Annotated in this window: 58 protein-coding genes and 2 tRNA genes (1 of these 60 running past the window's edge); 21 read left to right on the forward strand and 39 right to left on the reverse strand. The window is 71.6% G+C overall.

Going from position 1 to position 54,832, the window contains the following annotated elements:
- Positions 1-177: 177 nt before the first annotated feature.
- Positions 178-372 carry a hypothetical protein gene (locus Adu01nite_RS01495; protein WP_020518001.1) on the reverse strand — a complete coding sequence of 65 codons (195 nt, stop codon included), beginning with the start codon at positions 370-372 and terminating at the stop codon, positions 178-180.
- A 746-nt stretch (positions 373-1,118) separates the two neighbouring features.
- Between Adu01nite_RS01495 and Adu01nite_RS01500 the strand changes: the two genes are divergently transcribed.
- Genes Adu01nite_RS01500 through Adu01nite_RS01510 form a run of 3 tightly spaced genes read left to right on the forward strand, consistent with a single transcriptional unit; the run spans position 1,119 to position 4,479 of the window.
- Positions 1,119-2,612: a glycosyltransferase gene (locus Adu01nite_RS01500; protein WP_239132050.1), complete on the forward strand. Its 1,494-nt coding sequence runs from the start codon at positions 1,119-1,121 to the stop codon at positions 2,610-2,612.
- Positions 2,609-3,910 (forward strand): hypothetical protein, encoded by a 1,302-nt coding sequence (locus Adu01nite_RS01505; protein WP_239132051.1) that lies wholly within the window; start codon positions 2,609-2,611, stop codon positions 3,908-3,910. Before Adu01nite_RS01500 ends, Adu01nite_RS01505 begins: the two co-directional genes overlap by 4 nt.
- Positions 3,907-4,479, forward strand: coding sequence for a spherulation-specific family 4 protein (locus Adu01nite_RS01510; protein WP_203724377.1), 573 nt, complete (start codon positions 3,907-3,909; stop codon positions 4,477-4,479). The genes Adu01nite_RS01505 and Adu01nite_RS01510 overlap by 4 nt, the downstream gene beginning before the upstream one ends.
- On the opposite strand, the gene mutM is transcribed toward Adu01nite_RS01510, so the two are convergent.
- The 9 genes from mutM to rsmD all read right to left on the reverse strand — a co-directional run bounded on the left by mutM (position 4,430) and on the right by rsmD (position 10,864).
- Positions 4,430-5,287 (reverse strand): bifunctional DNA-formamidopyrimidine glycosylase/DNA-(apurinic or apyrimidinic site) lyase, encoded by an 858-nt coding sequence (gene mutM / locus Adu01nite_RS01515; RefSeq protein ID WP_203724378.1) that lies wholly within the window; start codon positions 5,285-5,287, stop codon positions 4,430-4,432. The two genes, Adu01nite_RS01510 and mutM, sit on opposite strands and share 50 nt — an antisense overlap.
- A 42-nt stretch (positions 5,288-5,329) precedes the next feature.
- Positions 5,330-6,520, reverse strand: a complete 1,191-nt coding sequence (locus tag Adu01nite_RS01520) for a mannosyltransferase family protein (RefSeq protein WP_239132052.1) — start codon at positions 6,518-6,520, stop codon at positions 5,330-5,332.
- Between the two features lie 8 nt (positions 6,521-6,528).
- A complete protein-coding gene (rnc, locus tag Adu01nite_RS01525; protein WP_203724380.1) occupies positions 6,529-7,353 on the reverse strand; it encodes a ribonuclease III in 825 nt (274 codons plus the stop codon).
- Positions 7,343-8,389: a phosphate acyltransferase PlsX gene (locus tag Adu01nite_RS01530; protein ID WP_438871061.1), complete on the reverse strand. Its 1,047-nt coding sequence runs from the start codon at positions 8,387-8,389 to the stop codon at positions 7,343-7,345. Before Adu01nite_RS01530 ends, rnc begins: the two co-directional genes overlap by 11 nt.
- 23 nt (positions 8,390-8,412) lie before the next feature.
- Positions 8,413-8,586 (reverse strand): 50S ribosomal protein L32, encoded by a 174-nt coding sequence (gene rpmF, locus Adu01nite_RS01535; protein WP_203724382.1) that lies wholly within the window; start codon positions 8,584-8,586, stop codon positions 8,413-8,415.
- Positions 8,587-8,591: 5 nt separating this feature from the next.
- Positions 8,592-9,155, reverse strand: a complete 564-nt coding sequence (locus Adu01nite_RS01540; protein WP_203724383.1) for a YceD family protein — start codon at positions 9,153-9,155, stop codon at positions 8,592-8,594.
- Positions 9,156-9,232: 77 nt separating this feature from the next.
- Positions 9,233-9,730, reverse strand: coding sequence for an SPFH domain-containing protein (locus Adu01nite_RS01545; protein ID WP_203724384.1), 498 nt, complete (start codon positions 9,728-9,730; stop codon positions 9,233-9,235).
- A gap of 94 nt (positions 9,731-9,824) precedes the next feature.
- On the reverse strand, positions 9,825-10,304 hold the full coding sequence (gene coaD / locus Adu01nite_RS01550; protein WP_203724385.1) for a pantetheine-phosphate adenylyltransferase: 480 nt from the start codon (positions 10,302-10,304) through the stop codon (positions 9,825-9,827).
- Positions 10,301-10,864, reverse strand: coding sequence for a 16S rRNA (guanine(966)-N(2))-methyltransferase RsmD (rsmD, locus tag Adu01nite_RS01555; protein ID WP_203724386.1), 564 nt, complete (start codon positions 10,862-10,864; stop codon positions 10,301-10,303). The genes coaD and rsmD overlap by 4 nt, the downstream gene beginning before the upstream one ends.
- 338 nt (positions 10,865-11,202) lie before the next feature.
- Here rsmD and Adu01nite_RS01560 point away from each other — a divergent pair, with 338 nt between their 5' ends.
- The gene (locus Adu01nite_RS01560) at positions 11,203-12,222 is read left to right on the forward strand and encodes a cell wall anchor protein (RefSeq protein WP_203724387.1); all 1,020 of its coding nucleotides are present in this window, start codon (positions 11,203-11,205) and stop codon (positions 12,220-12,222) included.
- A 157-nt stretch (positions 12,223-12,379) separates the two neighbouring features.
- Here the strand turns inward: Adu01nite_RS01560 and Adu01nite_RS01565 are convergent, their stop codons facing one another.
- Genes Adu01nite_RS01565 through Adu01nite_RS01575 form a run of 3 tightly spaced genes read right to left on the reverse strand, consistent with a single transcriptional unit; the run spans position 12,380 to position 16,712 of the window.
- Positions 12,380-12,724, reverse strand: coding sequence for a DUF952 domain-containing protein (locus tag Adu01nite_RS01565; RefSeq protein WP_203724388.1), 345 nt, complete (start codon positions 12,722-12,724; stop codon positions 12,380-12,382).
- On the reverse strand, positions 12,721-14,946 hold the full coding sequence (recG, locus tag Adu01nite_RS01570; protein ID WP_203724389.1) for an ATP-dependent DNA helicase RecG: 2,226 nt from the start codon (positions 14,944-14,946) through the stop codon (positions 12,721-12,723). The genes Adu01nite_RS01565 and recG overlap by 4 nt, the downstream gene beginning before the upstream one ends.
- Entirely contained in the window at positions 14,943-16,712 is a 1,770-nt protein-coding gene (locus tag Adu01nite_RS01575; protein WP_203724390.1) for a DAK2 domain-containing protein, read from the reverse strand. The genes recG and Adu01nite_RS01575 overlap by 4 nt, the downstream gene beginning before the upstream one ends.
- Positions 16,713-16,878: 166 nt before the next feature.
- Here Adu01nite_RS01575 and rpmB point away from each other — a divergent pair, with 166 nt between their 5' ends.
- A complete protein-coding gene (gene rpmB / locus Adu01nite_RS01580; protein WP_026207002.1) occupies positions 16,879-17,070 on the forward strand; it encodes a 50S ribosomal protein L28 in 192 nt (63 codons plus the stop codon).
- Between the two features lie 63 nt (positions 17,071-17,133).
- Here the strand turns inward: rpmB and Adu01nite_RS01585 are convergent, their stop codons facing one another.
- Together Adu01nite_RS01585 and Adu01nite_RS01590 are read right to left on the reverse strand one after the other, a co-directional pair.
- On the reverse strand, positions 17,134-17,592 hold the full coding sequence (locus Adu01nite_RS01585) for a GNAT family N-acetyltransferase (protein WP_203724391.1): 459 nt from the start codon (positions 17,590-17,592) through the stop codon (positions 17,134-17,136).
- Positions 17,593-17,657: 65 nt separating this feature from the next.
- Positions 17,658-18,596 (reverse strand): thiamine-phosphate kinase, encoded by a 939-nt coding sequence (locus tag Adu01nite_RS01590; RefSeq protein WP_203724392.1) that lies wholly within the window; start codon positions 18,594-18,596, stop codon positions 17,658-17,660.
- 100 nt (positions 18,597-18,696) lie between these two features.
- On the opposite strand from Adu01nite_RS01590, the gene Adu01nite_RS01595 reads away from it, so the two are divergent.
- Both Adu01nite_RS01595 and Adu01nite_RS01600 read left to right on the forward strand, forming a co-directional pair.
- The gene (locus Adu01nite_RS01595) at positions 18,697-18,930 is read left to right on the forward strand and encodes an Lrp/AsnC ligand binding domain-containing protein (protein ID WP_203724393.1); all 234 of its coding nucleotides are present in this window, start codon (positions 18,697-18,699) and stop codon (positions 18,928-18,930) included.
- Between the two features lie 20 nt (positions 18,931-18,950).
- Positions 18,951-19,592 carry a DUF3515 family protein gene (locus tag Adu01nite_RS01600; RefSeq protein ID WP_203724394.1) on the forward strand — a complete coding sequence of 214 codons (642 nt, stop codon included), beginning with the start codon at positions 18,951-18,953 and terminating at the stop codon, positions 19,590-19,592.
- Between the two features lie 29 nt (positions 19,593-19,621).
- Here the strand turns inward: Adu01nite_RS01600 and Adu01nite_RS01605 are convergent, their stop codons facing one another.
- The gene (locus Adu01nite_RS01605; RefSeq protein ID WP_203724395.1) at positions 19,622-20,716 is read right to left on the reverse strand and encodes a D-alanine--D-alanine ligase family protein; all 1,095 of its coding nucleotides are present in this window, start codon (positions 20,714-20,716) and stop codon (positions 19,622-19,624) included.
- Between the two features lie 108 nt (positions 20,717-20,824).
- Here Adu01nite_RS01605 and Adu01nite_RS01610 point away from each other — a divergent pair, with 108 nt between their 5' ends.
- Entirely contained in the window at positions 20,825-21,313 is a 489-nt protein-coding gene (locus Adu01nite_RS01610) for a protein-tyrosine phosphatase family protein (protein ID WP_203724396.1), read from the forward strand.
- A 167-nt stretch (positions 21,314-21,480) separates the two neighbouring features.
- Here the strand turns inward: Adu01nite_RS01610 and Adu01nite_RS01615 are convergent, their stop codons facing one another.
- From Adu01nite_RS01615 to Adu01nite_RS01660, 10 genes are all read right to left on the reverse strand, one after another.
- Positions 21,481-22,533 (reverse strand): alpha/beta hydrolase, encoded by a 1,053-nt coding sequence (locus Adu01nite_RS01615; RefSeq protein ID WP_203724397.1) that lies wholly within the window; start codon positions 22,531-22,533, stop codon positions 21,481-21,483.
- Between the two features lie 70 nt (positions 22,534-22,603).
- Positions 22,604-23,302, reverse strand: coding sequence for a hypothetical protein (locus Adu01nite_RS01620; RefSeq protein ID WP_203724398.1), 699 nt, complete (start codon positions 23,300-23,302; stop codon positions 22,604-22,606).
- The gene (locus Adu01nite_RS01625; RefSeq protein ID WP_239132053.1) at positions 23,299-25,479 is read right to left on the reverse strand and encodes a phosphatidylglycerol lysyltransferase domain-containing protein; all 2,181 of its coding nucleotides are present in this window, start codon (positions 25,477-25,479) and stop codon (positions 23,299-23,301) included. Before Adu01nite_RS01625 ends, Adu01nite_RS01620 begins: the two co-directional genes overlap by 4 nt.
- Before the next feature lie 223 nt (positions 25,480-25,702).
- Positions 25,703-26,386, reverse strand: a complete 684-nt coding sequence (locus Adu01nite_RS01630; protein WP_203724399.1) for a hypothetical protein — start codon at positions 26,384-26,386, stop codon at positions 25,703-25,705.
- Positions 26,383-27,264: an ABC transporter ATP-binding protein gene (locus Adu01nite_RS01635; RefSeq protein ID WP_203724400.1), complete on the reverse strand. Its 882-nt coding sequence runs from the start codon at positions 27,262-27,264 to the stop codon at positions 26,383-26,385. Before Adu01nite_RS01635 ends, Adu01nite_RS01630 begins: the two co-directional genes overlap by 4 nt.
- Positions 27,261-27,614, reverse strand: a complete 354-nt coding sequence (locus Adu01nite_RS01640; protein WP_203724401.1) for a GntR family transcriptional regulator — start codon at positions 27,612-27,614, stop codon at positions 27,261-27,263. Before Adu01nite_RS01640 ends, Adu01nite_RS01635 begins: the two co-directional genes overlap by 4 nt.
- An 81-nt stretch (positions 27,615-27,695) precedes the next feature.
- Positions 27,696-28,052 carry a hypothetical protein gene (locus Adu01nite_RS01645; protein ID WP_203724402.1) on the reverse strand — a complete coding sequence of 119 codons (357 nt, stop codon included), beginning with the start codon at positions 28,050-28,052 and terminating at the stop codon, positions 27,696-27,698.
- 24 nt (positions 28,053-28,076) lie between these two features.
- Positions 28,077-29,180 carry a cystathionine gamma-lyase gene (locus Adu01nite_RS01650; RefSeq protein WP_203724403.1) on the reverse strand — a complete coding sequence of 368 codons (1,104 nt, stop codon included), beginning with the start codon at positions 29,178-29,180 and terminating at the stop codon, positions 28,077-28,079.
- Positions 29,177-30,172 (reverse strand): NAD(P)H-dependent glycerol-3-phosphate dehydrogenase, encoded by a 996-nt coding sequence (locus Adu01nite_RS01655; protein ID WP_203724404.1) that lies wholly within the window; start codon positions 30,170-30,172, stop codon positions 29,177-29,179. Before Adu01nite_RS01655 ends, Adu01nite_RS01650 begins: the two co-directional genes overlap by 4 nt.
- On the reverse strand, positions 30,169-30,900 hold the full coding sequence (locus tag Adu01nite_RS01660) for a lysophospholipid acyltransferase family protein (RefSeq protein ID WP_203724405.1): 732 nt from the start codon (positions 30,898-30,900) through the stop codon (positions 30,169-30,171). Before Adu01nite_RS01660 ends, Adu01nite_RS01655 begins: the two co-directional genes overlap by 4 nt.
- Before the next feature lie 127 nt (positions 30,901-31,027).
- Here Adu01nite_RS01660 and cofC point away from each other — a divergent pair, with 127 nt between their 5' ends.
- The 4 genes from cofC to Adu01nite_RS01680 all read left to right on the forward strand — a co-directional run bounded on the left by cofC (position 31,028) and on the right by Adu01nite_RS01680 (position 35,140).
- Positions 31,028-31,672 carry a 2-phospho-L-lactate guanylyltransferase gene (cofC, locus tag Adu01nite_RS01665; RefSeq protein WP_203724406.1) on the forward strand — a complete coding sequence of 215 codons (645 nt, stop codon included), beginning with the start codon at positions 31,028-31,030 and terminating at the stop codon, positions 31,670-31,672.
- Between the two features lie 18 nt (positions 31,673-31,690).
- A complete protein-coding gene (locus tag Adu01nite_RS01670) occupies positions 31,691-31,888 on the forward strand; it encodes a cold-shock protein (protein ID WP_203724407.1) in 198 nt (65 codons plus the stop codon).
- A gap of 238 nt (positions 31,889-32,126) precedes the next feature.
- Entirely contained in the window at positions 32,127-34,256 is a 2,130-nt protein-coding gene (locus Adu01nite_RS01675; protein WP_379131268.1) for an RNA degradosome polyphosphate kinase, read from the forward strand.
- Complete coding sequence (locus Adu01nite_RS01680; protein ID WP_203724409.1) at positions 34,256-35,140, forward strand: NUDIX hydrolase; 885 nt, start codon at positions 34,256-34,258, stop codon at positions 35,138-35,140. The genes Adu01nite_RS01675 and Adu01nite_RS01680 overlap by 1 nt, the downstream gene beginning before the upstream one ends.
- Here Adu01nite_RS01680 and Adu01nite_RS01685 read toward each other — a convergent pair.
- The 4 genes from Adu01nite_RS01685 to leuC all read right to left on the reverse strand — a co-directional run bounded on the left by Adu01nite_RS01685 (position 35,097) and on the right by leuC (position 38,637).
- Complete coding sequence (locus Adu01nite_RS01685) at positions 35,097-35,534, reverse strand: hypothetical protein (protein WP_203724410.1); 438 nt, start codon at positions 35,532-35,534, stop codon at positions 35,097-35,099. The two genes, Adu01nite_RS01680 and Adu01nite_RS01685, sit on opposite strands and share 44 nt — an antisense overlap.
- Positions 35,535-35,629: 95 nt before the next feature.
- Positions 35,630-36,400 (reverse strand): HU family DNA-binding protein, encoded by a 771-nt coding sequence (locus Adu01nite_RS01690; RefSeq protein ID WP_203724411.1) that lies wholly within the window; start codon positions 36,398-36,400, stop codon positions 35,630-35,632.
- Positions 36,401-36,575: 175 nt separating this feature from the next.
- The gene (leuD, locus tag Adu01nite_RS01695; RefSeq protein ID WP_203724412.1) at positions 36,576-37,163 is read right to left on the reverse strand and encodes a 3-isopropylmalate dehydratase small subunit; all 588 of its coding nucleotides are present in this window, start codon (positions 37,161-37,163) and stop codon (positions 36,576-36,578) included.
- 13 nt (positions 37,164-37,176) lie between these two features.
- Positions 37,177-38,637, reverse strand: a complete 1,461-nt coding sequence (gene leuC / locus Adu01nite_RS01700; protein WP_203724413.1) for a 3-isopropylmalate dehydratase large subunit — start codon at positions 38,635-38,637, stop codon at positions 37,177-37,179.
- 49 nt (positions 38,638-38,686) lie between these two features.
- Between leuC and Adu01nite_RS01705 the strand changes: the two genes are divergently transcribed.
- The 5 genes from Adu01nite_RS01705 to Adu01nite_RS01725 are packed head-to-tail and all read left to right on the forward strand — an operon-like array spanning position 38,687 to position 44,017.
- Complete coding sequence (locus Adu01nite_RS01705) at positions 38,687-39,373, forward strand: IclR family transcriptional regulator (RefSeq protein WP_203724414.1); 687 nt, start codon at positions 38,687-38,689, stop codon at positions 39,371-39,373.
- Between the two features lie 31 nt (positions 39,374-39,404).
- On the forward strand, positions 39,405-42,122 hold the full coding sequence (locus Adu01nite_RS01710) for a helix-turn-helix transcriptional regulator (RefSeq protein ID WP_203724415.1): 2,718 nt from the start codon (positions 39,405-39,407) through the stop codon (positions 42,120-42,122).
- Between the two features lie 52 nt (positions 42,123-42,174).
- A complete protein-coding gene (locus Adu01nite_RS01715) occupies positions 42,175-42,489 on the forward strand; it encodes an alpha/beta fold hydrolase (protein WP_203724416.1) in 315 nt (104 codons plus the stop codon).
- Positions 42,486-43,277, forward strand: a complete 792-nt coding sequence (locus Adu01nite_RS01720; RefSeq protein ID WP_203724417.1) for an alpha/beta hydrolase — start codon at positions 42,486-42,488, stop codon at positions 43,275-43,277. The genes Adu01nite_RS01715 and Adu01nite_RS01720 overlap by 4 nt, the downstream gene beginning before the upstream one ends.
- A complete protein-coding gene (locus tag Adu01nite_RS01725; RefSeq protein ID WP_203724418.1) occupies positions 43,274-44,017 on the forward strand; it encodes an MBL fold metallo-hydrolase in 744 nt (247 codons plus the stop codon). Before Adu01nite_RS01720 ends, Adu01nite_RS01725 begins: the two co-directional genes overlap by 4 nt.
- Here Adu01nite_RS01725 and Adu01nite_RS01730 read toward each other — a convergent pair.
- The 4 genes from Adu01nite_RS01730 to Adu01nite_RS01745 form a co-directional block, all read right to left on the reverse strand.
- Positions 43,966-44,661 (reverse strand): N-acyl homoserine lactonase family protein, encoded by a 696-nt coding sequence (locus Adu01nite_RS01730; RefSeq protein WP_203724419.1) that lies wholly within the window; start codon positions 44,659-44,661, stop codon positions 43,966-43,968. The two genes, Adu01nite_RS01725 and Adu01nite_RS01730, sit on opposite strands and share 52 nt — an antisense overlap.
- Before the next feature lie 152 nt (positions 44,662-44,813).
- Positions 44,814-44,886: transfer RNA gene (locus Adu01nite_RS01735), tRNA-Glu, on the reverse strand.
- Positions 44,887-44,978: 92 nt separating this feature from the next.
- Positions 44,979-45,050, reverse strand: a tRNA-Gln gene (locus tag Adu01nite_RS01740).
- A gap of 63 nt (positions 45,051-45,113) precedes the next feature.
- Complete coding sequence (locus Adu01nite_RS01745; RefSeq protein ID WP_203724420.1) at positions 45,114-45,923, reverse strand: NmrA family NAD(P)-binding protein; 810 nt, start codon at positions 45,921-45,923, stop codon at positions 45,114-45,116.
- 79 nt (positions 45,924-46,002) lie between these two features.
- Between Adu01nite_RS01745 and Adu01nite_RS01750 the strand changes: the two genes are divergently transcribed.
- Positions 46,003-48,600, forward strand: coding sequence for an ATP-binding protein (locus tag Adu01nite_RS01750; protein WP_203724421.1), 2,598 nt, complete (start codon positions 46,003-46,005; stop codon positions 48,598-48,600).
- On the opposite strand, the gene Adu01nite_RS01755 is transcribed toward Adu01nite_RS01750, so the two are convergent.
- From Adu01nite_RS01755 to Adu01nite_RS01770, 4 genes are read right to left on the reverse strand one after another with little or no spacing between them, the layout of a single operon-like run.
- Positions 48,589-49,383: a fumarylacetoacetate hydrolase family protein gene (locus Adu01nite_RS01755; protein ID WP_203724422.1), complete on the reverse strand. Its 795-nt coding sequence runs from the start codon at positions 49,381-49,383 to the stop codon at positions 48,589-48,591. The two genes, Adu01nite_RS01750 and Adu01nite_RS01755, sit on opposite strands and share 12 nt — an antisense overlap.
- Before the next feature lie 38 nt (positions 49,384-49,421).
- On the reverse strand, positions 49,422-49,643 hold the full coding sequence (locus Adu01nite_RS01760) for a helix-turn-helix transcriptional regulator (protein WP_203724446.1): 222 nt from the start codon (positions 49,641-49,643) through the stop codon (positions 49,422-49,424).
- 49 nt (positions 49,644-49,692) lie between these two features.
- Positions 49,693-50,532 carry an ABC transporter permease gene (locus Adu01nite_RS01765; protein WP_203724447.1) on the reverse strand — a complete coding sequence of 280 codons (840 nt, stop codon included), beginning with the start codon at positions 50,530-50,532 and terminating at the stop codon, positions 49,693-49,695.
- Entirely contained in the window at positions 50,532-51,458 is a 927-nt protein-coding gene (locus tag Adu01nite_RS01770; protein WP_203724448.1) for an ABC transporter ATP-binding protein, read from the reverse strand. The genes Adu01nite_RS01765 and Adu01nite_RS01770 overlap by 1 nt, the downstream gene beginning before the upstream one ends.
- Positions 51,459-51,514: 56 nt before the next feature.
- Here Adu01nite_RS01770 and Adu01nite_RS01775 point away from each other — a divergent pair, with 56 nt between their 5' ends.
- A complete protein-coding gene (locus Adu01nite_RS01775; RefSeq protein WP_203724423.1) occupies positions 51,515-52,276 on the forward strand; it encodes an alpha/beta fold hydrolase in 762 nt (253 codons plus the stop codon).
- Positions 52,277-52,317: 41 nt separating this feature from the next.
- Positions 52,318-53,259, forward strand: coding sequence for a 3-methyladenine DNA glycosylase (locus Adu01nite_RS01780; RefSeq protein WP_203724424.1), 942 nt, complete (start codon positions 52,318-52,320; stop codon positions 53,257-53,259).
- Here Adu01nite_RS01780 and arfB read toward each other — a convergent pair.
- Positions 53,256-53,696, reverse strand: a complete 441-nt coding sequence (gene arfB / locus Adu01nite_RS01785) for an alternative ribosome rescue aminoacyl-tRNA hydrolase ArfB (RefSeq protein ID WP_239132054.1) — start codon at positions 53,694-53,696, stop codon at positions 53,256-53,258. The two genes, Adu01nite_RS01780 and arfB, sit on opposite strands and share 4 nt — an antisense overlap.
- A gap of 79 nt (positions 53,697-53,775) precedes the next feature.
- Between arfB and Adu01nite_RS01790 the strand changes: the two genes are divergently transcribed.
- Positions 53,776-54,832 carry the 5' portion of a M16 family metallopeptidase gene (locus tag Adu01nite_RS01790; protein WP_203724426.1) on the forward strand. The gene runs 257 nt beyond the window's last position, so 1,057 of the gene's 1,314 nt are visible here — the first part of the coding sequence; the start codon lies at positions 53,776-53,778; its stop codon lies beyond the right edge, outside the window.

The raw sequence follows: 54,832 nt of genomic DNA on the forward strand, positions 1-54,832 counted from the left end.
CCCCAAAGCAGACAAAAAGATGCGCGCCGCCACAGGGTGGAGGCGCGCTGTCAGGAGTGCATCAAGCCGGCACTGGGGGGATCGACCGCCGATTTCCGGCGGCCGGGACAACTGCAGCCAGAAACAACCGCGGTTGGAAACAACTCAGGCCCGATCAGAGATCGGGCCATGAACAACTCAGGTCAGCGCCGGCTCGGTCAGCCGCAGGATGTCGTCTGCTTCGGCGGCAGCGGCCGCCAGTCGGTCATTTTCCGCCCGGAGACGGGTGACCTCGAACTCCAGGGCCTGCACCCTGGAACGCAGTCGGGTGACCTCGTCGAGCAGGCGCCGATCGGGCGCCGCGCCTACGTGGCCGAAGAGGGCCTTCGCCATGGTGACTCCTTGAGAAGCATTGCTTCTTCTTGGGTGGTGTTGAGAACCACGCGCTTGTAGCGCGCGCCCAGTTTGCGCCACACTTCTATGCACACGGGCACGCGTGAGCACAGACTCATGCACCCAAAGAACGTGCTTCTTAGGTGCAGATGTCCCATGCCTGAAGTGGAACCGGGCATGAGTGGGCGCGACTGGCGACACCTCCATAGTCCGCCCATACCCACGCTCCGTCAAGCGGTGCGACCGCGGACCCGGCCCTGAGGTCAGTGAATCATGCCACGCTGCCGTTCTTTACCTGGGCTTATGTTTTCCTTTGCCGGTTTGTCCACGGCTTGCGTGGGTGCTTACGGTCTGCGGCGGCCGCACCCACCCACCGTGCGCGCGATGATCAAGCAACCGCGCAATGATCAAGCAACACGATCAAGCAAGATGATCAAGCAGCGCGATCACGCGTCGCGCGGAGTGATCCGCGGAACGATCAGCGAAGCGATCTCGGGTGGCGATCGACGTCGGCTCGGCACCGGGTGCCGGTGGCGGGGCATCCGGTGCCGGCGACGGCGTGAGGACGCCGCAGGGACGCCGCACCTATATCGCGAACCCTCCCAGGATTTCGCGACATTTCGGACAAGTCGGGCGGCAAATCGGATAAAAGTCGCGTAATTGTGTCGCCTACCCGACAGGCTCTCGTAACTTTCCCGGGCTGTCTCGTTGCCTCCTTCGTGAAAACGACCCCGTCGCACGAGCGCGTGTGCTTGCTCACCGGCGGCGGGTACCCGTTCCGACGGGACGCGCTGAGCGGGTGGTGCCGCACCCTGGTGGAGGGCCTGCGCCGATTCCGCTTCGACCTGCTGACCGTGACGGACCGGGAACCGCCGGTCCTGCCCGCGTACCCGCTGCCCTTCAACGTCACCTCGGCCGACGCTCTGCAGATCGGCCGGGCCCAGATCGGCCGGGCCCTGGGCCGGGAGCGCCGCCGCGGCAACTCCAACGAGACTGGTCGCGGCGCCGCCCACCTGCTCTGCCGGGGGCTCGTCGAGCAGAGCCGGTTCGCCATCGGGCTGCGCGGTCTCGCCGAGCTGGCCACCGAACGACCCGACCCGCTGACCAACGTTCCGCTGGCCGACCTGCTGGCGGACGCCTGGCGCGACGGCAGCCCGTCCGACGACGAGCCGCCACTGCCCCGGCTGAGCACCCGCGACGCCCGCACCGCGGCCACCCTGCTCAAACACGCACTCGGCGCGCTGGCCGTGCCGTTGCCGAAGTCCGACCTGGTGCACTGCATCGGCGGGACGACCCCGCTGCTCACCGCGCTGGCCGGGCGCTGGCAGTCGGGCATCCCGCTGCTGCTCACCGAGGCGCGGGCCCCGGTCGCCCGGCAGCGGCCGGCCGAGGAGCGGCTGTCGCCGGCGGTGCGCGCGGTGCTGCGCCGGTTCCGGGCCGCGGTCGCCCGCACCGGGTACGCCGAGGCCGGCCTGATCGCCCCGCTCAGCGCCTACCACCACGGGTGGGCGCTGCGGCACGGCGCCGCCGCGGCCCGGCTGGTGCAGGTGCCGGCCGGGGTGGACCCGTCGGAATATCCGGTCACCGCCGAACCGGGCGCCGGCCACCCGGCCGTGGTCTGGGCCGGCAGCGGTGGGCCGGACAGCGGGCTGACCCAGCTGCTGGCGGCGTTCGAGCAGGTCGCGGCGGCCCAGCCGGGGACGGTGCTGCACCTGGTCGGGGTCACCCCGGCGCACGAGGACCACTGCGCCGAGCAGATCGAGCGGACCGGGCTGGGCCGGGCCGTACGCCTGCATCCGCTCCCGGCCGACCCGCGTGACCGCTACACCGTCGGGCACGTGGTCGCGCACGTTCCCGGGCCGGCCGATCCGCCGTACCGGCTGATCGAGGCGATGATGTCCGGCCGGGCCGTGGTCGGGGTCGACGTCGGGCCGGCCGCCGAGACGCTGGGCGACGCGGGCGTGCTGGTCCAGCCGGACGACCCGGCCGAACTGGCGATCGCGATCGTCGACCTGCTGCGGGCGCCGACCCGCCGCCGGCAGCTCGGTGACGCGGCCCGGCGGCGGGCGCTCACCCACTTCACCACCGACCGGGTGGTCCGGGTCTACGGCGCTCTCTATGCCGACCTGACCGGGCCGCCGCCGGCCCCCGCGTCCGCCTTCGAGCTGGCGCTCACCATCCCCGCACCGCGGACCTCACCGCCCGCGACGTTGCGCTGGCTGATCCGGGAGGACCGATGACGATCACACCCCAGCGAGGGGCGTCCCCGACGCGTACGCCCCGAGGCCGTAACCGGCGCCGTGCGGTCGGCCGGCCGCCCCTCGGCGTACACCCGAAGCATGCGGCGGACCCGGCGCTCGCGCCGGCGCCGCTCCCGACCACCCTGCCCGCGCTCCCCCGGACCCATCGGCGGCCCGGCGCCCTTCGCGCCTACCTGAACGCTGCGCTGCTGCGCTGTGTCCTCTACCTCGCGCCGATCAGCGTCGGAGTGGCCGGGGGTGCGTCGCTGCGGCAGGTCGCATGGCCGGTTCCGCTGGTCACCCTGCTGCTCGGCTGGACCGCCGCGCAGGCCCTGACCTGCGCGGGTGCGGCGATGGCGCGGCGGGCCGGACCGGCGGCCGCGTGCCGTCTGGTCGGCGCCGGTTTCGCGGCCGTGACCGGGCTGTGGTGTGCGCTGGTCTGGATCGCGCCGGATCACCTGCTCGGACCGCATCGCGGCATGGCCCTCGTGGTCGGGCTGGGCGGGCTCGCCACCCTGGCCACGGTGACCGCGGCGCTGGTCACCCGGGCCGAGGCGGCGGTGGTGCGGTGGAGTCTGCCGTGCTGGGTGCTGGCCGCCGCGACGCTCGTCGAGATCGCCGGCAAGCCGGTGCCGTGGCTGCCGGTGGGCACCCTGCTGCCGGCCGCGATCGTGCTGGTGCTGGTGCGGTCGTTCCGGCCGGCCATGCTGCCCGGTACGCCGCGGCGGCGGTTCGCGCTGAGCCGGACCGAGTTGCGCCAGGCCGGCGGCTACCTGGTGATCGGGCTGTCCCAGGCGATCTGCGTGGTGGTGCTCTGGCGGGGCGGACCGTCCGGTTCGACCGTGCCGTTCTGGCTGCCGCTGCTGCTGGCCGTGCCGATCCTCGAGGCGCTCATCGCCTGGAACATCGGCGAGGCCGGGACGAAGCCGCGCGGGGTCACCCTGGGCACGCTGGCCGGACTGCTGCCGCCGCTGACCCTCGGCTGCGCGCTGGCGGTGGCCGGGTTCACCGGGACTCAGCTCCCCGGGGCCATCGAGGCGGCGGGCGTGCTTCCACTGGCCGGCGGCACCCTGCTCGGCGGCGTCTTCGCCATCACGTTCCTGCTCGCCGCCCGGGGCCGCACCGGGATCGCCGCCACCATCGCGGCCGCCCCGCCCCTGGTCGTCATCGTTCTGAAGCTTCTGCCCGTACCGGCCGCCGGCGCCCTGCCGAACGCCGTCGGCGCGCTCGCCGTCACCCACGCGGCCGGCCTGCTCGTCGTCGCCCTCACCGCCGCCGACCACCGGAGAGACTCGTGAAGACACTGTTCCCGCCGTACGCCCACCCGTCACCCGAGCTGGCCCTGGACGCCGAGACCTGGATCATCCGGGACCTGCCCGGCGAACGCCGCAGCCTGCACCAGTCGCTCGGCCGGATCGACCTCGACTGGGGCAGCCGCTCGCTCGCCGACGTGCTGGCCGATGTGGACGCCTGGCGCGAGGACGGTGTCGAGGGGCTGTTCCTCGATCGGGCGCCGGCCGGGTCGGGCGGGGTCGGGCCGGTGGCGCTGACCGTCCGGCTGGCCGCGCGGCGCGGGCTGCACCGGGTCGTGCTCAACCCGGGAGTGCCCACCCACCCGCTCTACCGCGACCTGGGCACCCGGATCTGCTCCTTCGAGGGGCCCTGGTCGGCCTATCAGAGCTGGGACGGCGACGGGGTGCGGCCGGGTGACGGGCACATCGTGCACGGGGTGCCGCCGGCGCTGCTCACCGCGGCCCGCCGGCTGATGGGACGGCGGGGCGCGGGTTTCGGGCTGGCCACCGACGCCAGCCCGTACCTCAATGCGTACGCGGGGGGCGTGGGCGGGGCTGGCAGCGGGGACAACTGAACGACGAGCGGTTCATGAACTGCTCGCGCCGGATCGGGGTGCCGCAGCGGTGGCACGGTTCGCCCTCCCGGCCGTAGGCGTTGAGCGACCGGTCGAAGTAGCCGCTCTCCCCGTTCACGTTGACGTACAGCTCGTCGAAGCTGGTCCCGCCGGCCTTGATCGCCTCGCCCAGCACGTCCCGCACGTCGGCGAGCAGCCGGCGCGCGGCCGGCCGGGTCAACTGGTCGGTGGGGCGGGCGCCGTGCAACTGCGCCCGCCACAGTGCCTCGTCGGCGTAGATGTTGCCGACCCCGCTGATCAGCGTCTGGTCGAGCAGTGCCCGCTTGACCTCGGTGTGCTTGCCGCGCAGCCGGGCCACGAACACCTCGTCGTCGAAGAGCGGGTCCATCGGGTCGCGGGCGATGTGCGCGATCTCGCCGGGCAGTTCCGCACCGTCCTCGGAGACCGCCAGGCCGCCGAACGTGCGCTGGTCGACGAAGCGCAGCTGCGGCCCGCCGTCGGTGAACGTGAACCGGATCCGCAGGTGTTTCTCGTCCTCGGCCTCGGCCGGCTGCATCAGCAGCTGGCCGCTCATGCCGAGGTGGCCGACGATCGCGTCACCGGAGTCGAGCGGCAGCCACAGGTATTTGCCGCGCCGGGACACCCCGACGATCGTGCGGCCGGTCAGCATCGCGATGAAGTGCGCGTCGCCGGGCAGGTGCCGCCGGATCGCGCGCGGGTGATGCACCTCGACGGTCGCGATGGTCCGGCCGGCCACCCATGTGGCCAGGCCCTGCCGAACGGTCTCGACCTCTGGCAACTCGGGCAACTCGGGCCCTCCTTAAGCGAAAAGCAAGGGAGAAAAGCCTGGCTACAACGTGTACGGCCAGATCGTGATCAGGTAGGCGCCGTACCAGAGACCGAACGCCGCCCACGCCGTGATCGCCAGCACCGCCACCCGGGGGCGGGCGCGGGCGGCGGCGACGGCCGCCGGCAGCAGCGTCAACAGTACGGGCAGCAGCAGTCGCGGCTTCGAGTGGTAGAAACCGGCCTGCCCATAGACGAGCACCATCGCCACGACCCCATAAACGGCCAGTGGTGGCCACGGTCTCCCGGCCAGGGCCACGCCGGCCGCGGCCAGGGCGGCCAGCAGGATCAGCGCCACGCTCATCGGGATCCAGCCGTCGCCGCGGCTCAGCGTGTCGCTCAGGAAGAGCCAGGTGCTCCGCCCGTAGTCGAACGAGGTGCCCCAGCCGGCGGTCTGGATGCGGAACCAGGCACTCCAGTCGCCGACCCGCCAGCCCACCCAGGCCAGGAACAGCGGCACGCCGGCCATCGCGACCGCGGCGGCCAGCAGCGGCGGCCAGGGCTTGCGCGGGTTCCGGCGGACCGCCATCAGCGCGGCGACGGCGAGGGCGAGCGCGGCGGCGGCACCGGTCGGGCGGGTCAGGGCGGCGCCGAGCCCGAGCAGGCCGGCCGCCCACCACACCTGCCGGTGCGCGGCGACGAGCATCCCGGCGACAAGGGCAAGAAAGAGCGCTTCCGAGTACGCCATGGACAGCACCACCGACACCGGCGCGCTGCAGCAGATCGCGACGAGCGCCCAGCCGGTGCGCTTGCCGTACAGCGTGGTGCCGAGCAGGTGCAACGCCACCGCCGCGGCGATCGACGCCGTCCAGCTCACCAGCAGCGCCGCGCTCTGCGCGGAGAGACCGATCGCGGCGAAGCCGCGGATGAGCATCGGGTACAACGGGAAGAACGCCAGCTCATTGCCCTGCAACACATGCTGGGTGTCATAGGTGTACGAGTGGGGGTAGCCGTCCACCGCCACCCGCAGGAACCAGCCCGCGTCCCACACCAGCAGCCGCCCGCGCAGGCTCGTCCCGTCGGCGGCGGCGCTGCCCAGCCAGACCAGGATGAGCAGTTGGGCCACCCGGGTCAGGGCGAAGATCCCGACCGCGATGAGTACGCCCCGCCAGGCGCCGGCCGCGGTCCACAGGCTCGGCCGGCGCTCCTCGACCTGCTCGGCGCCCGGCCGACCGGCCTCCGGCTGCTCCGTCACCGCGACGCTCACTTCTGATCGTCGTCCTGCTTCTGGTCGTCATCCCGCTTCTGGTCGTCATCCCGCTTCTGGTCGTCATCCCGCTTCTGGTCGTCCAGGGTCTCGGCCTCGTCCGGGGCCTCGTTGCCCCGGTCGTTCAGGGTGCGCCACGCGGCCGCGGCGGCCCGCTGCTCCGCCTGCTTCTTGCTGCGCCCCTCGGAGCCGCCGTACCGCTCGCCGGCCACCACCACCCAGGCGGTGAAGGTCTTGGCGTGGTCGGGGCCGGAGTCCTCGATCACGTAGTCCGGCACGCCCAGGCCGAGCGCCGCGGTGAGCTCCTGCAGGCTGGTCTTCCAGTCGAGCGCCGCGCCGCGGCCGGCCGACTCGGCCATCAGCGGGTCGAACAGCCGGTGGATCACCTCGCCCGCGGTGTCCAGGCCGTGCTCCAGGTAGATCGCGCCGAGCAGCGCCTCGAGGGTGTCGGCCAGGATGCTCGCCTTGTCCCGGCCGCCGGTGGTCTCCTCGCCCTTGCCGAGCAGCAGGTGCGGGCCGAGGCCGTGCGGGCCCAGGCTGCGGGCCACGTCGGCGAGCGCGTGCATGTTGACCACGCTGGCCCGCAGCTTGGCGAGCTGACCCTCGGGCAGGTCCGGGTGATTGTGGTAGAGCGCGGACGTGATCACCACACCGAGCACCGAGTCGCCCAGGAACTCCAGCCGCTCGTTGGTCGGCAGACCGCCGTTCTCGTACGCGTACGAGCGGTGGGTGAGGGCTCGTTCCAGCAGCGGGGGTTCGAAGGGGACTCCGAACGCCTCCTCCAGCGGGAGGGTGGGGGGCCGGCGGCGCTTATCCATCATGGGACACCTCGTTGTGCGGGATCTGCTTGTCGTTAACGACGTGATCGACCATCGCCGTTACCGCGGCGCGTCGGTGCAGGTGGGCGGCGAGCGCGAGGCCGGCCGCGAGGTCGGGGCCGGATGCGGCGCCGTGGCAGACGACAACGGTGCCGCCGACGCCGAGCAGCATGGCGGCGCGGGGCGGGACGGCGTCCGGGTCGCCGGGCGGGCCGAGCCGGGCGTACGCCGTCTCCAGGCCCTTGAGCAGGATGTTTCCGGTGAAGCCGTCGGTCACCACGACGTCGGCCACGTCGCCGGTCACGACGTCGTTGCCCTCGATCAGGCCCACGTAGCGGGCGCCGGCCGGCAGGTCGGCGGCCTCCAGCAGCGGCGGGAGGGCGCGGCGCAGGCGGTCGCCCTTGCCCTGTTCGGTACCGATGGTGAGCAGACCGACCCGGGGTGCGGCGATCTCGTGCACCACGGCGGCGAAGGCGGCGCCCAGGCGCGCGTGCATGACGACGAACTCTTTGTCCGGGTCGACGGCGGAACCCACGTCGAGCAGGACGAGACGGCCGGCGGCGCTGGGCAGCACGGCGGTCAGGGGTGGGCGGCGCACGCCGGGCCAGCGGCCGAGCACCCGGGCGGCCGACACGACGATCACGGCGGTGTTGCCGGCCGAGACGACGGCATCGGCCAGGCCGTCGGCCACGGCGCCGACGGCAGCGCGTACGCAAGCATCGGCAAGGTCTTGGGCCGTCGGAGCCGGCGCGTCCGCGCCGTGCTCGCCCGCCGTGATTTCGATGGTCAGCACGCTCAGGCGAGCGTGGTGCGCCGGATCCACGGCAGCACGAATCCGGTCGGCAGCCTCGGGCGGGCCGACCAGCAACAGATGAAGGGACGGATCGGCCTGGAAGGCACGCAGAGCGCCGTCAACCACGACGGCGGGAGCGTGGTCCCCGCCGAGGAGGTCGACGGCGATCCGCGCGGTCGCCGACTCCGAATCCGGAGCCGGCGTGCCGGTGGTTCGCCGTAACCCAGGTGCGACCCGCCCGACGATCGGGCGCGTCACTCCTCGTGGTCTCAGACCTCGAGGACCTGGCGGCCGTTGTAGGTGCCGCAGACCGAGCAAGCGGTGTGCGGCAGCTTCGGCGACTTGCACTGGGGGCAGGCCACGGTCGCAACCGCGGTCGCCTTCCAGTTCGCCCGGCGGGACCGGGTGTTGCTGCGCGACATCTTGCGCTTCGGGACGGCCACGGTTCCTACTCCTCAGATCCTTGAAGGTTGCGCAAAGCGGCCCAGCGGGAATCGACTTCCTCGTGGCTGTGATCAGCCGGAAGGTCGTCGAAATGCACCCCGCACTCGGGGCACAAGCCTGGGCAGTCCGGCCGGCAGAGCGGGGTGTTCGGCAGTGCGAGCACCACCGCGTCCCGGACCGCCGGCTCCAGGTCGATCAGGTCGCCCTGCATCCGGCCGACCTCGTCCTCGTCGGTCGTCTCCTCGGTAGTGCTGTCCTCGTAGGCGAACAGCTCCGCGATCGAGACGTCGAAGGACTGGTTGATCTCGTTGAGGCAGCGGCCGCACTCGCCCGAGAGCGAGCCACGGACGCTGCCACTGATGTAGACCCCCTCGGAGACCGACGTGAGCACGAGATCGAGCTCGACGTCCGACCCCTCGAGGACCGAGATCATCTCCAGGCTGAGGTCCGCCGGTGCCGGGATCACCCGTTCGAGGGCACGCGTCGCACCAGGCTGCCGCGGAAGCTTGGTCGTATCGACGACAAGCGGCTGCCTGGGATTCAGGTGACTCTTTGGTGACTTTGGCATGGTGTTGAGATCCTCAGCCGAAGGTAGGCCGACGGAAAAGAATACCTGGGCTGCTGGTGCAGCGTCGAATCGGGTGTTCAGAACGGGAGGGGACGTTCACTGTCCTCGCCCTGGAAAGTCCCGATCTCGCGTAGCGCATGCATCTTATCTCGGCCGCGCTCTATCGACGCGAGCGCCCGAGTCAGGAACTGCTCGAAGTTGGCCAGCGCGGTGTCGACGTAGTCGTCGACCTCCTCACGCAGGCGCTGGGCCTCACCGCGGGCCTCGGCGATGATCCGGGCGCCCTCGTGCTCGGCGGAGACGGTGATCTCGTTGACCGAGACGAGCCGAGCGTGTTCCGTCTCACCCTCGCTGATGATCCGGTCGGCCTCGCGGCGGCCGGCCTCGATGATCCGGTCGCGCTCGTCGAGCACGGCGGCGGCCTTGCGGATCTCGGACGGCAGGCCCGACCGGAGCGCGTCGAGAAGATCGATCATCTCGGCCCGGTCGTACATGAAGTTCGGCCGCGACATCGGGACGGATCGCGCATCCTGGACGCGTTCGATGATCTCGTCGATGCTGTCGAGCGGATCCACCGGTCTCTCACTCCCGTCATCTAGCACCCACGGAGCGTGGTGCGATCACGTTACTGCGCGACCGTCGCAGCCGTTTCCGGCGCGCCGGGAGCGGTCAGTTCTGCTTGAGACGCGCGACCAGCCGCTCGCCGACGAAGTCCGGGACGTACGCCGACGCGTCGCCACCCCACTTGACCACGTCTTTGACAAGACTGGAAGACAGGAAGGAGTAAAGCGGATTCGTCGGCATGAACAGCGTCTCCACGCCGGACAGGCCGATGTTCATCTGCGCCATCTGCAACTCGTAATCGAAGTCGCTGACCGCCCGCAGACCCTTGATCACCACGGCCGCACCCTGGGACTTGCAGAAGTCCACCAGGAGGCCGTGGAACGACGCGACCCGCACGTTCTCGTACTCCGCGGTTGCCTCGCGGAGCATCTCGATGCGCTCCTCGATGGCGAACAGGCCGGTCTTCGACTGGTTGATCAGAACGCCGATGATCACTTCGTCGAACAGCCGGCTGGCCCGCCCGACGATGTCGAGGTGACCGTTGGTGACCGGGTCGAAGGAGCCGGGACACACCGCTCGTCTCATGATCGGCGACCGTACCAAAGAGTAGTCTCGCCGTAACGCCTACTGCGGTCGGCAGTGACGCCTTCCACCCAATTCATCGGGCCACCCCGGCGGGGCCGCTCGATCGCGATCACGGCGTCCTTGGTGAGCCAGTCGTTCGCCACCAGATCCTGTTGCAACTCGAGGATCTCGTCGGCGGTCACCGCGTACGGCGGGTCGGCGAAGATGACGTCGAACGGGCCACCCTCGGGCGGGCTGTCGAGAACCTGGGCCACCTTGCCGGTGACGAGCCGGGCCGCGGAACCGACCTTCAGCGTCGCGATGTTGTCGCGAATCGTGCGGGCGGCGCGAGCGTCCGATTCGACCAGAAGCGTGTAGGAAGCTCCCCGGGACAGAGCCTCCAGACCGGCGGCGCCCGAACCGGCATAAAGATCCACGAATCGCGCCCCCTCCAGGTCGATCATCGACTCGAGGGCGCTGAACAACGCTTCACGAACACGGTCCGAAGTGGGCCGGGTGCCGGCACCGGCCGGAGCGGCGAGCCGGCGGCCACCGTGCACACCGGCAATGATCCTGGTCATGCGGCCCCTCCGGGGTCGTTGGGTAGCACCGCTCGACGCTACTGCACCACTCACACAGGGCAATCGGCGTGTGAACAAATCCCCAGACGACGGACACGCTCAGCAGCGGAGAAACGTCGCTCGGTAGATGGAAGATCACGGATCAGTATCAACAGGCTTAACGTCCGCTGAGGCGTTTCGTAGATAGACGTAAGTAGCTATCGTCATCCCCCGTTGCACGGTAGTTACGGCACCGTGTCGACGACGACGTGGGGAGGCGTCGTCGGCGGCCTCGCCTCCGTCCTGGCGTCGGCCCTTCGCTTCCTCGCCGCCCCCTGATCCCCAACACAGGAGTAGGCGTGAACCTGCTTAAATCCAAGCTTCGGCGCTCCGCGACGGTCATCGGCGGAGCGTTCCTGGGTCTCGCCGGCGTCGCGGCCTTCGCCGCGCCCGCGCTGGCCTGCGAAACCGAAATCACTCCCATCAGCAAGTGCGCGAACGCCGACGGCTCCTGGGTCGTCGAGTGGCAGGTCAAGAACAGCGAGTGGGACATCGCCGGCAAGATCACTGAGGTCAAGCTGCAGCCGTCCTCGTCGACGCTGACCGGCATCGAGGTCGGTTCCTTCCTGCCGAAGGAGAAGGACGGCGTCCTGACCGGCACCCAGAAGCTGCCGGCCGACGCCGAGAGCGCCCGCATCGCACTCCAGGGCACCTGGGAGTGGAACGGCGGCGGCTACGTGAGCTGGAGCGACAACTCGGTCCGCAAGCCGCACAACCTGTGCAAGCCGGAGGGGCCGACCACGCCGCCCACCGGGCCGACCACGAACCCGCCGACCAAGCCGACCACCAACCCGACGACCGGGCCGACGACTCCGCCGACCACGGCGACGACGACCGGTCCGACCACGCCGCCCACGACGGCGCCGACCACCACGCCGTCGGTCACCGCCACGCCGTCGGGTGGCTCCGAGACGCCGAGCCCGGCGAAGGAGCCGCAGTTCATCTACGACAACACCTGTGACACGTTCACGGTGGGCCTCGAGGTGCCGAAGGACTGGCCCGAGTCGATCACGGTGACCTTCAAGCCGTCCACGGGCGACTCGAAGACCATCACGGTCAAGCCCGGCGCGACCGGCACGGTCGAGTTCCCGGCGTCCGAGGGGCTGACCGTCACGGCCACCCCGAAGGGCTACGAGGACGAGGCCGCGAGCATCGCGTACGAGACCCCGGCGGACTGTGACTCCAACGGTGGCGGTGGCGGCCTGCCCGTCACCGGTGCCGCCGCGGGTGGCATCGCCGGTGGCGCCGCGGCCCTGCTGGCCGTCGGTGGTGGCCTGTTCTTCATGGCCCGTCGCCGCAAGGTGAAGTTCACCGCCTGACGCTGCAGCTGACCGAGAAGGGCGCGCTGATCCTGGATCAGCGCGCCCTTTCTGTTGCTGACGGCCGGCGCGGACGTTTGCTTTGCTGACGGCCGGTCGACTGTCTTTGCTAGAGGCCGGTCGACTGTCGTTGCTAGAGGCCGGTCGACTGTCTTTGCTAGAGGCCGGTCGGCCTCGAAAACGTGCCGTCCGCGTCCGGGTGGTACTCGGTCACCGCCACCACCGCGTCGAGCGGCAGCGCGGCGTAGATGTGCGGGAAGAGATTGCCGTCGGGGTGCGGCGGGTCGCCCTCCTCCCAGGTCACCTCGACCGGCAGGCGGGACTCGTCGATGTGCAGCAGGAGCAGGTCGGGCCGGCCGCGGAAGAGCGCCGTCGCCGGCCCGCTCACCTGCTCGGCCGTGGAGCAGTGGATATAGCCCTGGGTGGCGAGCGTGTCGCCCTCGTAGACGCCCTTGGTGAGTGCGTCCTCCCAGGTGGCCCGGGGGCAGATGTGCAGGATCATCCCTTCTCCAAATACTCGGCGCGTTCTTCGTCGACCAGCGCCGCCACCGAGGCGGCGAGCGCCGGATATTTCGTCAGATCGGGGTCGTCGCCGATCAGTTCGGTGGCCTCGGCTCGCGCCTCGGTGATCAGCTTGCTGTCCTGTAGCAGCGACAGCAGGCGCAGGTGCGAGTGCCGGCCGGACTGCGACGCACCCAGCACGTCACCCTCGCGGCGCTGCTCCAGGTCGATCTCGGAGAGGCGGAAACCGTCCGTCGTGGAGGCCACCGCGTCCAGTCGTTCCCGGGCGGCCGTTCCCTCCACCGACTCGGTGACCAGCAGGCAGATGCCGGGGGCCGAGCCCCGGCCCACCCGGCCGCGCAGCTGGTGCAGCTGAGAGACGCCGAACCGGTCGGCGTCCATGATGATCATCACGGTGGAGTTGGGCACGTCCACCCCGACCTCGATCACCGTCGTCGCGACCAGCACGTCCACGTCGCCCTTCGCGAAGGAGCGCATCACCGCGTCCTTCTCGTCGGCCGGCAGCTTGCCGTGCAGCACCGCGATCCGCAGGCCCCGCAGCGGGCCCTCGGCCAGCAGCGGCGCGACCTCGGTGACCGCCAGCGGCGGGCGGCGGGTCGGTTCGTTGTCGCCGGGCGGCTCCTCCTCCCCTTCCTCGCTCTCGGCGGCACCGATCCGGGGACAGACGATGTACGCCTGGTGGCCGGCCTTCACCTCCTCGCGCACCCGCTGCCAGGCCCGGTCGAGGAAGGCCGGGCGCTCCGGCGGGACCACGTGCGACGCGATCGGCGACCGGCCCTTGGGCAGCTGCGACAGGGTGGACGTCTCCAGGTCGCCGTAGACGGTCATCGCGACCGTGCGCGGGATCGGCGTCGCCGTCATCACCAGCACGTGCGGCGGGACGGCCGCCTTGGCCCGCAACGCGTCCCGCTGCTCCACCCCGAACCGGTGCTGCTCGTCGACCACCACCAGGCCCAGATCGTGGAAGTCGACCCCCTCGTACAGCAAGGCGTGCGTGCCCACCACGATGCCGGCCGTGCCGTCCTTGACCTTGGCCAGCGCGGCCCGCCGGGCCGCCGCGCCGAGCGAACCGGTGACCAGGGTGAGCTGGGTGCCGCCCGGGTCGCCGTCGATCTCACCGGCCCGGCCGAGCGCGCCGAGCTGCTCGCCGATGCCCCGGAAATGCTGGGTGGCCAGCACCTCGGTCGGCGCGAGCAGGGCCGACTGGCCGCCCGAGTCGACCACCTGGAGCATGGCGCGCACCGACACCAGGGTCTTGCCCGAGCCGACCTCGCCCTGCAACAGGCGGTGCATCGGGTGCGGCTTCGCCATGTCGGCCGCGATCTCCTCGCCGACCGACTGCTGGCCCTCGGTCAACTCGTACGGCAGGCCGGCGTCGAACTTCGCCAGGATGCCGCCCTCGATCCGCGGCCGCGCGTGGCCCGGCGTGCCGGCCGCACGGGCCCGGCGCTGCGCCAGCGTGAGCTGGACGGCGAAGGCCTCGTCCCACTTCAGCCGGTATTTCGCGGAATACAGCGCCTCCTTCGAGGACGGGCGGTGGATCTCGCGCAGGGCGGTGCCGATGCCGACCAGGTGGCGGTTGGCCCGGACCGTGCCGGGCAGCGGATCGTCCGGCGGCCGGAACGTGTCCAGAACCGTGCGCACACACTTGGCGATCACCCAGGTCGGCACCGCCTGCGCGGCCGGGTAGACCGGGATCAGCGCGCCCGCGAACTCCTCGATCTCCTCGGCCGCCTCGTCCTGGGTCGCGTCGGCGCTCAGCAACTGGTAGGCCGGGCCGTTCAGCTGGCGCTTCCCCCGGAAGTCGGTGATCTTGCCGGCGAACAGGCCCCACCGGCCGCGCCGCAGCTCCCGCTCGCGCCACGCCTGGTTGAAGAACGTGCAGGTCAGCGTCGCACCCGAACCGTCGCCGATGGTGATCTCCAGCATGTTGCCCTTGCGGGCCCGCATCGGCTTCACGCTCATCGACTGCACCTGGGCGAGCAGCGTGACCTGCTCGCCGATCTGCAGGTCACGCATGTCGGTGTGCTCGCCGCGCTCGTCGTAGCGGCGCGGGAAGTGATAGATCAGGTCGCCGGCGGTCTCCAGCTCCAGGTGGGTGGCGAGCGCCTTCGCGGTCTTCTCCCCCAGCACCGCGCGCAGCGGGGTCACCGTCGTCGTGGGCGGCGTCGGGGTGGTCGGGGTGGTGATCGGCTCGCTCATTCCACTCCTACTAGAAGGTGGTAGCGGGGCTGCCCGCCGGCGTAACACTGCAGTTCGGCGAACGGCCATGCCTGCGTGACGTGGTCGCGCAGGGTGGCCTCCAGGGCGATCGGGGCGTCCGCGCCGAGGACCAGGGTGGCCAGCTCGCCGCCACCGCCGAGCATCCGGTCGAGCAGGCGGCGGCTCACCTCGGCCAGGTCGGCGCCGATCACGTGCACCTCGCCGTCGACCAGACCGAGCAGGTCGCCGGCCCGGCACGGGCCGGCCACCGTGAGCGAGTCGCGCTGGGCGGTGCAGACCTCGCCGTAACGGCAGGCGCCGGCCGCCTCGGCCATCGCGATGACGTCGTCGCTGAACGGGCGCCCGGTGTCCCGCACCGCGAGCGCCGCGAGGGCCTGCACCGGCGAGCGGGTCGGCACCACGCTGACCCGCACGCCCGAACCCTCGGCCTCGCGAGCGGCCGCGATCGCCACGGCGTGGGTGTTGGCGTCGTTGGGCAGCAGCACCACGCACCCGGCCCGGGTGGCCGCGATCGCCCCGATCATCTCCCGGATCGACGGGTTGCGGTCGACGACGGTGGCACCCTCGGCCTCGAACAGCGCGGTCAGCCCGTCGCCGGCCGCGACCACCACGGCTCCGCGCCGCCGCGGTATCGGACGCTCCGCGGCGGCCAGGCCGTGGGTGCGGCCGGGCGTCAGCGGGGTGACCGTGATCCGGTGCGGGCGGCCGGCGGCCACGCCCGCTTCCAGGGCCGGGCCGATCCGCTCGGCCGGCACGTGCACGTGGACATTCCAGATGCCGTCGCCGGAGCCGACCACGACCAGCGAGTCACCCATCGCGTCGAGCTCCCGCCGCAGCGCGCCGACGGCGGCATCGGGCGCGTCCAGAAGGTATTGCACTTCATACTCATCGGGCGCGACTCCGTCACCCGGTGCCTGTGCCGGTGCGGCGTCGGGCGCCGGCGCGGCCTCGGTCGCCAGCGCTGCCTCGGTCGCCAGCGCTGCCACCGCGCGGCCGTCGTCGACGGCTTCGGTATGCCACGCCGCGCTCACGCCGGCCATGCCGTCATCACCCGCGCCGGGCGTTCCGGCCGCGCAAGCTCCGTCCGCGTCCGCGTCCGCGGCGGCGCCGTCGGTCGGCGTCAGCGCGGCGACCAGGGCGTCCAGCAGGAGGCACAGGCCGCGGCCGCCCGCATCGACCACGCCCGCGCGGGCCAGGACCGGGAGTTGCTGCGGGGTGCGGGCCAGGGCTTCGGAAGCCGCCGCGGCGGCGGCGCGGGCCACCGCGACCAGGTCGTCGGACTTGATCCGGCCCGCGCCCTCGGCCGCGGCCGCCACCACGGACAGGACGGTGCCCTCGACCGGGCGGGCCACCGCCGCGTAGGCCGCCTCGGACGCCGAGCGCAGCGCCCGGGCCAGCTCGCCGCCGCGGACCGCGACCGACGTGGCCAGGCTCTCGGCCATGCCGCGCAGGATCTGCGAGACGATCACGCCGGAGTTGCCCCGGGCGCCGAGCAGCGCACCCCGGGCCATCCGGCGCAGGGCACCGCTCGGCTCCCGCTCGGTGGCCGAGGTCGCGGGCATCTCGCCGGCGCCCTCGAGCTCCAGCTGGGCCGAGGTGAGGGTGAGAACCAGGTTGGTGCCGGTGTCACCGTCGGGCACCGGGTAGACGTTCAGCTCATCGATCTCGTGCTGGTGTGCGCGCAGCGCTTCCAGCCCACCACCGCACCAGCGGCGTACCGCAGCGGCGTCCAGGGTCTCCAGCACGCGAAAATCGTACTAACGCCCCCTGACAATCTCCGGGGGCCGCACCCTGAGCGGGGGCGATTCGCTGTCCGGGGGGACCATCGGGTAACCTTGCCGGGTTGCCCGGGCGATGTGCTGTGTGTCGCTAGGGCCCTTCGTTCGCTTTTAATGACTTCAGGAGTACCCCGTGGCTAGCGTGTGCGACGTCTGTGGCAAGGGACCGGGCTTCGGCCACAACGTGTCCCACTCGCACCGGCGGACCAACCGCCGCTGGAACCCGAACATCCAGTCGGTGCGCACCCCCGCCGGTGGCGGCACGACCAAGAAGTTGAAGGTCTGCACCTCGTGCATCAAGGCCGGCAAGGTCGTCCGCGCCTGATTCGGGCATAAGACACATCAGCCGCCGGGCCAAAAACCCGGCGGCTATTTGTGTGCCTTCAGGTCAAAGCATTTTGGCGTACGAGAGTACGCCCTCCTCGCCCTGGTAGTAGCCGAAGTCCTCGATGCGGACGTAGCCGGCCGACTCGTACAGGGCGATCGCCTCGGGCTGCCGGTCCCCGGTCTCCAAGATCAGCCGGGCGCACCCGGCCTGACGGGCCGACTCCTCGATCGTGGCGAGCATGCGACGGCCCAGGCCACGCCCGCGACCGGCCCGCGCGGTGAACATCCGCTTCAGCTCGGCGTCGGCGCCGTGCCGCCGCCAGCCGGCGCAGCCGATCAGCCTCTCCCCGTCGTCGGCGACGAAGAACACCCCGTTCGGCGGCCTGAAGTCGTCGTCGCCGATCGGGGTGTCGTCACCGCTGCCGCCGTACCGCTCGGAAAGCTCGTCCAGGACGTCGACGAGCAGGGCGCGGACCACCGGCTCACCGAAGTCCGCCGTCCTGATCTTGATCTCTTGCACGATCCGACTTTAGTGAGCCAATTTCAGGTCGGCGGAGTGGCGGGTCCCGCGGAGTGAGGGTGGCCTCAGCGGAAGTGGTCCCAGCCCGGCGCGCCCGACCACGGCTTGCGGTCGACCGTGACACCGGCGCCGTCGAACACCCGGCCGATCTCCTGCCAGCCCTCCGGCAGCGGCACCCCGGCCGGGAACGTCGCCGCCAGGGCGTGGTCCTCGCCGCCGGCGAGCAGCCACTGGAACGGGTCGAGGCCGAGCGCCGTGGCCGCGTCCCGCATCTGGCCGGGCACGGTGAACGCGTCGGTGCGCACGTCGATGGCGACCAGGCTGGCCGCGGCGATGTGCCCGACGTCCTGCAGCAGGCCGTCCGAGATGTCGATCATCGAGGTGGCGCCGTGCTGCGCAGCCAGCGGTCCCGCCGCGTACGGCACCTCGGGTCGCCGGTATGCCTCGACCAGCGCCTTCGGCGTACGGAATCCCCGGGAAAGGATCGTGTAACCGGCCGCGGCGTGACCCGTACGCCCCGCAAGGGCAAGAATGTCGCCCGGCTGAGCCCCGCCGCGCACCACCGGAGGCCGACCGCCCAGATCGCCCAGCGCCGTGACCGCGATGGTCAGGGTCGGGCTCGACGACATGTCGCCGCCCACCACGCTCGCCCCGACCAGGGCGGCCTCGGCCGACAGGCCGGACGCCAGGTCCTCCGCCCACTCGGCGGCGAGGTCGGCGGGTGCGCAGAACGCCACCAGCAACGCGGTCGGCTCGGCACCCATCGCGGCGATGTCGGCCAGGTTGGCGGCGGCGGCCCGATGCCCGATGTCGAGGGCCGTGCACCAGTCGCGGCGGAAGTGCCGGCCCTCCACCAGCACGTCGGTGGAGGCCACCACCCGGCGGTCGGGCGCGGCCACTACCGCACCGTCGTCACCGGGGCCGAGCAGCACCTTCGGACCGTTTTCGAGCCGCGCGACGACCCGGGCGATGAGCCCGAACTCGCCGATGTCGGCAATGCTCACTGTGTGCAGCCTTTCCGTACCGGTGGCAAGCCGCAGCCGTATGGATTCTTACGGTAGTTTCACGTTCGAGTTACGGCTGGCGGTGGATAGGGAGCGGATCGTGGTCCAGGCATACATCCTGATCCAAACAGAGGTCGGAAAGGCCCATGACGTGGCCGCCGAGATAGGCAAAATCCCCGGGGTCATCCGGGTGGACGCGGTCACCGGACCGTATGACGTGGTCGTGCTGGCCGAAGCGCACACCGTGGACGACCTCGGTGGGCTGATTGTGAGCAAAGTCCAGAACGTCTTGGGCATCATGCGGACCCTGACCTGCTCCGTGGTAAACCTCTGAGCCGTGATAAACCTCTGAGCATGGTCGACGTAGAGACACCGCCGGAGCGGAAGACGCCGGACACGACGACGCGGGGTGCCGCCATCTGGGCCACCGCGATCGCCGTTCCGGTGACCCTGCTCGTGGGTGTCTTCGTTTTCTGGAAGATGGCGCCGCACGAGAACGCGGACGCCCAGGCCCACCCGTCGGCGACCGTGCCGGCGGTCATTCCGACCACCGCGGTGCGGATGGCCGCGCCCAGTTTGGACGCTTCCACCAAGCAGGTCTGCCTGGCGGTGACCTCGCAGCTGCCGACGGCGGTGCGTGATCTGCCGGGCCGCAAGGTGAGCGCCGGCCCCGAGCAGAACGCCGCCTACGGCGAACCCCCGATCACCGTGGCCTGCGGGATCACCCAGCCCACCATGTGCGAGCGGGTGGACGGCGGGCATGACGGCTGCGTGCCGCTGGACGCCACCATGTACAAGATGAACGGCGTCTGCTGGTGGGGCGAGGACGGCCCGGCCGCCGACGTGTTCACCACGATGGACCGTGAGGTCGCGGTGCAGGTGACCGTGCCGGGCAGCTATCAGCAGACGGCACAGTGGGCGAACGAGTTCTCCGACGCCGTGGTCAAGACGATCAGGTCGACGACGAAGGGCGTGCCCTCCGGCTGCAGTCAGTGAAGGCCCCGCTTTTAGTGAAGGCCCCGCTTTTAGTGAAGGCCGGTCCCGCGACGAAGCGCGGTGCGGATCAGGCGGTCCACGACCTTCGGGTATTCCAGCCCGGTCGCGGCCCACATCAGCGGGAACATCGAGGTCGGCGTCATGCCCGGCATCGTGTTGATCTCGTTGAGGTAGATCTGGTGGTCGGCGGTGACGAAGAAGTCGACCCGGGCCAGGCCGGCGCAGTCGAGGGCGGTGAAGGTGCGCCGCGCGTACTCCTGGACCTGCCGGGTTACCTCATCGGGCAGATCGGCCGGGATGTCGTAGCGGCTGCCCTCGAGGTATTTGGTCTCGAAGTCGTACCAGTCGTTGTCGCCGACGTGGATCTCGGCGAGCAGTGACGACTCGGGGGCGCCACCGGCCTCGCCCTCCAGCACCCCGCACTCGATCTCGCGGCCCACGATCGCGGCCTCGACCAGCACCTTCGGGTCGATCTGCCGGGCGGTGGCGATAGCCGTATCGAGGTCGGCCCAGTCGGTCACCTTGGTGATGCCGTGCGACGAGCCGGCCCGCGACGGCTTCACGAAGACCGGCAGGCCCAGGCGCTCCTTGTCGGCCTCGGACAGCTCGGCACCGGCCCGGAGCACCGCGTACGGCCCGACCGGGATGCCCTCGACGATCGCCAGCTTCTTGGTGAATTCCTTGTCCATGGCGGCGGCCGAGGCGAAGACGTTGGCCCCGACGTACGGGATGCCGGCCATCTCGAGCATGCCCTGGATGGTGCCGTCCTCGCCGAAGGCGCCGTGCAGCACCGGGAAGACCACATCGACGCCGGCCAGCGAGGAGACGCCGTCGACCGGGTCACGCACGATCAGCTCGGTCGCGGTCGGGTCGGCGGCGAGGACCACCGCGCTGCCGCTGGCCGTGGTGATCTCGGGCAGCCGCCGGTCAGTGATCGCCAGGTTGGCCGGATCGTCGCCGGCCAGCACCCAGGCGCCGTCCCGGGTGATGCCGACCGGAACCACCTCGAACTGGTCCGGGTCGAGCGCGCGGAGGATGCTCCCGGCGCTCACGCACGAGATCGCGTGCTCGGTGCTTCGGCCACCGAAAACGATCGCGACGCGGGTCTTCCGGGGAGTCGTCACTTTTCTTCGCGCCTCTCGCTAGCGGGCATGCCGGGGGTGACCCTACTCTGCGTAAGCCACTCACGGGATCACCCGGCCGCCGCCACGGGACGAGGGAACTACGGGTTCATGAGAGCATCACTCCACGTGATCGCCGGGCTGGGTTCCGGCCAATTGGCGACGATCGCACACCCTCGCGGCGACGGCTGGGAGGCGGAGGAACTGACCGCTCTGGCCGACACCGGCGTGACCGTGCTGGTCTCCGCGCTGACCACCGTCGAGCAGCAGCGGATGGGACTGGCCGGCACCGCGGCCACCGCCGCTGCCCTCGGGCTGGACTTCGTCTCGTTCCCGGCCGCCGACGGCGCCATCCGCGAGGAGGCGGCCCGGGTCGTCGTCCTGGCCGGCCGGCTGGCCGCCCACGTGCGGGCCGGCCGGTTCGTGGCGACGCAGTGCTTCGGCGGCGTCGGCCGGTCCACGCTGCTGGCCTGCACGACGCTCGTGCTGCTGGGCATCGCTCCGGGCGACGCCCTGCGCCGGGTGACCGGCGGCTCGGAGATGCCGGTCACCCGCGACTGGCTCTACGAGCTGTCCGCCCACCGCACCGCCCAGATCTAGCCGTGATGGCCAGCCAGATCTAGCTACCCAGATCCGGCAGCCCAGATCTGGCGCGTTCGGATCTGGCGCGTTCGGATCTGGCGCGTTCGGATCTGGCGCGTTCGGATCTGGCGCGTTCGGATCTGGGCTGCCCAGATCTGGGCTGCCCAGATCTGGCGCGTCGGGGACTAGCGCTTTGAGTCGGCGGTGCACCGGGCCGGGCGGGCCAGGTGGGCCGACAGCCAGTCGAACGCCGGGCCGTCCATCTGGCGCCAGACCGCGTGGCTGTGGCCGCCGTGCGGGACGACCGCGCTGACCACGCTGAGCGGCGGCTTCGCCAGCTCGACGATGCGCCGCGAGCCGTCCCGGGCGTCGACGTCGTCGTCGGCCCAGCCGACCCACATGGCGACCGATGGGCGCGGGAGGTGGCTCAGCCGCCAGGCGATGTTGTTGGTCGTCTTCTCGCTGTGGTCACCGACCTTGATGCCCGGATCGGCGTAACCGGACAGGCTTGCCGCGGCAGCGTATTGGTCCGGGTGCTTGAGCAGCAGGTTCATCGCACAGAACGCCCCCGCCGAGTAGCCGGTGAGCGCCCAGCCGGCGCGATCCCGGCGAACATGCAGGTGAGCGCGCGCCCAGTCGGGAACATCCTTGGTCAGGTACGTCTCGGACTGCGGCCCGCCGACCATGTTCGTGCATTCGGTGTCGAGCAGGCGGTCGGGTGTCTGGTACGGCAGGAGCACCACGGTGGGCGCCATCCGCCCGGCCGCGATCTCCCGGTCGAGCCGCCCGGCGATGTCGATCCGCCGGATCCAGGACTGCGGCGTGCCGGGATAGCCGTGCAGCGCCTCGATCACCGGGAAGTCGAGGTCGCGGTCCGGCGGGGTGAAATAGGCCGCGGGCAGGTAGACCGTCATCGGCATGTTCATGCCGCTGGCCGGCCCGGGCACCTGATAGGTCACGAGCCGGCCCTTCCCCGGCTCCGCGGTGGTCTCGGGCGTCGCCTGCTCCGGCGCCGGCGGTTCCGGTTCGTCGCCGGTAAGCGCGCTCCAACTCGGGTAGGTCTCGGTGAGGCGGTTGACCTCGACCGCCGACGCGGCCACGACGCCGAGCACGACCGTGACGATCAGCGCGGCCCGGCCGAGAAGACGCGCACGGTCCCACCACAGGGCCAGCCCGGCGGTGGCAGCCAGGACGACCAGCAGGCTCACCGCGACCGTCCACGGCCCGTCGATCCTCACGACGGCACCTCTTCCCGGGCAGCCAGCACGACCAGCACGCTCACCGCGATCACCCACGGCCGGTCGAACCTCATGACGGCAGCTCTTCCGGAGCGGCCAGCGGTGCCGGCAGGTCGCGGGTGGCCCGCTCGAAGTCCGCCGCGGTGTGCCCGGCGATCACCGGAGGGCGGCCGGGCCAGCCGGCGGCCAGGCTCGCCCACGGCCCGTCAGCGAGGATCACCAACCGGTCGGTGACCCGGGCGTCCCGGGCGAGGCGACCGGACAGGTCGGCGAGGGCCGCCACCGTGGTGTCGGCGGTCGGTGCCAGGGCGACGGTCAACGCTCCGGCGGCCGGGCGGATCTCCGCCGCCTCGGTCGTAGTCGTCAGCACGAGGATGACCGGGAACGTGCGGGCGGGTGTCGCGGCGTAGTCGGACGGCGCGATCAACTGCGGCGCGGCCGCCAGGTGCCAGGCCGCGGCCTCCGGCGGCGACCAGGTGACCGCGGCGTGTGAATCGAGCGTGCCGTCGAGCCGGCCGGCCGACGTGGACGGAACGGTGACGACACTCGCCGCGCCGCCGAGCGCCTGCCAGGACGGGTAGAAGCTGTCCTGCCGGTTGACGATCAGGCCGGCGCCGGCCACCACCAGCGCTTCGACCACGACCAGCCCGACGATCCGCACCGGCATCCGCCACCGGCCGGCAAGCCGCCACCCACGCACCGTCGCGGCGACCGCGCCGATCGCCAGCGCCCAGGTCAGCAGAATCAGCGGCAGCCCGACCAGACTCACGCCGCCGACCCGGCGCCAGGCTTCGACCGAGCAGAGTCGGCCGCAGGTTTCCGCAGTGCATGGCCGGCGCCAGACTCCGAACCGGCAAGGCCGGCGGCAGACTCCGGGCGGGCAGCACCTGCGGCAAGCTCAGGGCGGGCAGCGCCGGCTGCGGGCCTCCGCCGTGCAGGGGCGGCAACAGACTCAGGGCCGCCAGGGTCGGCGGCAAGCTCCGGGCGGGCAGGGTCGGCGCCACGCCCCGGCAGCGCAGCGCCCGCGGCAAGCTCCGGGCGGGCAGCATCGGCCGCGGGCCTCCGCCGCGCAGGGCCAGGCTCGGGGCCGGCAGGGTCGGCAGGGTCGGCAGCAAGCGTCGAGCGGGCAAGGCGGGCTGCAGGATCCGTGGGGGTGGGGGCGGCGACCGGCTCCGCGAGGGTGGGGGCGGCGGTGAGCTCCTGGTGGGTGCTTCGGCCGGGGAGGAAGGACTCGGCGCTCAGGGCGGCCACCGCGATGCGGGGCAGGTCTCGGGCTGAGGGGAAGCACAGGAAGCGGGGCTGCCAGGACGGCTGGTATTTCGCGTTTGCCCGGTACAGGGATTCGATCTGCCACAGGCGGGACGCTGATCGCAGGATTCGGCACCAGAGTCTGGTCACCGGGCCGGCGCCCAGCTCCTCGGCTCGGGCGAAGACTGAGCGCAGGACCGCGAAGTTCAGGGAGATGCGGTCTACACCGGCGTCGGGGGCGGCCTCGATCGCCGAGACGACCATCAGCTCGGTGAGGCCGTTGGGGGCGGTGCGGTCGCCGCGCATCAGGTCGAGGGACAGGCCGCGCCGGCCCCACGGCACGAACTGCAGCAGGCCGCGCAGGGCGCCGTGCTCGTCGCGGCAGAGCACCAGCAGGCAGTCGCCGTCGGCCGGGTCGCCCAGGCGGGACAGCGCCATCGAGAAACCGCGCTCGACCTTGCCGTCGCGCAGGACGTCGGCGCAGGCCACCGCCTCGACCAGGGCCTCGGGTGCCAGGTCGCGCTGCCGGACCACCGTGCAGGAATAGCCGGATCGGCGCATCCGGCCGACGGCCTGCCGGACGCCGCGCATCGACCGGCCCTGCAGGGCGAAGCCGGCCACGTCGACGATCGCCTCGTCGCCGAGCTCGATGACGTCGAGGCCGGCCTTCTGGTAGGCCCGCCCGCCGGCGGTGCCGCAGGCGAGCACGGCCGGGGTCCAGCCGTGCTCGGCGCACTCGGCCAGGTATTTCCCGATCGCGCGCGGCCACTCCGAGGGCAGGCCGATCGGGTCGCCCGAGGCCAGGCCGACGCCGTTGACCATGCGGTAGGCCACCGCGGCCCGGCCGGACGGCGCCCAGACGAGTTGCTTGTCGGCGCGCAGCGCGAAGTAGCCCAGCGAGTCGCCGTCGTCGTGCCGGTCGAGCATCTCGCGCAGGCGGGCGCGGGCCTCCGCGTCGGTGGCCCGCCGGCCGGTGCTCGGCCGCAGCAGCAGGAACCCGCCCAGGCCGAAGGCCAGCAGGCCGAACGCGCCGGTGGTGACCGCCACGGTCAAAGCGCCCAGAGGGTATTGGAACTGGACCGGGCCGGTCACCCCGATCAGGCCGAGCGCGGCGTGCGCGGCCCAGCTCAGCACACCCGGGCGACCGTCGAGGCGGTTGACCCGGACGGCGATCTCGGCGAAGCCGAGCACGAAGCCGGCGCCCAGGAACGTCGCGCAGGCCTTGGCCGCCCGCCACCGGCTGCCCGGGTCACCGCCGGCGGTGAACTCGTCGCGCTTGGCCACCAGCAGCGCGACGATCACGCCCGCGAAGACGGTCGGCACCGGGCCGCCCTTGACCAGGTGCAGGGCGATGCTGACCAGGGAGAGCACGAGGGCCAGCTGCCAGGCCCGGCGCTTGCCGCGGCGCAGACCGGCGCCGAGGTAGAGCAGCAGGACGCCGACCACGCCGGTGGCGACCCGGGCGGTGAGCATGCCGGCGGTCGGCACCATGTCGGCGAGCAGCACGAAACGGTGGTGCCGGGGCGCCAGCACACAGATCACGGCGTCGATCAGGCCGACGAACTGCACGAGCCGGGCCACCGTGCGCCGCGACGACGGCGGGCGCACCCAACGGGTGAGCCCCTCCCCCTCGTCGTCCCGGCTGCCCGGGGTCGCCTGCGTCCCCGCCACCGATTCGGACAGCCGCTCCGTCGACATCTGTGCGTTTCCTTTCGCCCACCTGTGAAGCAGCATGGCGTGTCGGTGCAACGACCACGCCCGCCGATCCTGCGCGTCAGCGATGTGGACGGACCATAGGTCCTTCGACTGGATGTCACCGCCCGGCTCTGCCTTTCGGCTGATGCAGGCCGATGCAGACCGAGGTAGGTCGGAGCAGACCGAGGTGGTCGAAGCAGACCGAGGTAGGTCGCGGCCGGCCGCGCTAGCCGGCTGTTCGTTTTATCGGGACGTCGCTGATCACCCGATGGAACGCCCAGGCAGCCAGGGCCGTGGCCGCCAGCGACAGGGCCAGCGCGGCCGCATAGGGCAGCAGCGCCGTCATGTCACCGAACTCGTCGACGCCGAGCAGGGCGTCGGCCACCCCGGCCGGGATCGCGCCGCCGAGCATGACGGCCAGGCCGATCCGGGGGCGCCAGCGGTAGAAGCCCGCCGCGATCAGCGCGCCGGAAGTCATATAGCCGACTGCCTCGGGGAACACCTGGCCGAACTCGCTCAGCATGCCGGTGGCGGAGAGCACCGGGTAACCGCCGCCGCGCCGGTCGGCCGCGCCGAGCAGCACGCTCTCCAGGCCGTGGCCGAGCACCACGACCGCCGAGAAGGCGGCGGTCAGGATCAGGCCGAAGATCGCGGCGCCGGTCAGGAACTCGTGCCGGGTCGCGCCGTTCGCGACGAACTGGCGCAGCTGCATGACGACCAGCATGATGCCGACGACCAGCAGCCAGTATTTCGCGGCGTTGCCGGCGAGCACGAGCCACATGCTGAAGTCGAGGTGGCCGGCCCCGAACACGACCAGACCGGAGATGACCAGGTCGACGGTGATCAGGATGGCGGCGAACGGGATGATGATCGGCCGGTAGATGCGGAACAGGGCGTGGTGGACGCTCATCGGACGGCCTCCAGCCGCTGCGACGCTGACGTGAGGTGGATGAACAGGTCCTGGATGCCGACCGGGCCGAAGGTGAGCCCGGCCGCCTCGCCGCGGGCCACGTCGGCCGGCTCGGGCCGCCAGTCGAGCGTGACCTCCCGCACCCCGCCGAGACTCCGCTCGCCGAGCACCGGATGACCGCCGGCAAACGTGCCGACCGCCTCGGCCGGCCCGGTCACGGTGACGCCGCGGCCGCGCAGCTCGTCGGCCTCCTCGTGCAGCAGCACCCGGCCACGGTCCAGAATGATCACCCGCTCGAGGATGTCGGCGACCTCCTCGATCAGGTGGGTGGAGAGGATGATCGTGCGCGGCCGGGCCAGGTAGTCGGCGAGCAGCTCGCGGTAGAAGTGGCTGCGGGCGACCGCGTCCATCCCGAGGTAGGTCTCGTCGAGGATGGTCAGCGGGGCGCGGGCGGCGAGGCCGAGCACCGCGCCGAGGGCGGATCGCTGGCCGCGGGACAGGGCCGAGATGCGCTTGCGCGGGTCGAGCTCGAACAGGTCGGTCAACCGGGCCGCGTAGCCGGCATCCCAGCCCGGGCGCATCCAGCCGGCGAAGCACAGCACCGCGCGCACCCGCTCGGAGTCGTTGACGTCGAGGGTGTCGCGGATGAAGCAGGTCTGCCGCATCACGGCCGGATTTTCGAACGCGTCGGCGCCGTCGATGCGGACCGTGCCGCTCGCCGGGCGCCGATAGGAGGCGAGGGCGCTGAGCAGGCTGGTCTTGCCCGAGCCGTTGCGCCCGAGCAGGCCGTAGATCTTGCCGGTGGGCAGGTCGAGGTGCACGTCGTCGACGGCGACCGTCGAGCCGTATCGCACGGTGAGACCGTGCAGCTCGATCATCGCGCACCGCCGAGATGCCGGACGATCTCGTCGACGCCGATGCCGATGCGTTTCGCCTCGGCCAGCATCGGGTCGACCACCTCGGCGAAGAACCGCTCCCGCCGGTCGGCCCGGAGCTTTTCCCGGGCGTCGGGGCTGACGAACATGCCGATGCCGCGCCGCTTGTAGAGCACGCCCTCCTCGACGAGCTGGGCGAAACCCTTGGCCGCGGTGGCCGGGTTGATCTGGTAGAAGGACGCGTACTGATTGGTGGACATGATCTGTTCGTCCTCCTTGAGGGCTCCGCTCAGGACGTCGTTCTTGATCCCGTCGGCGATCTGCAGATAGATCGGGCTGCGGTCGTCGAACACCGGAGCCTCCCTAGTTCTGCGGTTCATTACTCATGTAAGGAACCATAGAACCAGCGCGCCACCGGAGACAAGGGGGACGGGTCAGGCGGCGAAGGACTGCGGCAGCACGCCGTCGTCCCAGAGCCGGTCGAGATGCGCGAGGAAGCCGACCAGGCTGCGCTCCAGCTCCCGGCGCTCGGGGCCGGTCAGGACGGCGAGCGGGTCGGAGAAGACCAGGCCGGCCGGGTGCTTGGCCCGGGTTCCGACGAACTTGCGGCAGCCGGCACACCAGACATAACTGACCAGGGTCGGGCGGCGGGCATTCTCCGGGTTCTGCACGTACGCCCGGAGACGGCGCTCGCCGCACGCCGGGCACACCCGCTCCCCCGGATCGGCGAAGAAGCTCTCGCCCTGCGTCAGCGCCGCGACCTCGTCACCGGAGAAGCTGTCCCAACCCATCCGGGCACGGTATCGCCCGGCGGCTCAGGCCCGGTCGAGCGCCGCCGTGAGATCCGCGACCAGATCGGCCGGGTCCTCGATGCCGCAGGACAGCCGCACGAATCCCGGTGCGGTGTCGTCGCCGAACTGCGCCCGCCGGTCGGCCGTGGTGTGCACCCCGCCGAACGAGGTGGCCGCGAAGACCAGCTCGGCCGCGGTCAGGAAGCGCGCCACCCGCTCGGCCGAGCCCAGGTCGAACGAGACGATGCCGGGGATCCGCCGCATCTGCGCCCGGGCCACCGCATAGGACGGGTCGGACTCGAGCCCCGGCCAGCGCACGCCGGTCACGTCCGGGCGGGCCGCGAGCAGGGTCGCGACCGCGGCCGCGTTCTCGGTCTGGCGGGCCAGCCGCAGGTCGAGGGTCGCGATCGAGCGGTGCGCCAGCCAGCAGTCGAACGCGCCCGGCACCGCGCCGGTCTGCCGGCGCCAGGTCTCCACCTTGTCGAGCAGCACGCCGTCGCCGCTGGACACATAGCCGAGCAGCACGTCGGAGTGGCCGGTCAGCGCCTTGGTGCCGGAGGCGACCACGACGTCGGCGCCGAGGGCGAGCGGGTTCTGGCCGAGCGGCGTGGCGGCCGTGTTGTCCACCGCGACCAGGGCCCCGGCCGCGTGCGCCGCGGCCGACACGGCGGTGATGTCGCACACGTCGAGGCCGGGATTGGCGGGGGTTTCGAGCAGCACCAGGCGTACGCCCGAGAAATCCGGATATGGCCCGGAGGTCGGCACCGGCAGCGACGCCACGCCCAGCTCCCGAAGGGTTCCCTCGGCGAACGCGCGGACGGTGAAGTAGCCGTCGGCGGGCAGGGCCAGCGTGTCGCCGGCGCGCAGCACCGAGAGCAGCAGCGCGGTGATCGCCGCCTGACCGCTGGAGAAGACCAGCGTGGGCGCGCCCTCGAGCTCTGCGATCGCCGACTCCAGCGCGCCGCGGGTGGGGTGCTCGGTGCGGGCGTAGTTGGTCTCGCCGGGACCGCTGACCGGGTCGAGGTGGAACGGCGCCGCGAAGACCGGCCCGGCCAGGAACGGATCGCCGACGGCCGGCTTCTCGGGCAGCCCGGCGTGCACCGCCCGGGTGCCATCCGAATAACTCATTCCGGCTTGATCTCCCGTCCCATCAGCATGCGGACCGCGACGCGGGGGTCGGCGCCCTCGTGGCAGACCCGCTCGACCTGCTCGGTGATCGGCATCTCGACGCCGGCCGCCCGGGCCAGGTCGCGGATCGCCAGGCAGCTCTTCACGCCCTCGGCCGTCTGCCGCGCGGCCACCTGGGCCTCCTCGAGCGTCTTGCCCTTGCCCAGCTGCTCGCCGAAGGTGCGGTTGCGCGACAGCGGCGACGAGCAGGTGGCGACCAGATCGCCGAGGCCGGCCAGGCCGGCGAAGGTCAGCGGGTCGGCGCCGAGGGCCACCCCCAGCCGGGCGGTCTCGGCCAGGCCGCGGGTGATCAGCGAGGCCCGGGTGTTGTCGCCCAGGCCCATCGCGATGGTCATCCCGTAGGCGAGGGCGATGACGTTCTTCACGGCGCCGCCCATCTCGCAGCCGATCACGTCCTCGCTCGTGTACGGCCGGAGGTAGGGCAGCGCGATGGCCTGCTGGACGGCCCGGCAGCGGGCGAGGTCGGTGCCCGCCACCACGGTCGCGGCCGGCTGCTCGGCGGCGATCTCGGGAGCCAGGTTGGGCCCGGTGACGACCACCACCCGGTCGGCGTCGACCCGGGCGGTCTCGACGATGACCTGGCTCATCCGCTTGGTGGTGCCGAGCTCGATCCCCTTCATCAGCGAGATCAGGGTCGAGTCGGGCGCGAAGTGGCCGGCCCACTCGGCGAGGTTGGCCCGCAGCGTCTGGGACGGCACGGCGATGGCGATCAGCGACGAGCCGTCGAGTGCCTCGGCCAGGTCGCTGGTGGCGGTGATCTCCTTGGGCAGCGTGACCGACGGCAGCGCGCCCTCGTTGACGTGCCGCTCGCGGATCTCGGTGGCGACCGACTCGCGCCGGGCCCAGATGCTCACGTCGCTGCCCGCCTCGGCCAGCATCTTGGCGAACGCGGTGCCCCAGGCTCCGGAGCCGAGAACGGTGGCACGCCTCATCCCGCATCTCCCGTCGCGCCGGCCCGCCGCGAGGGCCGTTCGTAGAGGCCGGTCGGTGGTTGTTCGTTGCGCAATTCGCCCACCAGATCCTGGATCTCGAGCATGATGTGCTCGGTCATCTGCTCGAGCACGGCCCGGCTCGGGGTAGCGCCGTTCCAGCGGGACAGGTCGATCGGCTTACCGGCGTGGACCGTCACCGGCGTCCGCGGCCGGAGGCTCAGCCGGCTCGTCCGCGGGTCGAAGATCCGCTCCGCGCCCCAGTTGGCCACCGGGATCACCGGCGCGCCGGTGACCAGGGCCAGCCGGGCCGCGCCGGTCTTGCCGCGCATCGGCCAGAGGTCCGGGTCGCGGGTGGTGGTGCCCTCCGGGTAGATCACCACGACGCCGCCCTGGTGGATGGCGTCGATCAGGACGTCGAGCGACTTCACCGCTTCCACACTGCCGCGTTCGACCGGGATCTGCTGCACCTTGCGCAGGAAGGGGCCCATCACCGGCACCCGCCACAGGCTCGCCTTGCCGAGGAAGCGTGGCCAGCGGCCGAGGCCGTAGATGTAGTGCGCCACCACCAGCGGGTCGAAGTGCGACACGTGGTTGGGCACGACGATGACGCCGCCGGTCGGCGGGATGTTCGCCATCCCGGTCCAGGTCCGCTTCGTCCAGACCTTCAACACCGGGATGCACAGATACGCCGCGAACCGTCGCCAGAATCCCAGCTTGCGCGGAGCCACGGCCCCTCCTGCCTAACCCGCGGCGTGTCCCCACCGCGGTTCCCCTTACCTCGGACGAATCATGCCTGCTCGCGGGCCGCGGGACCAGGCAGGGGTCGTTACCGTGACCGCTGGCAGACTTGCCCCCATGGTGCGGGACTGGACGGCGGTGATCCCCGTCAAGCGGCTGAGCGCGGCGAAGAGCCGCCTGCGTGGCGCCGTGCCGGCGCCCCGGCACGCCGATCTGGCGCTGGCCATGGTGTGCGACACGGTGTCGGCGGTGCTGGCCGGTGAGGCGGTGGGCGAGCTGGTGGTGGTGACCGACGACCCGGTCGCGGCGGCGGCGGTGGGCGCGCTGGGCGCGCGGGTGGTGCCGGACACACCGGCGGCCGATCTGAACGCGGCGATGCGGTTCGGCGCCGACGAGATCGCCGGACTCAACCGGTTCCGTGCGGTACTCGCCGGGGACTTGCCGGCGCTGCGGGCGGAACATCTCGACGAGGCGCTGAGCCAGGCCGGTACCCGCAGCTTCGTGGCCGACGCCGCGGGCACCGGCACGGTCCTGCTGACGGCCGGGCCGGGCGAGCCGCTCGATCCACACTTCGGGCTGGGCTCGGCGGCGGCGCACGCGGCCTCCGGCGCGAAGCCGCTGCTGGGTGACTGGCCGGGCCTGCGCCAGGACGTCGACACCCCGGCCGACCTGCGGCGGGTGCTCACCCAGGGCGCGGGCCGGCACACGTGTGACCTGTTGCGTGATCTCGGACTCACGGTGAGCTGCGTCCCGGCCGCCTGAAACCGGTAGCGTCAGGGCATGCAGGGCACGATCGCGACCTTCGACCCCGAGACCCGCAGCGGGACTCTCCTCCTGGACACCGGCGCTGAGCTGGCCTTTGATGCGACGGCCTTCGACCGGTCAGGGTTGCGCCTGCTGCGTTTGGGGCAGCGGGTCAATATCGACACGGAGCCTTCCGGCGCCGTGAGCCGGGTCACCATTCCCGGAATCGGTTGAGTTGATCAAGCTCTAGTTCGTTTCACGTTTCACCCGGAACCGCAATGATGGAGCGATGCAAACCTCGCCCCGGATCCCCGAAACCCGTCGGCGTGGCCCGAACGGCCGCTTCCTTCCCCAAGGCGACCAAATCCAGGCCGGCCACATCCCGGCCGACCAAATCCCGGGCGACCAGATCCAGGGCGAGAAACCCGGAAGCGACGATGAGGCGCCCGGCCCTACCGACTTGGAGCACATCGTGACAGAGCTGGCCGAAACCGAATCGGCGGCGGACGAGGCCTTCGAGTCGGACAGCGCCCCCGAGCTGCCCGAGGACCGTTTCCTCAACCGCGAGCTGTCCTGGCTCGACTTCAACGCGCGGGTTCTCGCCCTCGCCGAGGACCCGGGCACCCCGCTGCTGGAACGGGCCAAGTTCCTGGCCATCTTCGCCAGCAACCTGGACGAGTTCTACATGGTCCGGGTGGCCGGGCTGAAGCGGCGGCTGAGCGCCGGCCTGCCGATGCGCGGCGGTGACCGCATCTCGCTGCGCGGCCAGCTGGAGATGATCAGCCAGCGCGCCACCGACCTGGTCACCCGGCACGCGGCCTGCTTCGGCGAGGAGGTCCGGCCCAAGCTCTCCGCCGAGGGGATCGAGCTGGTCAGCTGGGGCGAGCTGGGCCCGGCCGAGAAGGAGCGACTGCGGACCTACTTCCGGGAGCAGGTCTTCCCGGTGCTGACCCCGCTCGCGGTCGACCCGGCGCACCCCTTCCCGTACATCTCAAGCCGCTCGTTGAATTTGGCTGTTGTCCTTCGGGAGCCGGACGGCGGTGCCTCGGAGCTGTTCGCCCGGATCAAGGTGCCGAACAACGTGCCGCGCTTCGTGACGGTGCAGAACGACAGCCGTGGGGTGCGCTTCCTGCCGGTCGAGGAGCTCATCGCGGTCCACCTGGACCAGTTGTTCTCCGGCATGCAGATCCAGGAGTGGCACCTGTTCCGGGTGACCCGCAACGCCGAGCTGGAGGTCGACGAGGACCGCGACGAGGACCTCCTGCAGGCCCTGGAGCGCGAGCTGGCGCAGCGCCGTTTCGGCCCGCCGGTGCGACTCGAGGTGGCCGCCTCGATCAGCGACCACGTGCTCGACACCCTGGTCCGCGAGCTCGACATGGCCAGCCAGGACGTGCTCCGGGTGCCCGGCCTGCTCGACCTGTCGTCGCTGTGGCAGGTCTTCGGCGAGTGCGACCGCGACGATCTGAAGGACCGGCCGTTCGTGCCGGCCACCCACCCGCAGCTCGCCGACGGCGAGGTGCCGCGCAGCGTGTTCAACCGGCTGCGGGAGAGCGACATCCTGGTCCACCACCCGTACCACTCGTTCTCGACGAGCGTCCAGCGCTTCATCGAGCAGGCCGCCGCCGACCCGAACGTGCTGGCCATCAAGCAGACGCTCTATCGCACGAGCGGCGACTCGCCGATAGTGGATGCGCTGGTCGACGCGGCCGCCGCCGGCAAACAGGTGGTCGTGCTGGTCGAGGTGAAGGCCCGCTTCGACGAGGTGGCCAACATCGCCTGGGCGCGGACCCTGGAGCGGGCCGGCTGCCACGTCGTCTACGGCCTGGTCGGCCTCAAGACCCACTGCAAAACCGCTTTGGTGGTACGCCAGGAGGGCAACCAGATCAGGCGGTACTGCCACATCGGCACGGGCAACTACCACCCCAAGACCGCCCGGCTGTACGAGGACTTCGGCATGCTGACCGCCGACCCCGAGGTCGGCGCGGACGTCACCGACCTGTTCAACGTGCTCACCGGCTACAGCCGGCAGCGGTCCTACCGCCGGCTGCTGGTGGCGCCGCACGGCGTCCGGACCGGCCTGGTCGACCGGATCGAGCGGCAGGCCGAGATCGCCCGCGAGGGTGGCGAGTCCCTCGTGCAGTTCAAGGTGAACTCGCTGGTCGACGAGGAGACGATCGACGCGCTCTACCGCGCCTCGCAGGACGGCGTGAAGGTCGACCTGATCATCCGGGGGATGTGCGCGCTGCGCCCGGGCGTGCCCGGCCTGTCGGACAACATCCGGGTCCGCTCGATCGTCGGCCGCTTCCTGGAGCACTCCCGGGTGTTCCGGTTCGGCCCGGGCGACGACTCCGAATACTGGATCGGCTCGGCCGACCTGATGCACCGCAACCTGGACCGCCGGGTCGAGGCCCTGGTCCGGGTGACGCTGCCGTCGGCGCAGCGCGACCTGAGCCGGGTTCTCGAGCTGTCGATGAGCGACGAGAGCGAAGGCTGGGACCTGGCCGGCGACGGCACCTGGCACCGCCGCCCGTTCGGCCCGTCCGAGCCGCACCGGCACCTGCAGGACGCCCTCCTGCGCCGCATCATCGGCAAGCCGCACTGATGGCGGATCAGGTTCGCGCCGCGGGCGGGGTGCTCCACCGCTCGACCGACGACGGGCAGACCGAGGTCTGCCTGGTGCATCGTCCGCGCTACGACGACTGGGCGCTGCCCAAGGGCAAGCTGGACGGCGACGAGCACCCGCTGGCCGGTGCGGTCCGCGAGGTGGCCGAGGAGACCGGCTGGACGGGCGTGCCCGAGTTGCGGCTGCCCACCGTCGCCTACGACCTGCCGGACGGCACGCCCAAGACGGTCGACTACTGGCTGATGCGGGCCGAGACCGGCGGCCCGGTGCAGGACACCGACGAGGTCGACCAGGTGGCCTGGTTGTCGCCGGCCGAGGCGGCGGCCCGGGTCAGCTACGCCGACGAGCGCCGGATCCTCGAGCAGGTGGCCGCGCTGCCGCCGGTGACCGCGGTGGTCGGCCTGGTCCGGCACGCGCACGCCGGCGAGCGCAAGGAGTGGAAGGGCAACGACGCGCTGCGCCCGGTCGACGAACTCGGCCGGGCCGAGGCCGAGCGGATCGGTGCGGTGCTGGCCCTGCTGCGGCCGAGCCGGCTGATCGCCGCCACCCCGCTGCGGTGCAAGCAGACCCTCGAACCCCTGGCCGCGCTGCTCGGTGGCACGCCGATCGTGCAGGACAGCGCGTTCGCCGAGCCGGCCGACGCGGACGAGGCACCGGCCAAGGCGAAGCTGGGCGCCCATCGGCTGCTCGAGCTGCGCGACGGCCGTTCGGTGCCGGTGATCTGCGGTCAGGGCAAGGTGATGCCGACGATGCTGGCCACCCTGCGCGACGAGAGCGACCCGGAGCCCTACAAGACCCCGAAGGGTGACGCCTGGCTGCTCACCTGGTCCGGGGACCGGCTGCTGGACGCGTCCCGGTTGTGACCGGCGGGCGGCGGGTGGGCATGACGTCCGCCCGCCACAGGCCGAGCAGGTCGCCGGTGAGCCAGCGGGCCCGGGACAACTCGTCCGGGCGCGGTTCCCAGTCGCGGAACGGCAGGTACGCCACCCGCCAGCAGAGCACGCAGGTGAGGTAGAAGCCGTACAACGGCACCGCACCGAGCCAGCCGTCCCGCGCCCGGTAGGACCCGGCCGGCGCGAGTACGCGCACGGCCAGGCCGCACCAGGCGCAGGTGACCAGCCAATCGAGCAGACCGTTACCGGTCCAGTCCTCGGCGAGGTCGCCGAGCGTCCAGCCCGGCACCACCGCCACCGCGAACAGCACGGCGGCGATCAGCGACCGGCTGGTGAGTCCCCGCGGCCTCGCTCTGTGCTCCATGCCCGGACGGTAGGCACAGCGGGTGCGGCCGCGCCGGGACACACGAAAGGCGTCCACCGTACGAGTGGACGCCCGTCGCGCGTTCTAGGGCGCGGTCAGCGGGTCTTGCGCGTCGTCGAGCTGGTGGCTCGCGAACGGGCCGGCGTGCTGGCCGCCGCCGACGTGGTCTTACCGGCGGTGGTCTTCTTGGCCGCGGCCGTCTTGGTCGCGGTCGCCGCCTTCTTGGCCGGAGCCGCCTTGGTCGCCGCCGCGGTCTTCTTGGCCGGGGCGGTCTTGGTGGCGGTGGCCTTCTTGGCGGGCGCCGTCTTGGTGGCGGTCGCCTTCTTGGCCGGCGCCGTCTTGGTGGCGGTCGCCGTCTTGGTGGCCGCGACCTTCTTGGCCGGCGCAGCCTTGGTCGCGGTCGCCGTCTTGGTAGCCGCGACCTTCTTGGCCGGCGCAGCCTTGGTAGCGACCGTCTTGGTGGCCGCGACCTTCTTGGCCGGCGCCGACTTGGTAGCCGTCGACTTGGTCGCCGCGGCGGTCGACTTGGTGGCGGTCGCCGTCTTGGTGGCAGCGGCCGCCTTCTTGGCGGGGGCGGCCGCCTTGGCGACCTTTCCGCTCGCGACCATCTCCCGGAAAGCGGTGCCGGGCCGGAAAGCGGGGACCGAAGTCTTCTTCACTTTCACCGCTTCGCCGGTCCTCGGATTACGCGCCGTACGCGCATTGCGAACCCGCTTCTCGAAGGAGCCGAAGCCGGTGATCGCGACCTTGTCGCCCTTGGTGACGGCGTTCTCCACCTCACTGATGACCGCATCAAGTGCAGCCGTCGCCGTCTTCCGGTCTCCAAGTCGGGCGGCGAGCGCCTCGATGAGCTCGGCCTTGTTCACGGTTTCCTCCCGAAAGTGAGAACTGGCCCAATGCGAGCCATTCTGCGCGCACGGTATGCCCTCTGACCAGCAGACACAAACATTCGTGGCAAAAAAACCCTTGTGTTGCAACGAATTCGCCCCCACCGGGGACCCGATGGGGGCGTGAATCGTTGTGCTAACACCGTTTTGCAAGTCAGATGGTGACCGGCTTGATAGCGGGGCGGCTCTTCTCGTACTCGGTGATCGATTCTTCGTGGCGAAGCGTCAGTCCGATGTCGTCGAGGCCTTCCATGAGGCGCCAGCGACTGAAATCGTCGATCGGGAACGACCATGAAGCGTCGTCCACGCGCACCTGACGGGCGCCGAGGTCCACGGTGATCTGCTTTTCCGGCTCGCTGTCGGCCATGTCCCAAAGGGCCTCGATGGCCTTCTGGTCGAGCTGGACCGGCAGCAGACCCTCCTTGAGGGCGTTGCCCCGGAAGATGTCGCCGAACCGGGAGGCGATGACCACCTTGAAGCCCCAGTCACGCAGTGCCCAGACGGCGTGCTGCCGGGACGACCCGGTGCCGAAGTTGGGGCCGGCCACCAGGATCGTGGCCCCGGCGTGGGCCGGGTTGTGCAGCACGAAGCCCGGGTCCTCGCGCCAGGCGCTGAACAGGCCGTCCTCGAAGCCGGTCCGGGTGACCCGCTTCAGGTAGACGGCGGGGATGATCTGGTCGGTGTCCACATCGGAGCGGCGTAGCGGCATGACCTTGCCACTGTGGGTCACAAACTTGTCCATCGTGAAACTCCCGTCACAGGCCGGCAGAGGACAGATCGGCGGGCGCGGCCAGGCGACCCACCACGGCGGTAGCGGCGGCGACCTGCGGGGAGACCAGGTGGGTACGCCCACCCTTGCCCTGCCGGCCCTCGAAGTTGCGGTTCGACGTGGAGGCGGCACGCTGGCCGGGGCTCAGCGTGTCCGGGTTCATGCCCAGGCACATCGAGCAGCCCGCGAAGCGCCACTCGGCGCCGGCCTCGGTGAAGACCTTGTCGAGGCCCTCGGCCTCGGCGGCCTCGCGCACCTGGTAGGAGCCGGGCACGATCATCATCCGGACGTCGTCGTGCACCCGGTGGCCGCGCAGCACGTCGGCGGCGGCGCGGAGGTCTTCCAGCCGGCCGTTGGTGCAGGAGCCGACGAAGACCACGTCGACCGGGACCTCGCGGAACGGGGTGCCGGGCGTGAGCGCCATGTATTCCAGGGCGCGCCGGGCCGCGTTGCGGTCGGTCTCCTCGATGAACTCGTCCGGGTCGGGCACCACGCTGTCGAGGGCCGCACCCTGGCCGGGGTTGGTGCCCCAGGTGATGAACGGGCTGACCGCGGTGGCGTCCAGGATGATCTCGGTGTCGAACTCGGCGTCCTCGTCGGTGGCGAGGGTCGTCCAGTAGGCCACCGCCTCGTCCCACTGCGCACCCTTGGGCGCGTGCTCGCGGCCCTCCAGGTAGGCGAAGGTGGTCTCGTCCGGCGCGATCATGCCGGCCTTGGCGCCCCACTCGATGCTCATGTTGCAGATGGTCATCCGGCCCTCCATGGAGAGCTTGCGGATGGCCTCGCCGCGGTACTCCACGATGTGGCCGTTGCCGCCGCCGGTGCCGGTCTGCGTGATGAGCGCGAGGATCAGGTCCTTCGCGGAGACGCCGGGCTGCAGCTCGCCGACCACGGTCACGGCCATCGTCTTCGGCTTGGCCTGCGGCAGCGTCTGGGTGGCGAGCACGTGCTCGACCTCACTGGTGCCGATGCCGAAGGCCAGCGCACCGAAGGCGCCGTGGGTGGCGGTGTGCGAGTCACCGCAGACGATCGTGAGGCCGGGCTGGGTCAGGCCGAGCTGCGGCCCGATCACGTGCACGATGCCCTGGTTGACGTCGCCGAGCGGGCGGATCTGCACGCCGAACTCGGCGCAATTCTTCCGCAGCGTCTCGATCTGCGTGCGGGACACCGTGTCGGCGATCGTGAAAAGCTCACCACGCTTGGTGTTGAACGCCGGATCCGCATAGCCCGTAGGGGTGTTGTGGTCCTCGGTCGCCAAGGTGAGATCGGTGCGGCGCACGGGCCGGCCGGCCTGACGCAGACCGTCGAAGGCCTGCGGGCTGGTCACCTCGTGCAGCAGGTGCAGGTCGATGTAGAGCAGATCAGGCTCGCCGTCGGCGGAGCGGACAACGTGGTCGTCCCACACTTTCTCCGCCAAAGTCCTCGGCTTCGGAGTGACTCCCACCATCTGGACATCCTAAAGTCTGGGAGGTATGTTTCGGCTTGTGGGACACAGTATGAGCGGTGTCGGCGTTCTCGACAAGGCGGTTGTCATCCTCGCCGCATGTGTCGACGGCGCCAGCCTGGCCGAGTTGGTAGACCGTACGAAGCTGCCCCGGGCGACCGCACATCGCCTGGCCCAGGCCCTGGAGATCCACCGGATGCTGGTCCGGGACACCCAGGGACGATGGCGTCCGGGCCCCCGTCTGGGCGAGCTGGCGAACGCCGCCCCGGACGTTCTGCTGACCGCGGCCGAACCCCTGCTTTCCGCATTGCGGGACGCGACCGGGGAGAGCGCACAACTCTACCTCCGCCGTGCCGACGAACGGATCTGTGTGGCCGCCGCCGAACGCGCGAGCGGTTTGCGGGACACCGTTCCGGTCGGTTCGGTGCTGCCGATGACCGCCGGTTCGGCCGCCCAGATCCTGCTCGCCTGGGAGCCGCCGGAGGCGGTCATGCCGTTGCTGCCCCGCTGCAAGTTCACCGGCCGCACGCTGGCCGAGGTGCGCCGCCGCGGCTGGGCGCAGAGCGTCGCCGAGCGTGAGCCCGGTGTGGCGAGTGTCTCGGCGCCGATCCGCGACCGCACCGGGCGGGTGATCGCCTCGATTTCCATAAGCGGTCCGATCGAACGGCTGGGTCGTCGTCCCGGCGAGCGGCACGCGATGGCGGTGGTCCGCGCGGGCCAGCGCCTCTCGGGCCTGTAACCGCGTAACAACAGCTCGATACAGTGCGCCCGTGCGACTCCTCGGGCGGGCAGCGGAATGCGCCGCGCTGGACACCCTCCTGACCGGAGCGCGAGGCGGGCGCAGCGCGAGCTTGGTGCTGCGGGGCGAGGCCGGCGTCGGCAAGACCGCATTGCTTGCGTACGCCGCGGACGGCGCGGCCGAGGCACTGTCGATCAGTGGGGTCGAGGCCGAGGCCGACTTTCCGTACGCGGCGCTGCACCGGCTGCTGATCCCGCTGCTGGACGGCCGGGACCGGCTGCCGGCCGGGCAGCGCGCGGCCCTGGAGGTGGCCTGCGGCCTGGCCGAGGGCCCGCCACCCGATCTCTACCTGGTCAGCCTGGCCACCCTCACGATGCTCGCCGAACGGCCGCGGGTCTGCATCGTCGACGACGCCCAGTGGCTCGACCGGGAATCGTTGCGAGCGCTTGCCTTCGTGGCCCGCCGGCTGCACGCCGAGGGCGTGGTCCTGCTGTTCGGCCTGCGCGCCGACGACGACGATCCCGGCCTGCTCGCCGGCGTCGAGGCGCGGGAGATCACCGGCCTGGCCGCGGCGGCGGCGACCGCGCTGCTCGTCGACGTGGTGGACACCCCGGTCGACCCGACCCTGGCCGCGCACGTCGCGCGGGCCACCGGCGGCAACCCGCTCGCCCTGGTCGACCTCGGCCGCGAGCTGACCGCCGAGCAGCTCGCCGGCAGCGCACCACTGCCCGAACCGCCGCCGATCGGCAGCCGGCTGGAGGCGCACTACACCGCCCGGATCGACGAATATCCCCCGGCCACCCGCGTCTGGCTGCTGCTGGCCGCGGCCGGCGCGGGCGGCGACCCGGTGCGCCTGGCCGCGGCGGCCCGGCTGCTCGGGGTGCGGCCCGCCGACGCCGGCCCGGCCGAGGCCGATCGGCTGGTCACCGGCTCGCCGGCGATGACGTTCCGGCATCCGCTGGTGCGCTCGGCCGTCTACGGCGGCGCGACGCCGGCCCAGCGCCGGGCCGTGCACCGCGCGCTGGCCGAGGTGACCACCGGCGGCGGCGACGCCGACCGGCGCGCGTGGCACCTGGCGGCGGCCGCGGACGGCCCGGACGAGGTGGTCGCGGCCGAGCTGGAGCGCCGCGCGGACCGGGCCGCCGCCCGCGGCGGGCACAGTGCCCGGGCCACCTTCCTGACCCGGGCGGCCGAGCTCACCCCGGACCGGGCCGGCCAGGCCCTGCGCCAGGTGCGAGCGGCCGAGGCGGCGCTCGCGGCCGGTGCCTACGCGCGGGCCGTGCTGCTGCTCGACGCGGTGGACGAGAGCGAGTTGCCCGGGCCGGCCCGGGGCAGCGCCCTGCTGACCCGGTCGCTGGCCGAGGTCAACCTCGGCATGCCGGACGGGCAGCGGCTCGGGCCGGCCCGCTGCCTGGCCGCGGCCGAGGCGTTCGGCGCCGACCCCGATCGGGCCCGGCGTGCCCTCGTGCAGGCGACCGAGCTGATGCGCAGCGCCGAGCAGTTCGCCACCGTGAGCGAGCCGGAGATCGCCGCCGCCGCCCGCCTGGTCGGCCGCGACCCGGAAAGCCTGGACGAGCTGATCCTGGCCGGCTATGCCGACTTCACGGTCGGCGGCTACGAGCAGGGCATCCCGGCCGTCCGCCGGGCGATCGACGCGATCGCCGACCCCGGCCTGCCCGACGAGGCTCTGCTCGCCCGCCTCGTGGTCGGCGTCAACCTCTGCGAACTCCTCTGGGAGGACGCGGTCAAGGACCGGCTGCTGCGCCGGGCCGAGGCAGCCGCCCGCCGGACCGGTGCGCTGCACTTCCTCGACCTGGTGCACTACCTCGGCACGATGACCTTCACGTTGCTCGGCCGGCTGGACGAAGCCGACCGGCACGACGAGGCCGGCCAGCGGTTGCGCACCGCACTCGGCATGACCGCCGACCAGGCGCAGGTGTGGCGTCACCCGGAGCTGGCCGCGTGGCGGGGCGGGCCGGGCCTCCGCGAGTCGGCCGGGGCCGCGCTCGGCGTCTTCGCGATGCTCGGGCTGGGCGGCCTGCACAGCTGGACGAGGCTGAGCCTGGCGGTGCTGGACAACGCCGAGGGCCAGTACGCCTCGGCCCGCGAAATCCTGTGCGAACTGGTCTCGCTGGGCCGGCCGCAACGCTACGCCGAGGGACTGCCCGATCTGGTCGAGGCCGCGCTGCGGGCCGGCGACCGGCGCACCGCCAAGCGCGCCCTCGCCGACCTGGCGCTCGCGGCCGGCGCCTGCGGCACTCCGCGCGTCACCGGCCTGCTCGAACGCTCGCGGGCGTTGCTGGCCGGCGCGACCGAGGCGGAACCGTACTACCGCCGGGCGATCGAGCACCTCACCGGCGGGCTCGGCCACGGTGACCTGGCCCGGGCCCGGCTGCTCTACGGCGAGTGGCTACGCCGGCAGCGCCGCCGACGGGACGCGCGGGAGCAGCTGGCGATCGCACTGGAGATGTTCGAGGAGGTGCGCGCGGAGCCGTTTGCCGAACGTACGCGTAAGGAACTGCGCGCCCTCGGCGGGAGCGTCGCGATGCCCGTACCGAAGGCGGACGAAACGGCCTTGACCCCGCAGGAGGCCGCCGTTGCGCGCCTGGCTCGGGACGGCGGAACGAATGCGGAGATCGCGGCGAACCTGTATCTCAGCGCGAGCACCGTGGATTACCACCTGCGGAAGGTGTACCGGAAGCTCAGTGTGCAGTCGCGGCGACAGCTACGCGGGAGTTTGCACGACTGACTACGCGTCGCACGGGATTCGCCGGTGGACACGCTCCCCGCAGGATCGGGGCATGGGATTCGTGACCACCGCGGACGGCGCGGTGGTGCAGCTGGTGCTGGTCTCGGCGGTGCCGCCGTTCATGCTGCGCACCCCGGACAACCCGGGCGGGCTGCCTGACCTGGACGCGGTCGACGTGCCCGCACTCGTCATCCACGGCGACGACGACCAGGTGGTCCCGTTCGCCGTCGGCGGGCAGGCGTCGGCCGGCCGGCTCAAGAACGCGCGGCCGGCGGTCTGTCCGGGCGCACCGCACGGCATCACCGACACCCACAAAGACCAGCTCTCCGCCGACCTGTTGGCCTTCCTGAAGGAGTACGACGTATGAAGCCGATCGTTCTGGTCCACGGATTCTGGGTCACCCCGCGCAGCTGGGAACACTGGAAAGCACACTACGAAGCCAAGGGCCACCGGGTGATCGCGCCGGCCTACCCCGGTTTCGAGGTCGAGGTGGAGGCGCTGAACGCCGACCCGACGCCGATCATCGACGTCACCGTGCCGCAGATCATCGCCCACTTCGAGGAGGCGATCCGGGGACTGCCCGAGTCACCGATCATCATCGGGCACTCGGCCGGCGGCGCGTTCACCCAGATCCTGCTCGACCACGGTTTCGGCGCGGCCGGCGTGGCGATGAACTCGGCGCCCACCGAGGGCGTCCGGGTGGTGCCGCTGTCCCAGCTGAAGTCCACCTTCCCGGTGCTGAAGACCCCGGCCAACCGGCACAAGGCGATCGGGCTCACCTTCGACGAATGGAAGTACGCCTTCACCAACACCTTCGCCGACGACGAGGCGCGGGCGCTCTGGGAGCGCTACGCCATCCCGGCCAGCGGGGGCATCCTGTGGGGCGGGGTGCTCGCCAACTTCCAGCCGGGCCACCAGGACACCTGGGTCGATTACCACAACGACAACCGGGCTCCGCTGCTGTTCGTCTCCGGCTCCGAGGACCACATCATGCCGCCGGCGATCCAGGAGTCGAACCTCAAGCACTACCAGGCCCCCCACACTCTGACCGAGCGGCGCGAGTACGAGGGTTACGCCCACCTGCTGCCGGCCCAGAAGGGCTGGGAGCAGATCGCCGACGAGGTCCTGGAATGGGCCCTGGCGCACGCGCAATGAACATCACCCACATCGGTGGCCCGACCACGCTGATCGAGCTGGACGGGGTGCGGTTGCTGGTGGATCCGACGTTCGACGCGCCCGGCCGGCGGTACTCGTTCGGCTGGGGCACGTCGTCCCGCAAGACCACCGGCCCGGCCGTCCCGGCGGCGGATCTCGGGCGGCTGGACGCCGTGCTGCTCACCCACGATCAGCACGCGGACAACCTCGACGACGCCGGGCGGGCGCTGCTGCCGTCGGTCCCCACCGTGATCACCACGGCGACCGGGGCGCGGCGGCTGGGCGGCAACGCGACCGGTCTCCGGCCGTGGGCGAGCACCGCGGTCAAGGACCTGGAGATCACCGCGACGCCGTCCCGGCACGGGCCGGTCTGGGCGGTGCCGATCGTCGGGCCGACCACCGGCTTCGCGCTGAAGCCGGCCGGCTCGTCGACGGTGGTGTGGATCTCCGGGGACACGGTGGTCTTCCCCGGTGTGCTGGAGGTGGCGTCCCGCTTCGATGTGGACGTTGCCGTCCTGCACCTGGGCAAGGTCCAGTTCGGCCTGACCGGGCCCGCCCGGTTCACGATGACCGGGCGGGACGCGGTCCGGCTCTGCGCACATGTCAAGCCCCGGCGGATCGTGCCGGTGCACTACGAGGGCTGGTCACACTTCCACGAGGGCCGGGCCGAGATCTCGGCAGCATTCCCTCAGGACGCGCTGACCTGGCTCGAACCGGGGGTCCAGACCGCGTTGTCGTGAGCGAAGACGACCTGTCTCGGGTCGAGCGCCAGGATCCGGTGCAGCCAGGCCGGATAGTGGCCGACACCGGCCCGCTGGGCCAGCACGTCGCCGGTGAACAGGGTGGCGTTGTCGTGGCTCTGACCGGCCACGATGACGGTGCCGTCGCGGCGGGTCACCACCACCGACTGGTGGCCGGCCGTATGGCCGGGCGTCGGCAGGATCACCACGCCGGGCAGGATCTCGGCCTCACCGCACAGCTCCTCGTATTGGGCGCCCGGGTAGTCGATCAGCGGCGGCAGCGTGTAGTCCTCGGTCGTCCGGGCCATCGCGAGCTCGCTGCGCTGCGCGAAGACCGGGCGGCCGGCCAGCTCCGGGTTGCCGCCGCAGTGGTCGAAGTGCAGGTGGCAGTTCACCACGTACCCGATGTCGTCGATCTTCGCCCCGGAGGCCCGCAACGCGGTCCGGAGCGGGATCCGGCGCGGGTGGTACCAGGCGTCCACCTCCGGGTGGCTGCCCATGCCGGTATCGACGAGGACGGTGCCGAGCGGGTGCTCGATCAGGTAGCCGAGCGTCGGCTCGACGCGGGGGTGTCCCGTGCCGGTCTCCTGCGCGGGGCGAATGAAATAGCCGAGATCGACTCGACGGACCACGGTGTCTGCCATCGCGTAATTATGCCGAAGACAGCCTCAAGTAGGTCGATGTGCGAGCGCAGATGCGCAACCACCGCACCGTGGGGGTCTGGGGGCTCGGCCCCTAGGTAGATATACGAAATGAGCCTGCCAGCGCTTTTTGCTGGCAGACTCATCACCGAATGTAGCCCCGAAGGGATTCGAACCCTCGCTACCGCCTTGAGAGGGCGGCGTCCTAGGCCGCTAGACGACGGGGCCAGGACTTGCTTTTTGCTTCAACTACCGCTTGAGCGGCGAGGCCGAACACTATCAGATGTCCAGCTCCACCACTCTTTGCAGGAGTGGTAGCGCTGGGGTACCAGGACTCGAACCTAGACTAACTGGACCAGAACCAGTCGGGCTGCCAATTACCCCATACCCCATTGGCCCGGTTTCCCGCGCCGAGAAGAAACTCTACCCGACCACCCCTGGCCCACCAAATCGGGTTACGAGTCCTGGAAGAGATCCGCGTTCCGGCGGGCCCACTGAAGGAACGTCGTCGCAGGTCGGCCCGCGATTTCGACGGCCGTGGCGGTCGCCTTCCGGGGGTGCTCGACCAACATCGCCTGGCCGTCGACGTACCAGGCGGCGTGCTCGCCCATGTCCGTCGCCAGCTCCGCGATGCCCTCATCGCGCGGTAACTCGACGTAACGAAGCTCACGCCCGAGCGCCTGCCCGATCAGCTCCACCTTCCGCCGCCGCGACAGCATCTCCGGACCGGTCAGCTCCAGCGAGTGGCCGACCAGGGAACGGTCGAGCAGGGCCCGGGCCGCGACCGCCGCGATGTCCTCCTGGGCGATCGGGGCGTTGGCCGCGGCACCGTGCACGTCGCGCACCTCGTCACCGGCCCGGATCTGCCGGCTCCAGATCGCGGCGTTCGCCATGAACTCGCCCGGTTCGAGGTGGGTGAACGGCACGCCGCACTCCTCGACCGCGTCCTCGACCGCCTGCCAGTGCTCGCCCTTCGGCCCGGCCAGGTCGACGATCCGCCCGATTCCGGCCTCGGCGGCCAGCCGGCATGCCTCGGTCACGGTCGGCAGGTAGGGCGCGAGGTAGAGCACATCCACCCCGGCGTACGCGGCGGCCAGCGTCGACGGCCGGCCGAGAAAACCGCGCGCGACCTCGACCCCGGCCGGCAGCGCGGCCCGCACCGGGTCGACGGTCAGTGCCCGGACGTCGCCGGCACCGAGCGCGAGCAGCTCGTCGACCACCATCCGCCCGATGTTGGTGGTGGCTCCGGTGACGAGGATCTTCATCTGTTCGCCCCCTGCTCTCGATGTGTTGCGCCCGCTAGCGTGAACGCCGCGGCCAAACAAACGCTTAAGACGGAGTTTCATGCGCTTCGAGGTGCTGGGCCCGGTTCGGGTGCGTTCCGATGACGGGTCCGTCGCGCCGCTCGCGCCACGGCCGCGCGCGCTGCTGGCGGCCCTGATCGCGTCGGCCGGGCAGTTGGTCTCGGCCGAGCGGCTGATCGCCGAGCTGTGGCCGGAGGGGGCGCCGGCGACGGCCGGGCCGGCCCTGCAGGTGCACGCGTCGGCGCTGCGCAAAGTGGTCGGTGACCGGCTCAGCTCGACCGCCGGCGGGTACGCGTTGCACGCCGGCGAGCTGGACGCGGACGAGTTCGAGGCGACCGGTGATCTCGGGTTGTGGCGCGGGCCGGCCTACGAGGGCGGGGGCGGCGGGCCGATCGTCGAGGCGGCCGCGGCCCGGCTCACCGAGCTGCTGCTGGCGACCCGGCGCGACTGGGTCGACCGGGAGCTGGCCGCGGGCCGTCCGGTGCTGGCCGAGCTGCGGGCCTGGGTGGCCGCCGAACCGGCGGCCGAACCGCTGGTCGAGCGCCTGATGCTGGAGCTGCACCGGGCCGGGCGGTCGGCGGATGCGCTGGACGTCTTCGACGCCACGGTCGCGGTGCTCCGGTCGTACGAAACCGAGGCCGGACCGGGTCTCACCGCCCTCGCCGCGGGGATCCGCCGGCGGGACCCGACGCTGGATCGCCCGGCGCCCGGCCTGCCCGGATCGCGCAGCCGCTTCATCGGCCGGCGCGCCGAGCTGGACCGGGCGCATGCGCTGGCCGGCGAGACCCGGCTGCTCACGGTGACCGGCCCGGGTGGCTCCGGCAAGACCCGCTTCGCGTACGAGCTGGCCCGCGAGGTCGCCACCGAGTACGACACGGTGGTTCTGGTCGAGCTGGCCGGCTACGCGACCGCGGACGCGACCCGGTTCGCCGCCGCGGCCGGGGTGCGCGACGAGCCGGGCGTCACCGCGATCGAGGCCCTGTCCCGGCACCTCGGCAACCGGCGGGCGCTGCTGGTGGTGGACAACTGCGAGCACGTCCGGGCGCAGGCGGCGGCGACCGTGGACGACCTGATCGGCGCGGTGCCGGGGCTGCGGGTGCTGGCCACCAGCCGGGAGCCGCTGGGCGTGCCCGGCGAGGCACTCTGGCCGCTGCCCGGCCTGACCCCGGCCGACGCCGTGCGGCTGTTCGGCGAGCGGGTCGCGGCCGCCCGCGGCGGCACCGGGCTGCGGCCGGCCGAGCTCGCGCCGGCCGCCGAGCTGTGCCGCCGCCTGGACGGCCTGCCGCTCGCCCTGGAGCTGGCCGCGGCCCGGCTGCGCTCGCTGCCGCTGGCCGCGGTGACCGGCCGCCTCGATGAGCTGATCGGCACCGCGCCGCTGGCCCGGCACCGCACCATGCGGGCGACCATCGACTGGGGACACGACCTTCTCGATGAGACCCAGCAGGCGCTGATGGCCCGGCTGAGCCTCTTCGCCGGCCCGTTCGACGCCGACGCGGCCGGCCGGGTGCAGGGCGCCGACGCGCTCGATCCGCTGGCCCAGCTGCGCGACCGCTCGATGGTCGGCTGGGACGGCACCCACTACCGGATGAGCGAGACGATCCGGGAGTACGCGGCCGAGCACCTGAGCACCGGCGACCCGGCCCGGGCCCGGTTCGTGGCGCTCTGGCTCGACCGGCTCGCCACCCCGCCCCCGCCGGACGGCCCGGCGCACACCGCCTGGCTGGCGTCGATGGCCGCGGCCCACCCGAGCGTCCTGGCGGCGATCGACTGGTCGCTGACCGCGGGCGACCCGGCCGACGGGCTGACCCTGGCCGCCGCGATGTGGTGGTTCTGGTGGATCAGCGGGCAGATGGCCGAGGGCCGCGGTCACCTGCGGCGCGCGCTCGACGCCGCGCCGAGCGAGCCGTCCGCGGCCCGGGCCCGGGCGTTGCGGGCGGCCGCCGCGCTGGCCCGCAACTCCGGTGACCTGGCCGAGGCGCGCCGGCTCGGCGAGCAGGGCCTGGCGACGTTCCGGCTGCTGGACGACCGGGCCGGGGTGCTGGCCGCGCTGAACAACCTGCTGATCACCGCGCAGGGGCAGGGCGACTACCAGGATTCGCTGGCGTACGGCTTCGAAGCGCTGGAGCTGGCCGAGGCGGCCGGCGACGCCCGGATGATCGCCGCCGGCCTGAACAACACCGCCGGGACGCTGCGCTGCCTGGACCGGCTGGACGAGGCCGGGCCGCTGTTCGAGCGGGCGCTCACCGCGTTCCGGGCGATCGGCGAGGCGCGCGGCGAGGCGGCCGCGCTGACCAACCTGGGCATCGTCGCCCGGCGCCGGGGCTCGGCCGCGATGTCCGGCGACTACATGCGGCGGTCGCTGGCCATCTACACCGAGCTGGGCATCACCGAGGGCCAGCTGGACGCGATCGAGGGGCTGGCCCAGCTCGAGCCGCCGGAGCGGGCGCTCACGCTGCTGGCGGTGGCCGAGCGGGAGCGGGCGGCGCTCGGCTCGGCGATCTTCACCCCGGATGAGGTCCGCGACCGGGACGAGGCCGAAAAAACCGCCCGGTCCGCCCTGACCACCGAGGAGGTGGCCCGGGCGTACCGGACGGCAAATGGCCTGTCGCTGGCGGCGACGGTCGAGCTACTCCAGTGAGACCACGGTGTTTCGCAGCTCGCCGATGCCCTGGATGGTGATCGAGCAGGTGTCGCCGGTGGTCAGCTCGCTGACCCCGGCCGGGGTGCCGGTGAGGATGATGTCGCCGGGCAGCAGCGTCATGACGTGCGACACATACGACACCAGGGTGGGGATGTCGAAGACCATGTCCTTGGTGCGGCCGATCTGGCGCACCTCCATGGTGTCCGGGTTGCGGCCGACCTCGCAGCGGATCTCGATGTCGCTCACGTCGAGGCCGGTGGTGATCCACGGGCCGATCGGGCAGAACGAGTCGAAGCCCTTGGCCCTGGTCCACTGCGGGTCGCTGCGCTGCAGGTCGCGGGCGGTGACGTCGTTGGCGATGGTGTAGCCGAAGATGGCTGCCTCGGCGCCGGCCCGGTCGACCCGGCGGGCGCCGCTCGCGCCGATCACGACGGCCAGCTCGGCCTCCTCCTCGACCCGCTGCGACTGCGGAGGCAGCCGGATCGCGTCGTTGGGGCCGATCACCGAGGTGGACGGCTTGAGGAAGATCAGCGGCTCCTTGGGCACCTCGTTGCCGAGCTCGGCGGCGTGGTCGGCGTAGTTGCGGCCGACGCCGATCACCTTGCTCGCAAAGATCGGGGCGAGCAGCCGGACGTCGGCGAGGGCCCAGCGCTGGCCGGTGAACTTCACCTTGGCGAACGGCAGCGAGTCGATCTCGGCGATGGTCAGGCCTTCGCCCTCGGCGCCCTCGACGACACCGAACGAAACTCCACCAGCATGGACAAAGCGGGCGAAACGCACGAAGAATTCCCTATCTCTCGAGGCTCTCCCCGGGAAATCTACGCCGGTCGGGCGGCGCCACTGGACTCCGCGCCCAGCCGGGGGAACGGGTCGAGGGAGAACACCACCTCGGTCGGCACCTCGAAGTACGCACAGATCCGCAGGGCCAGGTGCAGGCTCGGGCTGAACTCGCCGCGCTCCAGGTAGCCCACCGTCTGATAGTGGACGCCCAGGGCGTCGGCGAGCTCCCGCCGCGAGATCCCACGCTCGGCCCGCAACATCGCGATCCGGTTGTAGGTGATTTCACTGTTACCCAATTGCCCGGCCCCCTCAGCGACCCACGGTGGCCATCGCGCGCTCACGCCGGGCCGCGACCGCGGAACCCGACTCGCGGCGCGCCATCTGTCGCAGGAACCACGGCGCCAGCGACAGACCCAGCACGGCCCAGACCGCGAGCACGCCGAACGTCTCGAGATGCCGCCAGGAATGGGTCAGCTCGACGACCGCCAGCGAGTCGGGCAGGAACACCGAGCGCATGCCCAACCCTAGCCAGTAGATCGGGAAGACCTGCCCGACGGCCTGCAACCAGCCCGGCATGCCGGTGATCGGGTAGAAGATGCCGGAGATCGCGACCAGCCCGAAGACCGGCAGCATCACCAGGCCCAGGTTGCGCGGGTTCTCGAAGGTCGAGCCGATCACCGCGCCGATCGGCATGGTGGCCACGAACGCGAGCGGCACCAGCCAGAGCAGGTTGAGCCAGCCGCTCAGGCTCACGTGCAGGCCGTCGACCAGGAACAGGCCCGGCACCAGCTGGAGGGCAAGGCTGATCGCGGTCATCCCGCCGACCACCACCGCCTTGCCGACCAGGTAACCGCCCATCCCGTTCGGCGCCGCCTTGGCCCGCAGCAGCGTGCCGTCCTCCCGCTCGACCACCAGCAGCTGGGCCACCGTCACCAGGCCGCCGAAGGCCAGGCCCATGCCGAACACGCCGGGCAGCGTGCTCGCACCGAGCGAGAAACTCGTGCCCGGCACGTGTGCGTCGCGCATGAAGAAGACCGTGCCGATCAGGATGGCGGCCGGGAACAGGTAGGTCCACAGGTCGGCGAACGTGGTCAGGGTCTGCCGCAGCTCGATGCCGCCCCGGGCGAACCCGGTGCGCAGGACCGTCATCATCGCGCGCCTCCCTCGGCGTCGAACACCAGCTTCATGTAGGTGTCCTCGAGATTGTCGCGGCGCACCTCGAGGTCGCCGATGTCCTCGCCGTACTGCAAGAACAGCTGCCGGACGAAGGCCGTCGCGTCCGCCGCCGAGTGGATGAACCGCTGGCCGTCCCTGGTCCAGCGGATCTCGGTCTGGCCGGCCACCTGCCGGGACAGCTCGTCGGCCGAACCGTCCGCGATGATCCGGCCGCCGGCGAGGATCACGATCCGGTCGGCCAGCTTCTCGGCCTCGTCGAGGTCGTGGGTGGTCAGCAGGATGGTGGTGTCGTCCACATCGGTCAGCCGGTGCACCAGGTCGTGGAACTCGCGGCGGGCGGCCGGGTCGAAACCGGTCGTCGGCTCGTCGAGAAAGAGCAGCTCGGGGCGGCCGACGATGCCGATCGCCACGTCGAGCCGGCGGCGCTGGCCACCGGAGAGCCGCATCACCCGCTGGCCGGCGTGCGCGGTGAGGCCGACCGCGTCGAGCAGGTCGTCGACCGGCCACGGGCGGCTGATCTCCGGCGTGGAGTAGGCCGCGTAATACGTCCCCAGGTGTTTCAACAGCTCCCGTACCCGCCACTTGCCGTGGTCGCGCCAGGACTGCAACACCACGCCGACCCGGGCGCGCCAGTGCTCGCCGGCCGACGCCGGGTCGGCGCCGAGGACCCGCACCTCGCCGGCCGACCGCATCCGGAAACCCTCGAGGATCTCGATGGTCGTGGTCTTCCCCGCGCCGTTCGGCCCGAGCAGGGCCAGCACCTCGCCGCGGCGAGCGGTGAAGCTCACCCCGGCCAGCACATCCGTCGTGCCGTAACGCATCCGCAGGTCACGGACGTCGATGACCCGCTCGCCGGCCGGCACCTCGGTGCCGGTGTCGAGCTCCCCCGTCAAAGTCATTCCTCCCATGTCCAGCACACTATCAAGAATGTAGTAGGTGTACTACATTCCAGAACATGTCTTCTGTCGATGTGACGACGGTAGGTCAAGGCCCCGGTCTGATCGTCGTGCCCGGCACCACCCGCCGGGCCCGGCACTACGCCGCCCTGGCCGACGCGCTGTCCGATTCGTACACGGTGCACGTCGTCGAGCGCCGCGGCCGGGGGCGCAGCCCGGCCCAGAGTCCCGACTACGGCCTCGATCAAGAAGTGACCGACGCGCTCGACGTGCTCACCGAGACCGGGTCGCGGCAGATCTTCGGGCACAGCTACGGCGGGCTGGTCGCGCTGCACGTCGCGCTGCGGACCGACCTCGACCGGGTGATCGCCTACGAGCCGGCGGTCAGCATCGACGGCTCGCTGCCGACGGCCTGGCTGCCCCGCTACGAGCAACTGCTCGCCGAGGGCCGGGACGCGCGGGCGATGGTCTACTACCTGCACGCGCTCGGCTTCATGCCGAGCGGGCCGGTGGTCACCGCAGCGGTCTGGGCGATGCAGCGGTTCACCGCCGAGGGCCGGGCGATCCGGGAGGTGCTGCCCACGGTCGTGCGCGAGCTGATCGTGGCGCGCGAGATGGAATCGGACGGCGGGCGCTACGCCACGATCACCTCGCCGGTTCTCCTGCTCGGTGGGGGGCGCTCCCCGGCGTACATCAAGGAGGGAATGCCTTTGATCTTGGCGACAATCCCGAACGCCAAGTTGATCGTGACGCCCGAATTCGACCATAACGCCCCGGACTTGGGTGACCCGGCGGCCGTGGCGGAGCTCATTCGCGCCTAACGGTGATCGTGTTGATCGCCTCGGCTGGATACGCTGATGCGATGGGGATCAAGCAGGTGAGGGCACTCACCACGACGCTGCCCTCGGTCACCTGGATTCCCCTTGCCCGGGCCCACGCCGAGCGCGCCGACGAGATGACCGCGGGCCACCGTGCCCGGCGGGCCACCGGCGAGAAACACGCGATCGAGGACTTCCTCTACGACTACTACGGCACCCGGCCCGCGCAGATGCGGCGCTGGCATCCCGGCGTCGGTGCCGGCCTCGCCCCGGCCCCCGACGGCCTGGCCGAGCAGGCCACTTGGAAGTTCTACATGAAATTTCCGGACGGCGTGGTCACCCTCGACCAGGACGCGTTCATGCAGGCCCGCGGCGAGAGCGTGCGCTACATCCACGGTCTCCTCACCGCGACCGCGTCCCGCCCGGTCTTCTCCGGCTGCTTCGGCCTGCACGAGTGGGCGATGGTCTACCGCGACCGCGACCACCGGCATCAACTGCCGCTGCGGCTCGGCCAGGCGGAGACCGACAAGGTCGTCGAGCAACACCCGATTCGGTGTACGCATTTCGATGCGTTCCGCTTCTTCACCCCGGAGGCCGTCGGGCTCAACCGCCTGCAGCCCACCCGGGCCACCCAGGTCGACCTCGACCAGCCGGGTTGCCTGCACGCCGCGATGGATGTGCACAAGTGGGCGCAGAAGCTGGGCCCCGCCGTGCCGGGTGCCCTCGCGCTCGACTGCTTCGCCCTGGCCGGCGACATCCGGCTGCTCGACATGCAGGCCAGCCCGTACGATCTGACCTCCTACGGCCACGATCCGGTGAAAATCGAAACCCCGGAGGGCAAAGCCGAGTACGTGGCCAGGCAGCGCGAGTTCGCCCGCCGGGCCGCCGCGCTACGTGCCCGGCTGATCCGAGTGTGCGAAGAGCTGATGGGCCCGGAGGGCGCCGCCCGCAACCGCGAGGCCGTCGCGCCCTTCAACCGGCGCTAATCGTTCGGGTAGGACCGGCGGTTCTTCTTCGTCTCGCCGCGGCGCTTCTTCTCGGCGATCCGGCGCTCGACCGAGCCCTTCGACGGGCGGGTGGCGCGCCGGGCCCGCGGCGGCGCGGCGACCGCGGCGGCGACCAGGCCGGCCAGCCGGGCGGCCGCGGCCTCACGATTGCGCAGCTGGGAGCGGTGCTCGGAGGCGACCACGGTCAGCACGCCCTGCACCAGCCGCGCCTCGAGCCGGGCCAGCGCCCGCTCGCGCAGCGCGGTCGGCAGCAGCGGCGAGCCGGCCACGTCCCAGGACAGCTCGACCCGCGAGTCGGTGGTATTGACGCCCTGGCCGCCCGGGCCGCTCGCGCGCGAGAAGCGCCAGGAGAGCTCGGCCGCCGGAATCGTCAGACGGTCGTTGACCCGGACATCCTCAAGCACGCCTGCCAGCATGGCACCCCGCTCGGCGCGACCGCCACGCAGTTATCGATCAAGGGCAGGCAGGCGTTGACCCACGAGGCAGTATGGGGAGGTGACGTCCCCAAGTGCGCCGGTTGTCACCACCGGCTATCCGTGGCCTATTGAAACCACGCGACTGGACAACGGCCTTCGGGTTGTGGTCAGTGAGGACCGGAGCTCGCCGGTCGTCTGCGTCAACCTTTGGTATGACGTGGGCTCGCGGCACGAACCGGCCGGGCAGACCGGCTTCGCGCACCTCTTCGAGCATCTGATGTTCGAGGGCTCGGTGCACGTCAAGAAGACCGAGCACATGCGCCTGGTGCAGGGCAACGGCGGCTCGCTCAACGCGACCACCAACCCGGACCGCACCAACTACTTCGAGACCATGCCGTCCGAGCACCTCGAGCTGGCCCTGTGGCTGGAGGCCGACCGGATGGGCGGGCTGGTGCCCGCGCTCACCCAGGAAACCCTGGACAACCAGCGCGAGGTGGTGAAGAACGAGCGCCGCCAGCGGTACGAGAACGTCCCCTACGGCGACGCCTGGCTGCGGCTGCTGGAGCTGCTCTACCCGCCCGGCCACCCCTACCATCACCCCACGATCGGGTCGATGGAAGACCTGAACGCGGCCGGCCTGGACACCTTCAAGGCCTTCCACCAGCAGTATTACGTGCCCAACAACTGCGTGCTGACGGTGGCCGGGGACGCGTCGCCGGCCGAGGTGTTCGCGCTCGCCGAGAAGTATTTCGGGCAGCTCGCCCCGGTGGCGGGCATCCCGGCGGCACCCTCCGCGCACCTGACCGGTCCGGCGACCACCCCGGCGCGGGAAACGGTGAGTGCGGCGGTACCGGCTCCGCGGATCTACCTTTCGCACCGTACGCATCCGTTCGGCACCGCCGGCTACGACGCGATCACCGTGCTCGCCACGGTCCTCGGCAACGGCCGGGGCAGCCGGCTCTATCAGCGGCTCGCCGACGGCAAGCGGATCGCCCAGCCCGACTACATCGGCTCGTACGGGGTCGACCTCGCGCACGCCCCCGCCCCGCTGATCATCACGGCGACGGCGAAGGACGGCGTCGACGTGGCCGAGCTGGAGGACGGCCTGTCCGAGGTCATCGCCGGCCTGGTCACCG

The sequence above is a fragment of the Paractinoplanes durhamensis genome (genome assembly GCF_016862175.1).
GTDB classification, from domain to species: Bacteria; Actinomycetota; Actinomycetes; order Mycobacteriales; family Micromonosporaceae; genus Actinoplanes; species Actinoplanes durhamensis.

What these genes read in the sequence shown, in the direction of transcription:
- cofC (WP_203724406.1), top strand. Translation starts at nt 31,028, where the DNA reads ATGGTGCGGGACTGGACGGCGGTGATCCCCGTCAAGCGGCTGAGCGCG.
- Adu01nite_RS01600 (WP_203724394.1), top strand. Translation starts at nt 18,951, where the DNA reads ATGGTCGACGTAGAGACACCGCCGGAGCGGAAGACGCCGGACACGACG.
- Adu01nite_RS01730 (WP_203724419.1), bottom strand. Translation starts at nt 44,661, where the DNA reads ATGGCAGACACCGTGGTCCGTCGAGTCGATCTCGGCTATTTCATTCGC.
- Adu01nite_RS01770 (WP_203724448.1), bottom strand. Translation starts at nt 51,458, where the DNA reads ATGACTTTGACGGGGGAGCTCGACACCGGCACCGAGGTGCCGGCCGGC.
- Adu01nite_RS01715 (WP_203724416.1), top strand. Translation starts at nt 42,175, where the DNA reads ATGGGATTCGTGACCACCGCGGACGGCGCGGTGGTGCAGCTGGTGCTG.
- coaD (WP_203724385.1), bottom strand. Translation starts at nt 10,304, where the DNA reads ATGAGACGAGCGGTGTGTCCCGGCTCCTTCGACCCGGTCACCAACGGT.
- Adu01nite_RS01780 (WP_203724424.1), top strand. Translation starts at nt 52,318, where the DNA reads ATGGGGATCAAGCAGGTGAGGGCACTCACCACGACGCTGCCCTCGGTC.
- Adu01nite_RS01625 (WP_239132053.1), bottom strand. Translation starts at nt 25,479, where the DNA reads ATGTCGACGGAGCGGCTGTCCGAATCGGTGGCGGGGACGCAGGCGACC.
- Adu01nite_RS01720 (WP_203724417.1), top strand. Translation starts at nt 42,486, where the DNA reads ATGAAGCCGATCGTTCTGGTCCACGGATTCTGGGTCACCCCGCGCAGC.
- Adu01nite_RS01655 (WP_203724404.1), bottom strand. Translation starts at nt 30,172, where the DNA reads ATGAGGCGTGCCACCGTTCTCGGCTCCGGAGCCTGGGGCACCGCGTTC.
- Adu01nite_RS01645 (WP_203724402.1), bottom strand. Translation starts at nt 28,052, where the DNA reads ATGGGTTGGGACAGCTTCTCCGGTGACGAGGTCGCGGCGCTGACGCAG.
- rsmD (WP_203724386.1), bottom strand. Translation starts at nt 10,864, where the DNA reads ATGACCAGGATCATTGCCGGTGTGCACGGTGGCCGCCGGCTCGCCGCT.
- rnc (WP_203724380.1), bottom strand. Translation starts at nt 7,353, where the DNA reads ATGATGGATAAGCGCCGCCGGCCCCCCACCCTCCCGCTGGAGGAGGCG.
- Adu01nite_RS01630 (WP_203724399.1), bottom strand. Translation starts at nt 26,386, where the DNA reads ATGAGCGTCCACCACGCCCTGTTCCGCATCTACCGGCCGATCATCATC.
- Adu01nite_RS01705 (WP_203724414.1), top strand. Translation starts at nt 38,687, where the DNA reads ATGAGCGGTGTCGGCGTTCTCGACAAGGCGGTTGTCATCCTCGCCGCA.
- Adu01nite_RS01635 (WP_203724400.1), bottom strand. Translation starts at nt 27,264, where the DNA reads ATGATCGAGCTGCACGGTCTCACCGTGCGATACGGCTCGACGGTCGCC.
- leuD (WP_203724412.1), bottom strand. Translation starts at nt 37,163, where the DNA reads ATGGACAAGTTTGTGACCCACAGTGGCAAGGTCATGCCGCTACGCCGC.
- Adu01nite_RS01650 (WP_203724403.1), bottom strand. Translation starts at nt 29,180, where the DNA reads ATGAGTTATTCGGATGGCACCCGGGCGGTGCACGCCGGGCTGCCCGAG.
- Adu01nite_RS01685 (WP_203724410.1), bottom strand. Translation starts at nt 35,534, where the DNA reads ATGGAGCACAGAGCGAGGCCGCGGGGACTCACCAGCCGGTCGCTGATC.
- Adu01nite_RS01540 (WP_203724383.1), bottom strand. Translation starts at nt 9,155, where the DNA reads ATGCCAAAGTCACCAAAGAGTCACCTGAATCCCAGGCAGCCGCTTGTC.
- Adu01nite_RS01775 (WP_203724423.1), top strand. Translation starts at nt 51,515, where the DNA reads ATGTCTTCTGTCGATGTGACGACGGTAGGTCAAGGCCCCGGTCTGATC.
- Adu01nite_RS01765 (WP_203724447.1), bottom strand. Translation starts at nt 50,532, where the DNA reads ATGACGGTCCTGCGCACCGGGTTCGCCCGGGGCGGCATCGAGCTGCGG.
- Adu01nite_RS01610 (WP_203724396.1), top strand. Translation starts at nt 20,825, where the DNA reads ATGAGAGCATCACTCCACGTGATCGCCGGGCTGGGTTCCGGCCAATTG.
- leuC (WP_203724413.1), bottom strand. Translation starts at nt 38,637, where the DNA reads ATGGTGGGAGTCACTCCGAAGCCGAGGACTTTGGCGGAGAAAGTGTGG.
- arfB (WP_239132054.1), bottom strand. Translation starts at nt 53,696, where the DNA reads ATGCTGGCAGGCGTGCTTGAGGATGTCCGGGTCAACGACCGTCTGACG.
- Adu01nite_RS01750 (WP_203724421.1), top strand. Translation starts at nt 46,003, where the DNA reads ATGCGCTTCGAGGTGCTGGGCCCGGTTCGGGTGCGTTCCGATGACGGG.
- Adu01nite_RS01760 (WP_203724446.1), bottom strand. Translation starts at nt 49,643, where the DNA reads ATGTTGCGGGCCGAGCGTGGGATCTCGCGGCGGGAGCTCGCCGACGCC.
- Adu01nite_RS01680 (WP_203724409.1), top strand. Translation starts at nt 34,256, where the DNA reads ATGGCGGATCAGGTTCGCGCCGCGGGCGGGGTGCTCCACCGCTCGACC.
- Adu01nite_RS01725 (WP_203724418.1), top strand. Translation starts at nt 43,274, where the DNA reads ATGAACATCACCCACATCGGTGGCCCGACCACGCTGATCGAGCTGGAC.
- Adu01nite_RS01495 (WP_020518001.1), bottom strand. Translation starts at nt 372, where the DNA reads ATGGCGAAGGCCCTCTTCGGCCACGTAGGCGCGGCGCCCGATCGGCGC.
- recG (WP_203724389.1), bottom strand. Translation starts at nt 14,946, where the DNA reads ATGAGCGAGCCGATCACCACCCCGACCACCCCGACGCCGCCCACGACG.
- Adu01nite_RS01670 (WP_203724407.1), top strand. Translation starts at nt 31,691, where the DNA reads ATGCAGGGCACGATCGCGACCTTCGACCCCGAGACCCGCAGCGGGACT.
- Adu01nite_RS01745 (WP_203724420.1), bottom strand. Translation starts at nt 45,923, where the DNA reads ATGAAGATCCTCGTCACCGGAGCCACCACCAACATCGGGCGGATGGTG.
- Adu01nite_RS01565 (WP_203724388.1), bottom strand. Translation starts at nt 12,724, where the DNA reads ATGATCCTGCACATCTGCCCCCGGGCCACCTGGGAGGACGCACTCACC.
- Adu01nite_RS01505 (WP_239132051.1), top strand. Translation starts at nt 2,609, where the DNA reads ATGACGATCACACCCCAGCGAGGGGCGTCCCCGACGCGTACGCCCCGA.